The following is a 51,073-nucleotide window of genomic DNA, read 5'->3' on the forward strand; positions in this document are numbered from 1 at the left end:
TCCGCTTATGCGGTCAAATTCAGCCTGAGTTTGCACGCAACCTTTATCCTCTGAAAATTCATCTTTAGCAACTATTGCAGGGCGAATTTTGCGTAGGTTTTCAACGCTAGGTTCCCAATCCACCACAAGATCCGAAACAACACGGAAATTATTTAGTGGAGAGATCCTTATGGTGTCTGGATTATCATACTCTTTTAAAAGATCTTTCATCTTAGTATCGCACGCAAGATATGAGTGTCCGTTTACACGCACCGCACAAGCACCGCATATAGCAGAGCGGCAAGATGCCGTGAAATTTAACGATACATCTTTTGTTTGCTTTATAAGTAGTAAAACACTAAGAAGCGTTTTGCCCTCTATCTCTGCTGAAGTTAATTCATAAGTTGATTCGTATTTTTTCTTTCCGTCAAAACGTTCGATGATTATTTTCATTGTGGTTTCCTTCCATCAAGTGAGAACTCAGTAACAACAACATTTTTATAGCTAAGTTCAAGTTTGTTATCTTTCATGCTTACGATACTGTGCTTTAAGAAATTTGCGTCGTCGCGCTTAGGGAAATCCTCTCTAGTGTGAGCGCCACGACTCTCAAGTCTTTTTTGTGCAGCTAAACAAGCACAGCGTGAAAGAAGTATCAAGTTGCCAAGCTCTACATAGTCGGTAAATGCGGTATTCATCACAGCATTGCTATCTGCAACACGAATTTTCTCATAACGAGCCTGGATATCCTCAAGTGCACTTGATAAAGCATCAAGTTTATCTTGAGTTCTAAAAATTCCCATATTATCCCAGTTTTGTTTGCCAAGCTCTTCACGAAGCGTGTAAATATCAGACACTCCGCCTTGTCCGTTTGCTACCTCTTTAAATTTAGCTTGCCATGCTTTTGCAAGTTCAACTGTTTTAGCACCCTCGCCAAATGTAGCGTTTGTAGCGTATTTTGTAGCACCCTCGCCTGCTAGCTTACCTGTTACTACGGCATCGGTTAGACTGTTGCCGCCCAAGCGGTTTGCACCGTGGATCGAGATACAAGAAGCTTCTCCACCTACGTAAATTCCAGGAATTTTAGTGCTCATATCATCAATGCTTACAACCTCGATACCACCCATAGAGTAGTGAGCTGTCGGGCGAATAGGCACAGGCTGCTCAACAAGGTCGATATCTTGGAACAAGAACGCAGTATGGCGAATTTTAGGTAGTTTTTTAATAATAGTTTCTTTACCTAAATGGCGCACGTCACAAAGCACATATGAGCTAAGACCTTCACCGTATCCGCGACCTTCGCGAATTTCCATCTCAATAGCACGAGCAACAACATCACGAGGAGCTAGTTCCATTTTCTCGTGATAATTTTTCATAAAGCGCTCACCTTTATTATTTATAAGGTATCCACCCTCGCCACGTGCCGCTTCGGTGATAAGTGTTCCGCCGTTTTGAACGCCTGTTGGGTGAAACTGTATCATTTCAGGGTCTTCAAAGCCAAGTCCAGCTCTTAAAGCCGCAGCTACACCGTCTCCGGTAGCGATGTAAGGAGTAGATGTTCTGTTATAAAAAATTCTCGTATATCCACCAGTTGCAACAACTAGCGACTTACAAAGTATCGGATAAATTTCACCGGTTTGGATATCTCTAAGAACGGCACCTTCGCATTTACCGCCATCAACACCTATCTCAAGAAGCTCATGATCCATTAAAAATTTAACACCGTGACCGATAGCATCATCTAGGCAAGAGTGCATTAAGATATGACCTGTTTTATCGGCAGAAAAGTTACATCTTCTCTTTGAAGCGCCACCCATCATACGTTGAGCAACACCACCCTTTTCTGTTCTTGAAAAAAGCGTTCCCGCAAAATCCATCTCAGCGATAGCTTTACCAGCTAACTCACAAAATTTAATAGCCGCATCTTGATCAACCAAGTAAGCTCCACCCTTTACAGTATCGTAAGCATGCAGCTTGTATGAGTCACCGTTTGAAAAATCAGTAACGCCGTTTATACCGCCCTCAGCCATACATGTTGCGTTTCTGGAAGGCATCATTTTTGTTGCGACAACAACTGTTAAATTTGGATTATTTTTTCTAGCTGCAACGGCTGCTCTAAGTCCTGCACCGCCTGAGCCGATGATTAATATATCGCAAGAAGGAAGCCCTTTTGAATTTCCTGATTTCTTGGTGTCTTCTGCCCCAAATGCACTAACGCCACTGCCGCTAACGGCAAGAGCACTAACGCTAATACAGGCAGACTGAAGAAAATCTCTTCTGGTAAATTTTTGTTCACTCATTGATAATTCCTTGTGATTTTTAAGCATGAACGCCTAGTCGTAAGCATCTGGATATGAAAACATATCACTATGCACACTGTCTCTTATTTACTCAAATTTCATAAAATTTTTACTATGTATTTACGAAATTTAAATCGGGGCGTATTTTACAAAAAGAATTCTTTATTTTTCTTTATATTCTTAGTTTAGTTTTAAATAAACTATGTAAATTGTAACTTTATGTTAAAAATACAATTTTTATATCATGCCGATAAGGGTGTAATAGTTAAAAGGCGAATATATCGCCTTTTATTAGAAGATATTTATAATTTAATATTTAAGTTTAAATAGTAAATTTTATAAATTAATTTAAATTTTAGTAATCCTCGGCTTCCTAAACGCCGTAACCTCAGGCAAATCACCCCTAAATTTCTCAACCTCAACCATACTTGTATGAGCCGTGTTGCTTTGAGATAATTTACTTGAGGCGACATCTTTGGTCAAGACATTTAAATTTCCATGCTTGCAAAGACTTTTTTCGCCAAATTCCACAGGATCATACCACGCCCCCTCACTTACGATAACCACATCATCTTGCACATCAGAAGTCACTAACGCACCGCATAAAATTTCACCTCTGTCGTTAAACACACGAACAACGTCGCCATCTTCTATGCCTCTTTGTTTTGCTGTTTTAGGGCTTATTAGCATAGGCTCACGCTCGCTTATCTCGTTGTATTGTCTTAGCATAGAGTTGTTTAACTGAGAGTGAAGTCTAAATTTAGAGTGCGCACCGCTAATTGCGATAGGAAATTTCTTATCTTTTGCACCAAGCCACTCAAACGGCTCAAACCAAGTTGCGTGTCCGGGGCAGTCATCATAACCAAAGTCGGATATCGTTTGAGAAAAAATTTCTATCTTTCCAGACGGCGTTTTAAGCGCATTTGCGACTGGATCTGCACGAAATTCAGAGTAATTTGTAAAATATCTTTTCTTCTCGTCAAGCTTGTCAAATCTAAAATATCCCTTTTGCCAAAACTCATCAAAACTAGGCATATCATAACCCATCGCACTTGCCCTACTTACGACATCTGCATAAATTTCTTTAACCCAGTCAAGCTCGCTCTTGCCCTCACTAAACGCCTCTTCTTGCTCCTTGCCCCATTTTTCACATATAAGACGTGCTATCTCAAAGTCGCTTTTGCTCTCTCCAGCAGGCTTTACAAGAGGTTTTATCGCGAAAATATACTCATTTGTGGAGTTTGACATCTCTATATCGGTTCTTTCACATTCTAAACAAACAGGCAAAACTATATCGCTAAATTTTGCATTTGAAGTCCAAAATGGCTCGGTTGTGATGATGGCACTTACTTTTTTTATCGCTGCTACTGCGCGGTTAGTGTCTGGATGACGAGTGAAGGTAGACCCGTTGGCATTAAACATAACACGGATATGAGGAAGCTTATACATCTTGCCGTTACGTGGAATTTCTTTACCAGGCTGCATCAAAGCATCTATAAGCCTTGAATTTGGCATTTCGTGAGCTTTGCTTTTTGCTAGTTTGCCGTTTGGAGTGATGTATCTGTCGGCAACTTTTGCATCAAAGGCGCGAAGTCTAGGCGCGATGTAACTCTCATCAGCATTTTTATGCATTTGGTCATTCATAACAAAACCACCGCCAATCTTACCGATGTGGCCTAGCATGGCACTAAGCGTAATTAAGGCTTGATACGCTTGCTCGCCATATGCTTGACGCTGTATCGCATATCCGCTAACTATCACGGCATTATCTTTAACCAAGGTATCGCAAAGTTCTTTTAACTTTGCCTCTTTTACACCGCAAATTTTACTAGCCCAGGCTAAATTTTTAACGATCCCGTCAACTTTACCAAGGAAATAATCCCTAAATTTATCAAATCCTACCGTATATTTTTCGATAAATTCCTTACTATAAAGTCCGCTTTCATATAGATAGTGGCACATTCCTATCATCATCGCCGTATCGGTACAAGGCACAACACATATGTAGTCGCTGTCAAAGTAGTTAGCGCTTTCGTTTTTATAAACATCTACACTATAAATTTTTATCTCACCGGACGCATTTTTTTGGCGCATTTTATCGTAATAAGCGTATGAGTTATGCATAGGAACACCTATGGCTATTTTGTTTGATACAACAGGGTTTGTTCCCCAAAATACAATTGTCTTAGCCTCTTTTAGTATCGCTTCCCATCTTGTAGGATTATGCGTTGGATCAACGCTTCCTGTTATGTGAGGCAGCAAAGCCGTTGCGCCGCCGTATGAGTAGCCACCCAACTCGGTCACATATCCACCAAGGATATTTAACATCTTTCTGGCTGTAAATCTAGCATGCCCTACTCTGCCTAAACTTCCCCACTGATAAAGCTGTCCCCATATCGCTTCAGAGCCGTATTTGTCAAAATTTTCTTTTAAAACATTAGCTGTTAGTTCTATGGCTTTATCCCAGCTAACGCGCACAAATTCCTCTTTTCCGCGAAGATGCGGTTTTGAATTATTTGGATCTTTTAAGAAACTTTTACGAACATACGGATATCTCACTCTAGTCTCGTTTTGTATATGATCGATTAACGCGTTATTTAGCACCGTAGGCATAGCATCACCCTCAAACGGCTCTGTATCGACAACTCTTTTGCCTATGCTTTTTACCCAAAAAGCGCCAAATTTATTTGCGCTTAGTCCTGAATTTGCGTCATAAACAGCCTGTGCATCACCACTTAAAACCCTTGCGCTAAGCGAAGATAAAGGCACACTTGCGGCCGTAGCCGCGCCTAATTTTAGAAATTTACGTCTTTGCATTTTGATAACTTTGTGTTAAGATAACGCGAACTCGCGTCTAAAGCCGTATTGTAGCACAATTTTAAGAGACGTTTTTAAGATTTTATGTTAGATTAGCAAATTTTAAATACAAAGGTTTTAACGATGAAGATATCTGCTCTTGATCATTTTGTTTTAACGGTTAAAGATGTTAATTGTTCTATCAAATTTTACACGCAAATACTTGGTATGAAAGAGATAAGCTTTGAAGATGGCAGAAAAGCTGTAAAGTTTGGCTCTATGAAGATAAATTTTCATCAACTAGGCAAAGAAGTAAAACCAAATGCGCTAAACGCAACCGTCGGCTCAGCCGATATCTGCTTACTAACTACGACTTTACTTGAAGATGTGCTTAAAGAATGCAAAGCCAAAAATGTCGATGTCATAAGCGATATCGTAAAACGAACAGGTGCAAAAGGAGCGATAAACTCGATCTACCTTAGAGATCCTGACGGAAATTTAATAGAAATTAGTCAATACGTCTAAACGGAATAAAATTTGCTTAAAAATTTTGAAAACAGATAACGGATAAAATATGGACCTTTACACAAATAAACAAATGATACTAAAAATGCTTAACGCAACACTTGATGAGATGTTTTTAGCCATCGCAAGAGGTGGTGCGACAAATGAGTCTTGCAGAGACGACAGAGACTATTTATTGGATATTCGTGAAAAATTTGACGCAGCCGACAAAGAGGGATTTGACTTCATAGAGGCTTCAAACGATCTGATATTTTTGTTTGAAAAATACCGCGCAAAAAGCATAAATACATTTTTACCCATCTAAAAATTTAACAAAACTTTCTACTCGAAATTTCCGTAAAATAAATTTAAAATCATTTTGCGGAAATTTAAACCTTAATATCACAAAATATCTTGACATTTAAATTTTTTATCTATATACTTTCATATGAATATATGCTCATATATCAAATAAAGGCAAAAAATGATAAACGAAAATGACAAAAATTTAGAAATTTGCGAGGTAGAGTGTATACACAAAGAGATTATCGATAGCGTTAAAAAAGATATGCCAGATGACGCAAGTCTTATAAATTTAGCCGACTTTTTTAAAAATTTCGGAGATACAACGCGTATCAAAATTCTCTGGGCTTTGAGTATATCAGAGATGTGCGTATGCGATATTTCGGTGCTTTTAAACATGTCGCAATCCTCCATCTCGCACCAACTAAGAGTCTTAAAACAAAGCAAGATCGTAAAAAACAGACGCGACGGTAAGATAGTTTACTACTCGCTAACAGACGAACATGTAGCACAGGTATTTAAGCAAGGCTTTAACCATATAAACGAATAAGGATAAAAAAATGATACAAAAATATGAAATTTCAGGACTTTGTTGCCCAAACTGCGCAGCGAAAATAGAAGCAAACATCGCCAAACTTGACGGAGTAAACGAAGCTAGCATAAATTACATCGGCATGAAGATATTGCTTGATTTTGACGAAAGCAAGAAAGATGAAATTTTAAAAGCTACTCAAAACATAATGAACAAAATAGAACCGGGCATGAGTATAAAATTTTAAGGAATTTAGATGAGTTTAAAAACGGATAAAATTTGCATAGCGCTTAGCTTTTTATTTGTGATCTTTAGCTACTTTACACAAGAGATAGGTGTAAAAACAGCGCTTTTAGGCGTAGCCTTAATCATCGCGGGATACGAGATAATCTTTAAAGCGTTTAAAAGTCTAAAAAACGGCTTTAGCTTGGATGAAAATTTCCTCATGTCCATTGCATCTTTAGCCGCATTTAGCATAGGAGAGATGGTCGAAGCGGTAGCGATCTTGCTCTTTTATCGTATCGGCGAGGCGTTTGAGGACTACTCTCTTAACAGATCAAGACGTTCGGTGTCAAGTTTGGTTGATTTGGCTCCAAAACAGGCAAATTTAAAACAAAACGGCGAGATAACAACCGTAGATGTTCAAAGCGTCAAAGTCGGCGAAACCATAGTAGTTAGAGCTGGAGAGAAAGTGCCTATAGATGGCATTATAACTAGCGGAATAAGTCTTTTTAACACCGCCTCTATAAACGGCGAACCACTGCCTCTTGAGCTTGGCAAAGGAGACAAGATCACAAGCGGTTTTATAAATTTAAATGCGACAGTTGAGATAAAGACAACAAGCGAATTTGAAAATTCAGTCGTTAGTAAAATTTTAGATATGGTTGAAAACGCGGCGTTTAAAAAGTCAAAAAGCGAGAAATTTATAACAAAATTTGCAAGAATTTACACACCTATCGTGGTTGGTTTTGCCTTTGTCTTAGCGTTTATACCGCCTGTTTTATTTGACGGAGACTTTAGCGAATGGCTAAAAAGAGGCATTATATTTATAGTCGTCTCTTGCCCTTGTGCACTCGTTGTTTCAGTGCCTTTAAGCTTCTTTGGTGGCATAGGCGGAGCCAGTAAAAACGGTATCTTGATAAAAGGAAGTAGCTTTATAGAGACGCTATCTAAAATCAAGCTCGTTGCATTTGATAAAACAGGCACGCTTAGCAAGGGCGAGTTTGTCCCTTATAAATTTAGCCCAATAAACGGATTTAGCAAAGATGAGCTTTTTAAATTTATCGCATTAGCCGAGAAAAACAGCATACACCCCATCGCTGTTTCTATCGTCAAAGCTTACAAGGAACCTCTTGATGAAAATTTGATAAAACACGTAAAAGAGTCTGCCGGTTTTGGCATTAGTGCGGTTATAGACGGCAAAGATGTTCTTGTAGGAAGCGCTAAATTTATTAAAGACTTTAACCCGCATGATACCGACGAAACAGCCGTTCATTTGGTGGTAAATAATTCATATGCCGGTTATATAAGTCTAAAAGACGAGCTTAGAAAAGAGAGTTGCGAAACCATAAAATGGCTTCATAAAAACTCTATAAAAACCGCAATGATAACGGGCGATAAAAAGGCTCCGGCTCTTGCGGTTGCGAATGAGCTTGGGATTTCAAGCGTAAATTACGAGCTTTTACCTGATCAAAAAGTTAGTGTTTTTGAGAACTTTTTGGATAAAAAAGACAAAAACACAAGTATAGCCTACGTAGGAGACGGCATAAACGACGCTCCTGTTATAGCAAGAGCGGATGTTGGAGTGGCGATGCTTGGAACTGACGCTGCGATAGAAACTGCCGATGTTGTGCTTATGCATAACAACTTAGCCAAGCTAAAAACCGCGATACAAATTTCTAAAAAAACTATCGGCATAGCTAAATTTAATATCATTTTTAGCATCAGTTTTAAAGTTGGAGTTTTGATTTTGGCGATTTTTGGTCTTGCAAATATTCCTCTTGCGATATTTGCCGATGTTGGCGTAACTATAATCGCCGTTTTAAATGCCCTTCGAGCGTTTAAAATTTAATGAGATAAAACTTACTTTTAATCATTTTTTGGTAAAATACCCCCCTAAAAAGGGGTAAAGATGAATATTTTAATTACCGGTGGAGCCGGCTATATCGGTTCTCATGTTTTAAAGGCGCTTTTAACCCAAGGCGGACATAAAATCACAGTCCTTGACAACCTCTCTAAAGGCTCTGCCGAAGCCTTGAAAACACTTAAGAAATTAGGCGAATTTGAGTTTGTAAACGCAAATTTAGAAGATGATTTAAGCGAAGTTTTCTCACGCGGTAAATTTGATGCGATAATACATTTCGCGGCATTTATAGAAGTTGCCGAAAGTGTGGCAAAACCGCTAAAATACTACCTAAACAACACTGCAAACGTGGCTAAAATTTTAACTTATTGCGATAGATTTGGTGTTAATAAATTTATATTTAGTTCAACTGCTGCTGTTTATGGAGAGCCCGAAGTTGGCGAAGTAACCGAAGAAAACCAAACCGCTCCGATAAATCCATATGGTATGAGCAAACTCATGAGCGAGCAAATCATAAAAGACTTTGCCGCTACGAACAAATGCTTTAAATACGCCATTTTGCGCTACTTTAACGTAGCAGGAGCCGACGAAGAGGGACTTATCGGACAAAGGTATCCAAACGCAACCCATCTTATAAAAGTAGCCGTGCAAACCGCACTCGGTAAACGCGAAAGCATGTCGATATTTGGCGATGACTATCCTAGTAACGACGGCACTTGCGTGAGGGATTATATACATGTTAGCGACCTTGCGGATGCACATTTATCGGCACTTGAGTATCTTGCGCAAAACGGTAGCGAAGTATTTAACGTGGGTTATGGACACGGTTTTAGTGTAAAAGAAGTTATACAAACTGCAAAAAAAGTAAGCGGGATAAATTTCTTGGTCAATAAAGCTCCTAGAAGAGAGGGCGACCCTGCGATACTTATCTCAAACGCAACAAAGATCAGAACTAAGACAAACTGGAAACCAAAGAGAGAAAATTTAGAACTCATTATAAAAACCGCGCTAGAATGGGAAAAAAAGATTTAATAAATTTCAAAAGTGTTTTTGAAATTTTAAGAAATAGATATTTTAAAATTTGCGCTCTAAGCCAATTGCCAGTCTCTTTAAGAGTTAAGTAAAAGCTATTAAAACATAGCTACAATGGGCAAAGTGGCATTAAAATATCTCAAAAATAGTTAGAATTTTAAAACTTAAATACGTGCAAAACGTTTTGATGTAAATTTTAAATTATAAATTTAATCGGCAAAAAGCCAAAAAGGAAAAATTATGAAAATAGCCGTTATCGGTCTTGGTTATGTGGGACTTCCACTTGCAGCTGCATTTAGCAAAAGATACAAAGTCAAAGGCTTTGACGTAAATGCCGCAAGGATAGACGAGCTTAGAAAAGCTCACGACCGCACGCTAGAACTTAGCCGCGAACAAATGGAAGAAGCGATACAAAACGGTATGGAATTTAGTCTAAATTTAGACGATATTAAAGACTGCAACTTCTACATCGTTACAGTGCCAACACCTATCGACAAAAATAACCGTCCCGATCTAACGCCTGTCGTAAAAGCAAGTCAAAGCGTGGCACAAGTCCTTAAAAAAGGCGACATCGTAGTATATGAAAGCACTGTTTATCCAGGTGTAACAGAAGAAATTTGTGTGCCGATACTAGAGAAAATTTCGGGGCTAAAATTTAACGAGGACTTCTTTTGCGGATACTCGCCAGAGCGAATAAATCCTGGTGACAAAGAGCATACCGTAACTAAGATCAAAAAAATCACAAGTGGCTCAACACCTCAAATCGCAGACAAAGTCGATGAAATTTACTCATCTATCATCACCGCTGGAACATACAAAGCAAGTAGTATCAAAGTCGCCGAAGCCGCAAAAGTTATAGAAAATACACAACGTGATATAAATATCGCATTTATCAACGAGCTTGCAATGATATTTGAACGCCTTAATATCGATACAAGCGAGGTTTTAAAAGCTGCCGGAACAAAATGGAATTTCTTAAATTTCCGTCCAGGACTTGTTGGAGGACACTGTATAGGTGTTGATCCATACTACTTAACACATAAAGCCCAAGAAGTCGGCTATCATCCAGAAATCATCCTTGCGGGTCGCCGTATAAATGATAACATGGGAAGGTATGTCGCGCAACGCGTGATTAAGATGATGATAAAAGACGGGATCTTAATCAACAAAGCACGTATCTTGGTTCTTGGTATCACATTTAAAGAAAATTGCCCGGACATCCGCAACTCTCGCGTTATAGATGTCATAGAGGAGCTTAAAGACTTTGGTTGCACCGTAGATGTGAGTGACCCTTGGGCGGACGCAAACGAAGTAAAACACGAATACAACCTAGAGCTTATCAAAGACTATGATACAAACAAATACGACTGTGTGGTATTTGCAGTCGCACATAACGAATTTAAAGAGTTAAAATTTAAAGATACTCTCGTTTTTGATATAAAAAATATCTACGAAAACGCAAACGAAAGACTTTAGGCTAAATTTTGGCGATAAATTTAATTAGCTCAATAATCGTCTTCATGGTCTCCATGGGGATAAATTTCTTCCTAACGCCATACATCCTAAAAAGCCTTGGAAACGAGGCTTTTGGCTTTGTAGGGCTTAGTAACACCATAGTAAGCTATGCAGCCGTAATTACCGTGGCAATAAACTCTGTTAGCGGTAGATTTGTCGCTTACGAATGGCACAAAGGCAACTTAGAAAGAGCAAATTCTTACTACTCGTCTGTTTTGGCAGTAAATTTCATCTTCGCGCTATTTGTTGTCGTTGCAAGTGGAATTTTTATACTAAATTTAGACGTGATCTTAAATGTCCCAAGCCACCTTAAAACAGACGTAACCCTGACTTTTGTATTTTATTTTATAAATTTTTGTGTCGGACTTTTTAACGGTGTCATCACAGTTTGTGCATTTGTGCGAAACAAGCTTTATCTACTTTCTATTAGAAATGCCATTTCAAGTGCGATACTAGCGACTTTGATAGTTTTACTGTTTTACCTGTTTTCAGCGATGATAACCTACATTGCTATCTCTGCACTTATCTCATCTATCTTTGTGCTTTTAAGCACGATTTATATGTCAAAACGCATAACACCCGAGCTTAAATTTGATCTTAAAATTTTTGATTTTAACAAGATAAAAGAGCTTTTAAACTCCGGAGTATGGAACAGTTTTAATGCATTAAACCGCATACTTTTAACCGGCATGGATCTTTTTATATGTAACATCTTTATAAACGCCTGGATGACGGGTATTTTAGCAACTGCCAAAGCCGCCCCGATAATCCTAGAAAGCTTCGTTGCCCAGCTTAGCTCGATCTTTTCTCCCAAATTTGTAGAATTTTACTCAAAAGGCAACATCTTAGCACTGATAAATGAAGCTAAATTTTCAATGCGAACGGTCGCGTTTATCATGAGCGCTCCGGCTGCATTTTTTGTTGTATTTGGACGTGACTTTTACTCGCTTTGGTTGCCGTTTAAAAGTGCCGACGAGATAACCCTAATATACAACTTAAGTATGATAACACTTGTGCCTATAGTCTTTATCAGTTATCTTTTTTCACTTTTTGGTATCGATAGCGCGACAAATAAACTTCGTCGTCCCGCCATAGCAAATACGATCTTAGGCGTTAGCACGATACTAGCGCAAATTTGTATTGTGAAATTTAGTGACTATGGAATTTACGGCATAGCTATCGTTGGAGCCGGTTTTTATTGCATTCGCATACTATTTTTCGACCTCATCAACGCGGCTTTAAATTTAGATGTTAAGCTTACGACATTTTATGGGGTTTATCTTAGAAATTTAGCTCTTTTTGTCTTTGTTTGTATGATTTATTATGCTATTTCTAGGCTTGTAAGTATTCAAAGCTGGATCGACCTAGCATTTGCGCTTGTAGCACTTCTTGCATTTGGATACATTATAAATTTATTCTTGATATTTAATAAATTCGAACAACGTATCCTCATGAATAAAATTTTGGCAAAATTTAAAAGGAATTTATGATGAAATTTCCTATCTTTTTAATCTCTCTTCAAAAAGATAGCGCAAGAAGAGAAGTGCTTAAAAGCTTGTTTAAAAGCTACGATGAGTTTGTTTTAACTAGCGCCGTTGATGGACGCGAGATGAGTGCGAAAGAGTATTTTGCCTATGCCGATACCTCACTTAAAGCCTACGGCAAACTTCTAAGCCCCGCAGAGATCGGCTGTGCACTTTCTCACGCAAAAGCATATGAGGCATTTTTAGCCACAGATGCCAAACTAGCACTTATCTTTGAAGACGATGTTATAGGCGATGATAGCAAGATACAAAAAGCTTTTGAGTATGCAAAACTTTTACCACCAAACGGCATACTTATATGTGGCGGCACGGACGGTCTTGAGGGTAGATTTTCGGCATTTGGCAAGTGTATAAAAAGAGGTGAAATTTCAGACGCTAAAGACGATACGCTATTTGAAGTCTCGTCAAATTCATACGGCGTGATATACCGAGCAACGGCATACATCCTAACTCGCAAAGCAGCCAAGACTTTGCTTGAAACACACAAAAAGGCTGTTTGCGTGGCGGATTTATGGGGTTATTTGCTAAAAAGTAATAAATTAAAAATGTATTATGCCGATATTTTTGCACATCCACTTGACCTAACCAACTCTAACCTAGAAACAGAGCGACAAAAACGCGGATACAAACCAAGTTTTAAAACCTATCTAAATAGCTTAAAATTTATCATCTTGTCACGTTTTGAGAGATTTATTTTGGGACATGAGAGGATATTTAAAAGATGAACGAAGTAAAAATAAGCGTTATCATCCCGACGTTTAACCGTCCCGAACTTTTAAAAAAGGCGCTAAGCTCGGCACTTAATCAAACTTATAAAAATTTAGAGATCATTGTTAGCGATGATGCAAATGATGAAACAGCAAAACAAATTTGCGAGAAATTTGGCGATAAAAGAGTAAGATACGTTAAAAATAAAACTCACGCCAAAAGCCCAAACGGCAACAAAAACAACGGCTTTGACAACGCAAGCGGCGAGTTTGTATGCATACTTGACGATGACGATGAGCTTTGTTTAGAGGCGATAAGTGAGTGCTTCAGCTACATCAAAGAGGGCTATAAATGTGTATTTGCAGACGGAGTGTGTGAGATAGACGGCAAGATCACAGATAAGATCGCGGGACGAAATCCATACCAAAACAGCTGCGAGATGAGCAAGATCGACTATCATTGCGGACGCATTACAGGGGAGTATTTTAAGCTATTTTCACGCGAATTTATAGAGGGATTTAGGTTTGACGAGAAGAGTTTTGGCGGCGAAAACGAGCTTTATATACGCTTTTTTGAAAACAGAGTTTTTTATCACAAAAAGCCTCTTTATATATACCGTATAAACCGAGCCGATAGCGCTACCACAAATGCCGACAAACACGCAAAAGGCGTGGCTTATGCCTACTTAAAAACTGCCAAAATTTGTCACGATATAGCCATAAAGCACAATCCCAAATTTCTTTGTTTGCAATATAAAAATGCCGCTTACTACGCAAAGATCGCGGGGGATTATAAGCTTATGCTAAGCTGTATCGCGCGTAGCTTCAAGATAAGCATTTGTAAAGAAAATTTAGCCTTTCTAGCAGTCTGTTTCTTGCCAAATTCAGCCATAAAATCACTCTCAAATTTTAGAGTATGGATTAAAAAAAGGTTTGGCGTATGAAAGTTTTATTTGTTATCTCAACTTTAAGAGCAGGAGGCGCGGAACGAGTTTGCGCGCTTTTGGCATCTAAATTTAGCCTAGAGCACGAAAGCGTTTTGGTAAAATTTGACAAAGATGAGCCGTTTTATGAACTTCACGAAAATGTAAAGCTCATAAATTTAAACCAAGGCGTAGACGAGCTTGGAATTCTTGGTAACATAAAAAAACGTCTGGGTAAAATTTTTAGCCTACGACGCATAGTAAAAGAGGGAAAATTTGACGTCGTCATCTCCTTTTTAGATACTACGAATTTGCTGGTTTTATCAAGCACGTTAGGACTAAAAACTCCTGTAATAATCAGCGAACATACAAGCTTTGACAAGCTTTCTTCTAAGACGATAAAAACACTAAAACGCATACTCTATCCTCGTGCAAGTGCTTTAAGTGTCTTAACAAAAGCTGACGCAAAACTCTACGCCAAATACTGCAAAATCGTAAATGTGATACACAACCCGCTATTTATAAAACCAAATTTATCAAACACCAAAAAAGAAAATTTAGTCATATTTGTAGGGCGTTTGGTAGGTCTTAAAAACTGTGAAATGTTTATCGAAGTAGCAAAAAATTTAAACTCGAGTGGCTATAAATTTATAGTCGCAGGAGACGGCAATGAGAGAAAAAGGCTTGAGGACTTGTCAAATAAACTCGGAGCAGATGTCAAATTTTTAGGCAATGTTACAAACATCGGCGAACTTTATGCAAAAGCTAAATTTATACTCTCAACCTCTAAAGTAGAAGGACTTGGCAACACTCTAATCGAAGCTGTGGCATTTGACTGTGTAAGGATAGCAACCAAAACAAGCGGAGCATGCGAGCTCATAACAAACGGCTATAACGGAATTTTATGTGAAATTTCAAATTCTAAGGCTATGAGCGAGAGCCTAAAAAGTCTCATGAACGACGAGCAAGAGCAACGCAGACTAGCCACAAATGCAAGACTTGGACTTAATGAATTTAGTCTTGAAAATATCTATGAACGCTGGCTTTACCTTTTAAAAATGGCCGGCGTAAAAATACAAGGCGCATAAATGAAAATTTTATTTGTCATAGCAGCTCTTAGAAACGGTGGAGCAGAGCGCGTTTTGAGCATAGTCTCAAGCGAACTTGCCAAAGATAACGAAGTTTATATAGCAGTCTTGGAAGAAAATTTAGGACTTTACGAATTTAACTCAAATATCAAATTTATCTATCCTAAAATTTATGGCTCAAGCAGACTTCTTTCTAAGATAAAAAAAATTTTTGCACTACGTAAATGCTTTAAAGAGATAAATCCCGATGTCATTATAAGCTTTATCGACTGGACAAATGTAGCTTGTGTAGCGGCAAATTTGGGACTTGGATATAAACATATCGCAACAGAACATCACGCAAACGAGTATCTTACGTCGGCTAAATTTAGACTTATACGCGACCTTGCCTATAAGCGCGTTGACATGCTTAGTGTGCTTAGTAAAAGCGACTTTGAGTATTACGACTTCGTAAAAAACCGCACTATCTTGCACAATCCTTGTTTTTTAGCAAGTCCCATCTACTGCAAAAAAGAAAACATCATCTTAAGCGTTGGTCGTCTTGAAAAAGTAAAAGGATACGATGTGTATTTAGACGCCTTAAAAAATGTACCAAAAGAGCTTTTAAACGGGTGGCGCATAGTTATAGCAGGAGACGGAAGTCTTAGAGGCAAGCTAGAACAAAAGGCAAAAGAATATGGCTTAGAGGTTGAATTTTTAGGTCATGTAAACGATGTTGCGCCGCTTTATGAAAAGGCTAAAATTTTTGTCATATCATCAAGAAGCGAAGGCCTTTCAAATGTCTTGATCGAAGCGGCAAATTTTAACTGTGCTCGCATCTCAAGCGATACCGTCGGCGCAAAAGAGCTTATAAGAAACGGCATAGACGGACTTATCTTTGAAAATCAAAACAAAGACGACTTAGCATTCATGCTTGAAGAAATTTTAAATGATGATAATTTACGCAAAAAAATCGCACAAAACGCCAAGGATAAAGCCGACGAATTTAGTGTAGCAAATATCATGAAAAAGTGGCGTAAAGTGATAGAAGAAACGGTAAAACAATGAAAAAATTATGTCTGTTTTTATACTCAATGGGTCCAGGAGGCGCAGAACGCGTGGTGTCAAATTTACTTCCTTATTTAAAGGAAAACTTTGAAGTCCATCTAGTGCTTATGAGCAATATCATAGCCTACCCTATCCCAAGCGAAGTCAAACTGCATTTTATAGAAAATTCAAATCCCTACGAAAACAAGATAAAAAAGCTTTTTAGGCTATTTTTTGCCTTGCCGATGCTGGCTTTTAAATTTAAAAAACTCTGCCTACAACTTAACATCGATACTTATTTTGTCCTGATGAATCGCCCATGTTATATCGCCTTGCTGGCTAGGATTTTAGGGCTTAAAGGACGCATGGTGATAAGTGAAAGAAGCTGTCCGTCCGTGATATACAAAAACGGCGTAAGCGGCTTTTTCAACCGAGTATTTATGAAAATTTTATATCCAAAAGCGGATTTGATACTAGCTAACGCAAAAGGAAATGCCGACGATCTGATACAAAATTTCGGCTGTGATAAGGCAAAGACAAAAGTTCTTTACAACGCTTTAAATTTAGATGAGATAAAAAAAGCTCAAAACGAGCCGCTAGAAAGTGAATTTAGGCCCTTTTTTATAAATATCGGACGTCTTGATAGCGGTAAAAATCAAGCCATGTTGATACGCGCTATAGCAAGCATAAACGACGAAAGAGCAACACTTGGCATACTGGGAAAAGGCGGGCTAAAAAACGAGCTTGCAAATTTAATAAAAGAGCTTAATGTAAGCAAAAGAGTAAGGCTTCTTGGCACAGATAAAAACCCATTTAAACATATCAAAAATGCATCGTGCCTGCTTTGCGCATCGCGTTTTGAAGGCTTTTCAAATGTGCTTATAGAAGCTTTAGCATGTGAAAAAACGATAATCACAACAGAACACAAAAGCGGTGCAAAAGAGCTTATCGGCGACGATGAGTATGGGATTTTAGTGCCGGTTGATGACGAAGACGCTATGCAAAAAGCAATGATAAAAGTGCTAAACGAACCTGAAATTAGAGCAAAATTTGAGGCAAAAGCCTATCAAAAAGCAAAAGAATTTGATAGCAGGAACATCGCAAACGAGCTTATGAGTTATTTGTAGATTATGCTTTAAATTTAACGATAAACTGCGTTTTGTCTTTATCGCTTGTGCAGTTTATCTTAAACCCAAGCTCGTCACAAAATTTTTTTACTAAATTTAGTCCTACGCCAAAGCCGCCGTTTCGCTTGTCAAACCTAGTATAAAGCTCAAAAATATGAGGCAAATTTTGCTTTGCTATGCCCTCGCCCGTATTTGAGATATTAAGACTATTTTGGCTTAAATTTAACTCTATTTTCCCGCCTTCGTTGCAGTATTTTACAGCGTTTGAGAGCAAGTTGTCGATGATTTTGCGAATTTTAAATTTTGAGGTTGTTAGCGTAAACTCATCAGTATTTAGGCTTAAGCTTATGCCTTTTGCATTTAAAGAAGCACCGAAATATTCAGCTCTTTCTTTAAGCATATCGGCTAAATTTACCTCTTGCACGCTCTCATCGGTTTTATTAAATTTAATCATCGCCAAGTCTTCATATAAATTTGAAAGTGTCATAGCTGCTGTTTTTATATTTGCAAGGTATTTTTCTGGGTTATTTTTAAAAAGCTCGATACTCATCAAGATTACGCTTAAAGGCGTATTTATCTCGTGCGTAGTATCTCGTAAAAATCCATCTAAAAACTCTATCTTCTCATAAAGTGGGCGCAAAGAAAGCCTTATGATAAGATAAGCGATAAGTAAGATCGCCGCTAGAATTCCAAGTGAAACAAACAAAATTTGCATCTTTAACGCAAGTAGTTTTTCGCCAAGACCCGTAGTTTTGATCGCTACAAAATACTCGTTTTTTCGCATCCTATCATGCAAAACAAACTGAGAAATCGCTTCATTTGCCTCGATATATCGTCTTGGTGTGCCTGGCTTTACGCGAAAATCATCTTTTACAATCTCTTGCGTTTTTAAATTTACGACAAAGGCTAAAATTTCACTAAAATCCTCCCTAGTAAGCTCTCCACTAAATTGCAACTTCATATGCAAGTCACGCCTTAGTTCTCTCATATCAAAGGAGTCTTTGTCTATTATAAAATGCTTCTCTCTTTCGTAAAACACATAGCCAAAAAACGCCAAAAAAGCCGTACTGGTTAAAAAATAAAGTAAAAAAATAGGCAAAATATGGCGATTTTTAGACATACTTATATCCTAGTTTTGACTGGCTTTTTATGCACTCTTTGCCTAGAATTTTACGGAGTTCGGCGATATAAACTCGCAAACTCATCTCGCTTGGATTTTCATCGTATTCCCAAATTTCTGAGAAAATTTCCTCGTGAGTTACAAATTTATCACGATTTTTAAGAAGTAAATTTAAAAGTCTTGATTGTTTTTTTGCTAAAGCCACCGGGTTATCGCCCTCATATAAGACACCTTGTGTCATATCAAAGCTAAATTTATCGCTAAGTTTAATGAAATTTTGCGTGTTGTGGACAAAACTTCGTTTTAAGATATTTTGCACTCTTAAAAGTAGCTCTTTTAGTTCGAAAGGCTTTTTTATGTAATCATCACATCCACTTAAAAAGCCCGATTGAACATCGTTTATGGTGTTAAGCGAAGTAGTAAATATACAAGGTGTAGTTTGGCCTGATGTGCGTAGTTCTTTTAAAAGCTCAAAGCCGTTTCCGCCGATAATCTTCACATCAAATATCCAAAGGTCAAAGTTGCTTTCATAAGCAAGGCTAAGCGCTTCATCGTAGCTTTTTACGCCTTTTACTTCAAAATTTTCACCACTTAGATACTCACACATCATATCAAGCAGCATCGTTTCGTCTTCTACGATCAAAATCCTAGCCAAACTTTTTCCTTAAAATTTATATTGCAGATATTATCTATTTTCATTTTAACAAGAGTTAAATTCGGCCTCTTTACGAAGCCGAATTTATAAGTTTTGCCTATTTTGGCTCAAGAATTTCACCCCTTAATCTACCCATGCCTCTAGCAAAACCATCACAACATCCACTCATTCTCATACCGCCGTCTTTCCATCTGCCGCCCATTCTCATGTCGCAATTACCTCGGCCCATTCCCATACCGTAAAGCCCCATGCCTCTTGCTTCTTTGACGCTTAAGGCGTCAATTTTATTGCCAAAAGAGTCTCTAAAGTCCCTCATAAATTTATCTCTATCTTCGGGTTTCATTTTTGACATCTTTTCATACATCTTGTCATGAAAACCGCCTCTTATGTCCATTGCCTCACGATGAAGTTTGCCCACTCTTTTGTGAATTTCAAAAGATATCTCGCCAAGCGTTTTTGCATCGCTTGTGGCTATCATCGCATATAACTCGTCGTTTGTGTTTTTCTCAAACGGTACTGCAAATACACTACCTGCGACCAACATTGCCGCTAAAACTAACTTTTTCATTTTATCTCCTTTGAAAAATTATAAGTGTATTATAAATTTAAAACGTGAAGCATTTGTTAAGTAAATTTCACTCATAAAGCTAAATTTGTATAAATTTTCATTATAATAAAGTCTTTATTTCAAAAGAGAGAATATGAATAAAATTTTAGACTTTATTAAAAATTTCCATCTTTCCAAGCAGCTATTTTTATTAATTTTTCTTGCTTTTTGCTTTAGCGTTATAGCAAGACTTTACTGGGTATTTTGGGCAAGTAGTTTTGTTGGATTTTTCCACAACAACGAACTGATGATAAGCACAAACGATGGCTATGCGTTTGCCGAGGGCACCAGAGATATGCTTGCGGGTTTTCATCAACCAAATGACCTAAGCTACTTTGGCTCGTCGCTTTCGACACTTACATTTTGGATTGTCAAACTTTTTGACCTTAACATAGAAAGCGTCATGATCTATCTAAGCCTTATCTTAAGCTCGCTAGTTGTCATCCCTATCATATTAATCGCACGCGAATACAACGCGCTAAAAGCTGGCTTTATCGCGGCACTTTTAGGCTCTGTGGCAAACAGCTACTATAACCGCACGATGGCTGGGTATTATGATACCGATATGCTTATTATCGTGTTTGGAGTGTTTTTGATATGGGGTGTTATAAGGGTGCTTGAGAGTAAAGACGCAAAAAGCCTCATCATCGCCCCCATTACCATCCTAGCCTATATGTGGTGGTATTTAAGCGCCTTTTCACTCATAGCAGCGACTACTATTTTACTAGCTTTTTACACGCTTGTATTTGATAGAAAAAACGCTCTAAACTACATACTTATCGCATTCATGCTACTGGCGATATCAAATTTTGACCCATACGCAAAATTTGCTTTGATTTTGGCGATCTATCTTGTGATTTTATTTAAAAAAAGCCTTTTAACTCTTAAAATTTCGATCGCCATTTTAGTTGGAGCATTTGCCTTTTTTACGATAAACGGAGGTCTTAATCCAATAATCTTTCAGCTAAAGTTTTATGTGTTTAGAAACGTTAGCGAACTTTCGAATTTAAGCTTTCATTATTTTAACGTAAACCAAACCATACAAGAGTCAGGCATCGTCGATCTAGTGCTATTTTGCGAGCGCATAAGCGGTCATGTTTTGACATTTGCGGTTTCACTTTTTGGCACACTTTTACTTTGTATAAAAAAGCGTTCATTTATAGTTGCTTTAGGTATGCTTTTGCTGGGATTTTTAGCGCTTAAAGGCGGACTTAGGTTTACGATTTATGCAGTACCTGTCATGGCTATAGGTTTTGGATATATCATAGTTTTTGTTCTTGAAAAGCTTAAATTTTCAGGAATTTTATTTAAAACCGTCTATATTTTTATAGCCGTTTTATCGCTTTATCCTGTAGCAACTCACATTTATAACTATAAAATTTCGCCCGTTTTTGATGCAAAAGAGGTTCGAGTGCTTGATGAGTTAAAACGTATCGCAGGGCGTGAGGATTATGTTTTGACTTGGTGGGATTATGGTTATCCTATAAGGTATTACAGTGATGTTAAGACCTTGATAGATGGCGGAAAACACCTTGGAAGAGATAACTTTGCAGTTAGTTTTGCACTTGGCGAAAACCAGACAAGCTCAGTCAATATGGCTCGTCTTGAAGTTGAATATACAGAGCGAAATTTCAACGAAAAATTTGGCGCAAATTTAAACCAAATTTTAAAAGAATATGAAAGCCAAGATGTGAATTTATTTTTAAATTCACTTAACGATAAAAGCTTTAAACTACCAAAAAAAACGCGTGAAATTTACTACTATCTACCGGAGCGCATGCTAAATATCTTCCCAACGATCTTGCAGTTTTCAAGACTTGATCTAAAAACAGGACAAAAATGGAACGATCCTGTATTTTTTACGACAAAATACTTTAGGCAAGACAGCGATAAAATAGCACTTGCAAACGGTATAACAATCACAAGCGACATGAGAAATATAGTAGCCGGCAACAACAAGATCCAAGTAAATAGCTTTTTAGAAACAAAATATAACGAAAACGGCAAGCTTGAAGTAACTGAATACAACTTTGATACGAATGCAAAAATTTATATCATTTTCATGCGTGACTACGGACGTTTTTTGGTAATTGACGAGAGTATGTTTAACTCTGTTTTTATCCAGCTTTTTGCACTTGAAAGATATGACGAAGAGCTTTTTGAGCCGGTTATATTAGATAGCGCAACTAAAATTTATAGGTTGAAGAAATGATTTTTAATAAGGTTTTATCTCGTGGCTAGGATAGGTTTTCTTTCGCATGCCGATATGAGCATTTACTATTTTAGAAGCCCAATAATGCGTGCTTTGCAAGATTTGGGACACGAGGTCTTTGCTATCTGTCCAAAGGGCGAATATGTAAAAAGGTTTGAAGCGGAGTTTAAGTGCGTTACTTATGAGCTTGACCGAGCTAGTATAAATCCGCTCACCGTCGTTTCAAACTCAAACAAACTAAGTGAAATTTTACAAGATCTAAATTTAGACCTGCTTCAAACTTCGGCTCATAAATCAAACGTTTTTGGCACGTTTGCCGCTAAAAAAGCGAGCATAAAACGCGTGATAAATTTAGTTGAGGGGCTTGGAAGCTTTTATATAGATAACGACTTTAAAACGCGAATAGTGCGTAAAACGATCGAGACTTTATACAAGCGCGCCTTAAATTTAAGCGATGCGTGTATATTTGTAAATGAGGCCGATCCCAAATATTTTTTAGATCAAGGCATAATTAGTGCGGAAAAAATCATCAAAATCAAAAGCGTGGGCGTGGATACGCGTAAATTTGATCCAAATTTGACCCAAAATGCAGATTTGGGCGATAAAAAAGTCGTTTTGATGATAGGACGTGCGATGTGGCATAAGGGTGTGAGAGAATTTTACGAAGCGGCGGAGCTTTTGAAGGAGCGCAAAGACTGCAAATTCGTCTATGTCGGAGAGGGCTTTGATGGTAACAAAAGCACGGCTGATACGGCATTTTTAAGAGACGGAAACGTAAAATATCTAGGCGCAAGAGATGACGTGGCGCAGCTTTTAAAAGCTTCATATATGCTTGTGCTTCCAAGCTACCGCGAGGGCTTTCCGCGCACGATTTTAGAGGCTATGAGTATGGGGCGCAGCGTTGTGGCAAGTGATGTGGCTGGATGTAATGAAGCTGTGATAGATGGCTTTAACGGGCTACTTTGTGAGGTGAAAAACTCTGCTGATTTAGCTAAAAAGATAGAAATTTTGCTAGATGACGAGAGTATGGCAAAGCGTTTTGGCGAAAACGGACGAAAGCTTGCGGTGGCTGAGTTTGACGAGCGAGAGATCGCTAAAAAATATATTGAAGTTTATAGGAAATTTATCGATGTATAGGGCGTTTTTTAAGCGGTTTTTAGATGTTTTGGGGGCTTTGGTGCTTATAGCTTTGACACTTCCTATTGTGGTCGTGGTATGGATTTTGATAAAAATTAAGCTCAAAACCGATCCGATTTTTACGCAAGATAGGCCGGGACTTAACGGCAAAATTTTTAAAATTTATAAATTTAAGTCAATGAGCGATGAGAGGGATGAAAACGGCGAACTCTTGCCCGATGAGTTTCGCCTAACTAGCTTTGGCAAGCGCATAAGAGGGCTAAGCCTAGATGAGCTTCCACAGCTTTTTAACGTACTAAAAGGCGACATGAGCTTCATCGGACCTCGCCCACTTTTGGTTGAATACTTGCCGCTTTATAGCGCCGAGCAAGCCAAACGCCACGATGTGAGGCCAGGTATCACGGGACTTGCGCAGGTAAATGGCAGAAATGCGATAAGCTGGGAAGAGAAGTTTAAATTTGACACCTTTTACGCCCAGAATTTAAGCCTTAAAATGGACGTGCAGATCGCACTTTTAACCATAAAAAAAGTGATAAAAAAAGAGGGCGTAAGTAAAGAGGGTATGGCTACAACGGAGAAATTTAATGGCAAGAACTAGCCAAATTTACATCTATGGCGCTTCGGGACACGGGCTAGTCATCGCAGATATCGCACAAGCTGTTGGATATGAGAAAGTCGTCTTTTTAGACGATAAAAACGAGATCAAATTTCACCCAAATTTGCCAAAAGCCGACATCGTCATCGCAATAGGCAGCAACCAAACAAGAAAGACCGTAACCGCACGCGTAAAAAAAGCTGGATTTAACGTAGTAAGTTTGGTTCATCCAAGTGCGGTTATAAGCCCAAGTGCGGTGATAAAAAGTGGCGTGGTAGTCATGCCAAATGCCGTGATAAACGCGGGTGCCGTTATCGGTGAAGGAGCTATCATAAACAGTGGCGCAGTAGTGGAGCATGAGTGCATGATAGGCAAGTTTGCACACATTAGCCCAAATGCAGCTCTGGCTGGAAATGTAAGTGTGGGCGAGCTAACTCACGTTGGTATCGGCACTAGCGTGATACAAGGTATTATTATCGGCAAAGAGTGCGTTATAGGAGCCGGAAGCGTAGTAGTAAGAGATATATCAAACAAAGTAAAAGCTTACGGTGTGCCGGCAAAAATAATAACCAAAATTTAAACATATCAAAATCACATGCAACAATCGTCATTAAGGTATCCATCAAATAAAAGCATAAAAATTAAAAATACATATCAAATTTCATCAAAATAACTTAAAATTAAAAAATAAGTGCTAAAATCAAAGCTATTTTATCTATAAGGTCAGAAATGGACAGGGTTTTTTTATCTCCGCCAAATATGAGCGGACGTGAACAAGAGTATATAAACGAAGTTTTTAAAAGTAATTACATCGCTCCGCTTGGAGAATTTGTAAATAAATTTGAAAATAGTATAAAATCCTACACGTCTACAAAAGACGCGTTAGCGCTTAGCTCAGGCACTGCAGCACTTCACCTAGCTCTTAGAACGCTTGGCGTAACGCAAGGTGACATTGTTCTTGCATCAAGCTTTACCTTTATGGCGTCGGTATCTCCGATACTTTACGAAAAGGCCACTCCTGTTTTTATAGACTGTGACGAGAGCTGGAATTTAAGCCCAGAACTTCTTAAAAAAGCCATAGCAAATTTACCTAAAAAGCCAAAAGCGCTTGTGCTAACTCACCTTTACGGTCAAGCTTCAAAGATGAATGAAATTTGTGAAATCTGCCAAAACGAAGGTATCGCGCTCGTAGAAGATGCAGCCGAAGCGCTTGGAGGTTTTTACAACGGTAAAGCACTTGGAACATTTGGTATACTTGGAGCATATAGTTTTAACGGCAACAAGATCATAACGACTTCGGGTGGCGGTATGCTTGTAGGAGATGAAAATTTAGTTGAAAAGGCTAGATTTTACAGCACGCAAGCACGAGAGCCTTTGCTTCACTACGAGCATAAAGACTACGGATATAATTATCGTCTAAGTAATATCCTAGGCGCAGTAGGCGTGGCACAGATGGAAGTTTTAGAAGAGCGCGTAAAAGCCAAACGAGCCGTTTTTGAAATTTACAAAAACGAGCTTGTCAATGAGCTTGAATTTATGCCAGAGCTTGAAAATTCTCGTGGCAACAGATGGCTTACGACAGGCGTGTTTAAAGAAAAAGGCGCACATATACGCGTGATAGAAGCCCTAGCTAAACAAAATATAGAGAGCCGTCCACTTTGGAAGCCTATGCACATGCAACCTGTATTTAAAGGCGCTTTAAGCTTTACAGACGGAACTAGCCAGGAGTTATTTGAGAGGGGAATTTGTCTTCCAAGCGGTTCATGTCTAAAACCACAAATTCAAGAACGCGTCATCAAGATTATAAAGGAAAATTTATAGATGTTTCAAGCAACAAAGCTAAAACGACTTATATTTTTCCTGCTTGCCGACACGATCATCTTTATAGCCTCTATCTACATCGCTTATCTTTTAAGATTTAGCGGAAATATCCCTGAAATTTACTATCAGGGGTTATTTATCACGATGATCTTTTTAGTTGGTCTTAAACTTTCTTTTATGTGGATGTTTAAAATTTATAAGGTTCCTTGGAGATTTTTCGGACTAAATGAAGCGCGTAAAATTTTTCTAGCGCACATATGTGCTACCGTGATTTTTAGTGTTATTTATTTCATCATTCAAGACTATCTCAAGCCTTATCCACAAAGCGTCGTTTCTATCGATCTTTTGATATCATGCCTTATGGTCGGTGCTTTAAGAATTTCAAAACGTATGTTTCTTGACTTTTCAAACAAACCGCACAAAGGAGAACCTTGTATCGTCTTTGGCGCAACAACAAAAGCCATACATGTTCTAAACGGTCTTAAGCAGGGCTATCTTGACTTTTATGCAGTTGGCGTAGTCGATGGAAGAAGCGATCTTATAGGAACTTATTGCGATGGATTTTTAGTGCAGGACAAAGATGAAATCCCGACTATCATCAAAGAATACAACGTAAAAACGGCGATCATCGCTCTAGCACTGAATCAAGATGATTTACAAGTTGTGTTTGACGAGCTTACAAGATACGGTATACGCGATGTCAAACTCTTTTCTTTAGTTGAAAAAGACCCGATAAAAGACATCTCTATTGAGGACTTACTAGCAAGAAAACCAAAAGACCTAAACCCGGAAATAATAGCAAATTTTTTAAAAGATAAAGTCGCTCTTGTAACCGGAGCTGGCGGAAGTATCGGTAGTGAGATATGTAAACAATGCCTAAAATACGGCGTAAAACAGCTTATCATGGTAGAACACAGCGAATTTAATCTATATAAAATCGCCGAAGACACACACGATAGCAGAACCGTAAGCAGACTTGTCAATATCACAAACGAGCAGGATTTTGAAAGTATTTTTGAGGAATTCAAACCTCAAATCGTAATCCATGCAGCAGCCTATAAGCATGTTCCTCTTTGCGAGTTAAACCCGCGTTCAGCCGTAGAAAACAATATCGTTGGCACAAAAAATGTTATAGACTTTTCTAAAAAACACGGCGTTAAAAAGGTTGTTATGATCTCATCTGATAAGGCGGTGCGTCCAACAAATATCATGGGAACAACAAAACGAGTCTGCGAACTTTACGCTTTAAATTCTAACGAACAAGGGGTTTGCGAGATAGTTTGCGTTCGTTTTGGTAACGTGCTTGGCTCATCAGGCTCGGTTATACCTAAATTTAAAGCTCAAATCGCCGCAAACAAACCTCTAAGCGTCACACATCCGGACATAACACGCTATTTTATGCTAACATCAGAAGCTTGCCAGCTTGTACTTCAAGCCGCTTCTATCGCCAAAGGAGGCGAGCTATTTGTGCTTGACATGGGTGAGCCTGTTAAGATAGTCGATCTTGCCAAAAAGATGCTTCTTTTATCAAACAAAGAACATTTAGGGATCGAATTTGTCGGACTTAGGACGGGTGAGAAATTATATGAAGAGTTACTTATCAACAAGGATGACGTGCAGACTAAATTTGAAAGCATTTTTGTTACACACTCAGAGCCTTATGATTTAGAGCTTTTAAATAAACAAATTTCAGAGCTTCTTACGCTTGAAGGAGACAAGGTAGCAGCCGCACTTAAAAATATCGTTCCAGAATTCAACCACGCTTTAAATTTAAAAGGATAAAAATTGGTCATAAAAGACATACAACGTTTTAGCGATATCAGATACAAAGCTCGCGCTTATGTCTGTTATTTGTTTAATAGAAATTTGCCAAATCACCTACCAGGCGTCTCTCTTGAAAGCCTAAAAAACGGACTTGAAGAGATAGCGCATGAGATTTCAAATTTTGATGCTTACTACATACTTGACGAAAACGGCACTCAGATCGAAGATAGCGTCAGTATAAATTCAGACATTACTGCAAGCGGAGCTAGTAAAAGTCGTATCAATAACGCCTACTATTACCGCGCCGTTAGAGAGAAGAGATTTACACTAAGTGACCCATATCCTTCAAATTTAAATGGAGAGCTTTGCGTGACGGCTAGTGCGCCGATTTATAACGATAAAGACGAGTTGAAATTTATTGCCTGCGTTGATATTTCATTAGAAAATCTTCTAAAAATAACCGATACAGGCACTTTGGAAAATTATTTTGGTAGATTTTTAAAGTGTATTTATACGCTTTTTTGTGCAGCGCTTTTTATGATATGCGCGTTTTTATTTGGCTATGCGGTTAAAAGTTTTGTATCAAAAAGCATCGAACACATCGATGTTAGCGAGATATTTGAGTCAACCATCATCCTAACTCTTGCCCTTGCTATATTTGACCTTGTTAAGACGATATTTGAAGAAGAAGTCATTGGTAAAAGCCACTCGGAAGATACGCTTTTGTATAAAACGATGGTTAGATTTATCGGCTCAATTATAATTGCACTCGCGATCGAAGCATTGATGCTTGTGTTTAAATTTGCTATCACATCACCAGAAAGTATCATCAACGCCATATACCTAATAGGCGGTGTTGCGCTATTAATGATCGCTTTAAGCATATATCTACTAAGCGTAAAAAGGCAAAGATCACAATGATTGGTATTATTGACTACAAAGCAGGAAACATACAAAGCGTTATAAATGCATTTGCCAAGGTCGGAGCAAGCTGCAAGCTAGTAAGCCAAGCAAACGAGCTTAAAAACTACGATAAGGTTGTTTTGCCAGGAGTTGGGGCATTTGCCGAGGCTATGGATAGGCTAAAAGATGCAAATATGCATACGGCAATACATGAATTTATACTTACCGGCAAACCTTTTTTAGGAATTTGTCTAGGCATGCAACTTTTATTTGAACAAAGCGACGAATTTGGTGTTACTAACGGACTTGGGCTTATAAAAGGCAAGGTTGTCAAATTTGATAAAGCTAAATTTTCAAGCCCTTTAAAAATACCTCATGTTGGCTGGAATACCATAAATTTCACCAAAAAAACACCGATAAATCAAGGGCTAAAAGAGCTTGAGTATCTTTATTTTATCCATAGTTTTCATGCTATTTGCCAAGATGATGCGGTGCTAGGAGAGAGTGAATACGGATACAAATTTGTCTCTGCCGTAGCCAAAGATAACATATACGGCTTTCAACCACATCCAGAAAAAAGTCACAATGTAGGGCTTAAAATTTTAGAAAATTTCAAGGAGCTTTAATGCAAATTTTTCCTGCGATAGACCTAAAAGAGGGTAAGGCGGTTAGACTTAGCAAAGGACTTATGCAAAGTGCAAAAATTTACTCCGATAACCCGCAAGATCTTGCAAAACAGTTTCAAGACATGGGGGCAAAATGGCTTCATGTGGTTGATCTTGATGGCGCATTTGCCGGCGAAACGATAAATTTTAAAACGATAGAAAGCATAGTACAAGCTACAAATTTAAATGTCCAAGTAGGCGGTGGCATACGCGACGAAGAACGTATAAAAAAATACCTAGATCTTGGAGTAAGTAGAGTTATCTTAGGCTCCATAGCGCTTAAAGATCCTGACTTTGTGCGTAAAATGGCAAAATTTTACCCGGTTGTTGTAGGCATAGATGCCAAGGACGGCTATGTGGCGATTGAAGGATGGGCGGATGTATCAAGCGTAAAAGCAACCGACCTTGCAAAAGAATTCGCAAACGCCGGAGTAAAAGCGATAATTTGCACCGATATCAACAAAGACGGCATGCTTAGTGGCGTAAATGTTGATTTCACACTTAAAATCGCACATGCAAGCGGCATAGAAACGATAGCCAGCGGAGGCGTAAGCTCAATGGATGATATTCTAGAGCTTAAAAAAACTTCGCTTATCGGTGGAGTTATCGTAGGCAAGGCATTTTACGAAGGCAAAATCGACCTAAAAGAGGCATTTTTAAAAGTTTTATAAAATTTAAAGCTTTAATCAATATAAAATTTGTTACAATAAAGCATTTTCTATAAAAGGACATTGTGTGAAAATATTAGTTGTAGACGACAGCTCGACTATGAGAAGAATTATAAAAAACACCCTTCAAAGACTAGGACATAACGATATTTTGGAGGCTGAACACGGCGCTGAAGCATGGAGTATTATGGGACAGTACAGCGACATAAATGTGTTAATTACCGACTGGAACATGCCTGAAATGAACGGTCTTGAGCTTGTAAAAAAAGTTCGTGCAGAGGCAAAATACGTAGATATGCCTATCATAATGGTAACAACCGAAGGTGGTAAAGCAGAGGTTATTACTGCACTAAAAGCTGGTGTAAACAACTACATCGTTAAGCCTTTTACTCCACAAGTTTTAAAAGAAAAACTCGAAGACGTTCTTGAATAATGAAAGATAAATTCTATGAATTAAGCATAAAAAGCTCTAATTTTTATGATGAAATTTTAGAGCTAGTGTTTTCTTTTGGGATTACCTGTGTTGAAGAGCGTGAAAATGAGATTATTATCCGCGACGAAGACGATCTAAGTCAGATACAATGGGGCATAGAACAATATGTCTCAAAACTTTGCGATACACTAAATATCAAAAACGACCTACAAATTTCACTAAATTTAAAAGAAAATAAAGACTGGATAAACGAATACAAAAGTGGGGTAAAACCCGTTTTATTGGGTGAATTTTATATACGTCCGAGTTGGGAAGAAGCAAAAGAAAACGCAAAAAATATCATAATAGACCCTGCCCTAGCCTTTGGTTCAGGACACCATGAAAGCACCAGCTCTTGCATAATGTTTTTACAAAAATACGCAAAAGACGAAATGAAAGCGATGGACGTAGGATGTGGGAGCGGGATTTTAAGTATCGCACTAACTAAAATGGGCTGTGTTGTCGATGCTTGCGACACAGATGAACTTGCAGTGCAAAGCACTCTACAAAATGCCAAACTAAACAACGCCGACATAAATAAAATTTGGACCGGATCTATATCAAATTTAAATACAAAATACAACATCGTTGTGGCAAACATTATTGCAGATGTTATTTTTATGCTAAAAAATGATTTAAAAAATATTTTAGAAAATAATGCATACTTAATACTTTCAGGTATCTTACAAAAATACGAAGATAGGATACTACAGAATTTTGCCGACCTTAAGCTTATTGAGAAAAAACAACTCAATGACTGGGTTAGCTTCATCTTTCAAAAGTAAAATTTAAGGGAAATAATGAGTCAAAACAACCAAAATAAAAATCAAAATAATAACAACGGCGGATTTTTTAATAAAAATCCAATATTTATATTTGCTATTTTTGCCATCGTCATCGTCCTTGCTTTTAGAGGATTAACCGGCGATAGCATGGGAACACTTGGCGAAAGCTCCATGAATGCAACAAAAAATATTTCGTATTCAGAGCTTAAAGAGCTAGTTTCAAGTAAACAAATTTCAAGAGTTGAAATTTCAGAAACCTCGATACGTGCACTTGGATTAAACCAAAACATTTATGTGACTAAACGTATCCATTCAGATCCAACCTTCATACCACTTCTTGATGCGACAGGAGTTGAATATAAGGCATATAGTGAAACAAATTGGTTTGGTGAATTGCTGTTTTCATGGGTTTTACCTATCTTTATATTTTTTAGCATCTGGATGTTTCTTGCAAGCCGTATGCAAAAAAATATGGGTGGTGGAATTTTAGGCATAGGAAGCGCAAAAAAACTTATAAATTCAGAAAAACCTAATGTAAAATTTGACGATGTAGCAGGCGTTGAAGAGGCAAAAGACGAGGTTGTTGAGATTGTTGATTATCTTAAAAATCCTGACAAATACCTACGTCTAGGAGCAAAAATTCCAAAAGGAATTTTACTTGTAGGACCTCCTGGTACAGGCAAGACTTTACTTGCTCGTGCAGTTGCAGGAGAGGCTGACGTGCCATTCTTCTCAATATCAGCGTCAAGCTTTATAGAGATGTTTGTCGGCGTTGGCGCAAGTAGAGTTAGGGACCTTTTTGAAAGCGCTAAAAAAGAAAGTCCTGCGATAGTTTTTATAGATGAGATAGACGCTATTGGTAAAAGTAGAAATTCAGGACCTATGGGCGGAAACGACGAGCGTGAGCAGACTTTAAACCAACTACTTTCAGAAATGGACGGCTTTGATGCAGACAAGCTTCCTGTTATCGTTATAGCCGCAACAAACAGACCTGAAGTACTTGACGCAGCACTTTTGCGCCCAGGTCGTTTCGATAGACAAGTTCTTGTTGATAAGCCGGACTTTAAAGGCAGGATTGACATCTTAAAAGTTCATATGAAAGATGTTAAGATAGCAAAAAATGTCAATCTTGAAGAGATAGGTCGCCTAACCACGGGCTTAGCCGGTGCAGATTTACAAAATATAATTAATGAAGCCGCTCTTTTGGCTGGTAGAAACTCAAAAACCGAAGTCGAGCAATCAGACCTAATAGAAGCTGTTGAGCGCTCCATAGCGGGACTTGAGAAAAAATCACGCAGGGTAAATGCAAAAGAAAAACGTATCGTAACTTATCATGAATGCGGACATGCGCTTATCGCCGAGGTTACAAAAGGCGCAAAAAGAGTTACAAAAGTTTCAGTAGTGCCTCGCGGACTAGCGGCACTTGGCTATACACTAAATAGACCGGAAGAAAATAAATTCCTCATGCAAAAACATGAGCTTATAGCAGAGGTTGATGTGCTTTTAGGTGGAAGGGCGGCCGAAGAGATCTTTATAAAAGAAATTTCAACAGGTGCTAGCAATGATCTCGAGCGTGCGACCGATATATTCAAGTCAATGATAAGCATGTATGGCATGAGCGAAGTAGCAGGTCTTATGGTGCTTGAAAAACAACGCAATAACTTCCTAGGCGGACAAACTATAAAAGATTATAGCGATAAAACCGCACAGCTAGTAGATGATACTGTTAAAAACATGCTAAATGAGCGATACAATGCCGTTTTAGATACGCTTCGCACATATAGCGGTGCGATCGAAAACATGGTAAGTGCACTTTACGAAAGTGAAACCATCGAGGGCGAAAAAGTTAGAGAGATAATTAAAAATTTCGAAGAAGAAAACGGACTTGAGACTAGACTTGTTGAAGATGAAATCAAAGAAGAAATTCATATAAATGACGAGTCGCAAGATAAAAACTAGGATACAAAAGAGGTCTAAGAAATGCAATATATATCAAAATACGGATACAAATACATAATAATCTTTGCGTTTTTAATGTTTGTGTTTTTAGCGATTGATATGTTTGAGTGTTTTTTTGTGACGGTTTTTATAGCTTGTGTAGCATTTTTTAGACAAAGAGAAAGTGTTAAATGCACTGATAAGTCCCAAATTTTAGTGCCGATAGATGGCAAAATTTCACATATAGGTGTAGCTGAATTTGAAGGACAAAGTTGCACTAAGGTGGAGATAGATAAGTCTATCTTTGGTGTGGGCGTCTTATATGCAGTTTGCTTGGCAAAAACAGTTGTATTAAAAAAACGTCATGGTCTTTTTTTATGTACAAAAATGAAACAATCAAATGCATTAAACCAAAGAGCTCTTTATATTTTTGAAGATAAAGGTTTTAAAATTTATATGCGAGTTATCGCCGGAGCTCTTTCAAGATCACTTGAACTTGAAGATAAACCAGAAGTATCTCCTGGCGATATTTTAGGTTTTTTAGGTAGCGGTAGGGTTGTTTTATTTTTACCAAAAGATATAAAAATTTGCGTAAGTATAGGTGAGAGGGTGCGTAGCCAAAGCACACTTGGTTACCTTGAAACAAGGAGCATGAATGCATAGTCAAAAACCTCAATTAATGTATATTTTACCAAATTTATTTACCGCTTCTAGCGCATTTTTAGGTATAGTAAGTGTTATCGCGAGTATAAAAGGTGATTATGAAAAGGCGATTTTATGGATTATTTTATCTTTAATACTTGATGGACTTGATGGCAGAGTGGCTCGCCTTACCAAAACAACTAGTAAATTTGGTGTAGAATTTGATAGTCTTGCCGACTTAGTAGCCTTTGGTGTAGCTCCGGCGATACTTTTTTATCTATCTATCGGTCAGCATTTTGGACGCTTTGGAACTCTTGTAAGTGCCATGTTTGTTGTCTTTGGAGCCATCCGTCTTGCTAGGTTTAATGTAACAACCGGCACATATGAACCAAATGTATTTATAGGTCTTCCAATACCTACTGCAGCTATAGTAAGCGCGCTATATGTTGGCGTATATATCAATTATAACCTTATCGGCTTTGAGTGGATATATCTTATAATGCAGTGTGTTTTAGCTGTATTGATGGTAAGCAACATAAGATATCCTAGTTTCAAAAAGGTAAATTTTAGACAAGCACATGTTATGAGAATTTTAGTCGTTCTTGTCATAGCTTTTTCCATGTTATATCTTTATCCTCTTGAGAGCGCAACCATTGTAATGAGCATTTACATTTTTTATGGTATAATCAGGACAACTTTTATGTTCTTAAAAAATTTAAAAAAGGAGAGTGAATGAGCGTAGGCGTAATAAAGTCATTAAAATTCTTGCCAAAAATCGAAATCAAAAACTCTCTACTGCTGCTACTTAGGTAGCAAAACTTCTTTTTCACTAACTTAACCGTACCAGCAATAAAATAAAATACCAAAAAGGATAAAAAATGAATAATAATAAAATAATAATATTTGATACAACATTGAGAGATGGTGAACAAAGCCCCGGCGCTTCGATGAATACTGCTGAAAAATTGCAAATCGCGCTTCAATTAGAGCGCCTAGGAGTTGATGTTATGGAAGCTGGGTTTGCTGCGGCTAGTCCAGGTGACTTCGATGCGGTAAATCAAATAGCAAAGCAAGCGTCAAACATAAGAGTATGCTCACTTTCACGTGCAGTTGAGCGAGATATAAAAGCAGCCGGAGAAGCCTTAGCACCTGCAAAATACAAAAGAATACATACATTTATAGCAACAAGTCCTATCCACATGGAATACAAGCTAAAAATGCAACCACAAGAAGTCATAAAGCATGCCGTCGAAGCTGTCAAATATGCTAAAACTTTTTGTGACGATGTAGAGTTTAGCTGTGAAGATGCAGGTAGAACAGATATAAATTTCATGAAAGAAATTTGCGATGCAGTCATTGAAGCAGGTGCAGGAACTATAAATTTACCAGATACTGTCGGCTATCGTTTGCCAACCGAGCTATCTAAGATGGTTTCTGAGATGGTAGAATTTATAAATAATCGTGCGATTGTTTCGGTCCATAACCACAACGACTTAGGCCTAGCTACTGCAAACTCTCTTGCTTGTATATTAGCCGGTGCCAGACAAGTTGAATGCACCATAAACGGCATAGGAGAGCGAGCGGGAAATGCGGCATTAGAAGAGATTGTTATGGCAATTAAAACACGTCAAGATATATTTGCCCCGCTTTATACAGACATAATCGCAAAAGAAATTTACCCATCATCTCGCCTAATAGCAAGTATAACAGGCATAGAGCCTCAGCCAAATAAAGCCATAGTCGGCAAAAATGCCTTTGCCCACGAAAGCGGCATACATCAAGACGGAGTGCTAAAACACAAAGAAACTTACGAGATCATATCTGCCCAAAGTATAGGACTTGAGCAAAATTCTCTTGTTCTTGGTAAGCACAGCGGTCGCCACGCGTTTAAGGATAAGCTAGTTTCTCTTGGTTTTGATCTTGATGTGGATGCATTAAATACCGCATTTGATAAATTTAAGCAACTTGCCGACAAGAAAAAGGAAATTTTTGATGATGATATACGCGCTCTTGTGGCTGAAGAGATAACTAAAATTCCACAAGTATATGAGATAGTTGAACTTCTTCAAAGTAGCGGTGGATCACTTGCGAGCGCCTCTATAAGTATAAAGCATGACGATCAAATAACAAGTGACTCCGCTCTTGGTAACGGCACTGCCGATGCGATATTTAAAGTTATTGATAGGATTAGCAACATTAACGGGGTGCTTAAAGACTATAAGGTTACTGCGGTTTCACAAGGCAAAGACGCTTTAGCCAAAGTTGATGTTAAAGTAGAATTTGAAGGACACAATGCTGTTATGGGACACGGACTTGATATAGATACAATGAAAGCAAGTGCAAAAGCTTATATCGGTGCTTTAAACAGCTATCTTAGGATAAAAGATCTTTAAAACACACAAGGCATGGAAAAGCTCCATGCCTTTAAATTCAGGTTCTAAATTTGATAAGAAGTTGATTTAATTTCTCGCCGACACTTTGTAGATGTTCGGCTGCCGCTGCGATCTCTTCTGTATTTCTCATGTTTATCGCGCTTATCTCATTTATCTTTTCGATCCTACTTAAAACCTCATCGATATTATCACCTTTTTGAGCAAATTCTTTTGCATTTTTTTCAGACTGTTGCTCACCTTTTCTCATCTCTTCATTTGCGATCTCAACAGTATTTTGGGTTTTATGTGCTATTTGGATTAAATTTTGTGTCTTTTTGACGTTCTCTTCCATTCTTAAGCTAGCCTGAGCAACAGACTCAACTATAGAACCAACCGTTATATTTATCTCCGATAAACTACTTTGAGTTCTTTCGGCAAGCTTTCTAACTTCGTCTGCAACAACAGCAAATCCTCTTCCCTGCTCACCAGCACGAGCCGCCTCGATAGCAGCGTTTAAGGCAAGTAAATTTGTCTGATCCGCGATATCTGAGATAACATTTAACACGTCTTTTATCTGAGTGGCATTTGAGGTTAGAACTTTCATGTGATTAGATAGTTCAAGCTCATTTTCTGAAGTTTGCTGTATATCTTTAGAGATATCTTGGATGTCATTTCTAGCATCAGCTAATTTTAATGCCGCACCTTTTAAAATTTCAGCCGTTTCAAACACGTCTTGCGAAGATGTTCTTATATCTTCTCTTATCTTACCAGACATCTCAAATGTGTTTTGTATGGTTTGTGTTGTCTCTTCTACGCTTCTACCAACTGTTCTTGCTGTTGATGAAAGCTCACTTGAGATAGAAGCATTTTCATTACCAACGTCTTTTGCCGCCTCAACCGTTAGTCTTACTTTTTCTATGAAGTTGTTAAATTCTTTCGCGGTTTGTCCTAGCTCATCATTGCTTTGAACGGGGATTCTCTTAGTAAGATCGCCATCTCCAACGGCTAATTCCTTAGCGTGATCTTGTAGGTTATTTATAGGCGTAAGAATTATTGATTTTAAGACCATTGTTAGTAAAATAAGCACCAAAACCACAGCAACAACCGTGACCATGATCTGATCTACCATGCTATCTTTAGCCACCATTATGGCAGAGTACATATTTTCTTGAGTATCAGCAGCAAATATATATCCGATACTTGAGCCGTCAAATCCCTCAAGTGGTATGCTTACAACAAAATAGCCTGAAGTTTGGAACCTATCTTTCAAGTCGCTTTTGCTAACATCGCTTAGTTCTTTTATAAAATTTGCATCTGCACCATCCATCTTTTGCGCTACAGTATAATTACCTTGCACGACTTTTGGAGCGTCTTTTAAGCCTCCCGCGGAACCAAGCAAGGCGTTATCCATAACTATGGCAGCGCTTAATCCTAGCTCCTTTTTTAGATCTTTTACGATTGATTCGAAAGATTGCATGATCTCAACCGAGCCTATGTATTCGCCCTCGTAAAATATCGGAGCTATACCTCTAAGCTCAAGCCCGGCTACTCCTGCCTCTATGGCAACCAATGGTTTTTTGGTGTTTTTAACCTGCAAGATACTTTTTCTAAATGAGCTTAGATCATCCCCCGATTTATCGCTCCAGTGTCTTAAAAAACTCTTAACATCTGCAGTATGAACGTGAATTTTCATATTTTGATATATAGAGTTGTCTTTATAGCTTTCAACAAGTTTTTTTAGCTCATTTTTCAGCATAGCCTTGTCATTGCTTAAAAGCGCATCTATCACAAATTTATTTTGAGCTAAATTTATAGCGCCAAGCGATGCGACCTGAATTTTTGAATTTAATTTCTCAGCAGTAAAAAGCCTAAAATTCTTCTCCTTGTCCGATATTACATTACCCTCGATCTCCTTGCTACCGTTTAAGAAAAACATAAACATGATAGCTATCGCGATCACGAATAAAGATACTATAGGAACATATATTTTCTTACGTATAGAAAAGTTTCCCACAAATTCCTCCTTTAAAAAATAAAATTAAAATTTTAAAATTATATCTAATTAACGTTGTATTATCGTAAAGATAAAGTTATTATTTCTCATTATCGATCATAAAATCATAAAATTCATTCTTATGATCAGTATTTCCTATCTTGTCATATTGTATCAGGGCAGCGTTTATATTATCGATTTGATGATACAAGTATCCAAGTGCGACACGATTTTCTATAGCATTAGGATCGGTTAGCTTTGTTAGCTCCAAAAGCGCTATGGCATTTTGTGGTTGGTTTGCTCCGGTTGCCGCAACGGATGCTAAAAATAAAGTGGAAGCATCTTGGATATTATACTCATCGATAATTTTGTTATAAAGTCTAAATGACTCTTCAAAGTCGTTACTAAAAAGCTCAATATACGCCAAAGTCTGCATGATATTTACATTTTCAGGGGCACTTCTTAATTGCTCTTTTATCTTTTCGCGCTCGTGGCTTAAAAGACCGGAAATTTGAAGTAGTTTTATGTATTGCTTTCTGATTATATTTGCGCCGTGATAAAATGCCTCTACGTCAAGTTTTTTCGTTTTGAAATAAATTTGTATCTTTTGTGCATACTCTTTTATGTTTTCTTGCTTGTTATAAGCTATGAAATTTAAGATATTAGTCATTATGTCGTTTGGAAGCAAAGAAACTAGGATGTCAGTTTTTTGCTGCATAACATCATCTCTTCCTACTATTTTTGATATTATCGCATCAAAGGCAACATTAAACATAGTCTGTTCTTTTGGCTCCTCAAGCCATCTCATCATCGCGCTTTGATTTGAGTTTATCAAATTTAAGAGTGAAGTGTATAGGTTGTTTTGTTTTAAATTTTTATCACTCTCTAAATTTTCAGTTATCTCTCCTATAAATTTAGAGTCTAAAGACTGGGTCATATCGTAGCTAAAAGCGGCAAAAATTCCAGCTAGATGGTTATTAGGATCTAAATGATAGCTTGACGCAAAATGCTTTGCTGCAAGTGAAAAATTTCCAAGCTGAGCATAGCTTAAGGCTAGATTATACTGGAGTATAGAGTGCTGAGGATAAAGCTTGGCAAGCTCGATAAAGTCGCGGTTTGCCTCTTTTAGTCTGTAGTTTAAAGCCTTGGCGATAACACCTGAAAGCTCGATATTTACCTTTGAAACGGTCGCGCTCTTACTTAAAAAGTCATTCGCAGTAGAAGTATCGTCTAAAAATACACTAACACCGCCTTTTCTTATATACTCTATGCTTTGCTTTACATCAAAAACCTTATATGGAGCAAAATAAAACAGCGTTTCATAACGTCTTGCCTTGTTAAAAAATATCTCATCGCTAAAGCTCATTTGAGCTAAATTTACATCAAATATTTCGGGATTTAAAGTCGCTTTTATCTTAAAAATTTGACTTGGCTTTAATGGATCTGCGGTATAAACATCACGTATGAATCTCGCCCCATCTTTATAAAATCCGGTCTTTAAATCAATTATCGCCGCTATCATTTTTATAAGATCGGGGTTTGTTGTGTTTCTTGCGGCCTTATTTAGATAGTCTCTTGCCTTATCGTAATTAGCCTCATTTGCATAAAGTTGGGCCAAGGTGATATTGGCATTAAAATCTTTTTGTGACTCAAGCTTGTCAATGGCCACTTGATCATCCTTTAAGATAGACGAAATTTTAGCGCTTAAATAAACATACTTGTCTTTATAATGTTCGCTACTTGGGTGCTTAAGCGATTGCAAAGCCTCGTAATAATTACCTTTATAATAATTTATAAGCGCATGATAGTAACTGTAAAGCGGCGAATTTACTTCGTTTTGCAAAAAGGAATTTGCAAGTCCGATGTAGTAGTTGAAATTTTGCGTGCTGTTGGTTTCAAGCGAACAAACCGCCGCATTTATCGCACTTACGGTTGTGTTTTCTCTATCTTGTATGGCTTTATTAAACGATATGACGGCTTGCTCGCAATTTCCCTGCTTCATCTGCGAAACGCCAAGATTATAGTTGGATAAAGACTGGTTGTAAGTTGCTATATTTTCATAAATTTTTAATGCTTCAAATTTATTGCCTTTTTCATATAGTTGGTTTGCTTTTGCGATCATATCGTCAATTCTTGATGCGGCAAAATCTTGTGTTTTATAGTTTGACTCTATCTTTTGAGCAAGTCCTGTGGCGTCTATCTCATTGCCCTTGTCTTTTTTTAACAAAAAAATCAAAACAATAAGCAAAATAATAATAACCAAGACAACTACGGCAATGATGATATATAGTTTTTTAGGTGATTTCTTAACCTCTATAGGTTCTGGTATCTCATCGCCAATTAGCAAATTTGGATCTTGAATACTCTCAAGAGAGACTATCTGCTCTTCCGACTCAGATTCTGTCGTCTCCTCGCCAGGAGGCTTTAGTATCAAGACCTCTTCATCTTGGTTTTGAGGCACTACATATACCTTTTAAGAACTTCTGGAATTTCAATTCTACCATCTTTGGTTTGATAGTTTTCCATTATAGCTATAAGTGTCCTGCCGACTGCCAGACTTGAGCCGTTTAGCGTGTGCACGAGGGCATTTTTCTTTCCGTCTTTATAGCGAATTTTAGCCCTTCTTGCTTGAAAATCACGAGTGTTTGAAACCGAACTTATCTCACGGTATTTGTTTTGACTAGGTAACCAGACTTCAAGGTCGATAGTCTTTGCCGCACCAAATCCCAGATCTCCGCTGCAAAGTAGCATATGACGATGTGCAAGTCCTAGTGAAGTAAGTAGATCAGAAGCGCACTCAACCATTTCTTGCAAAACTTTTTGACTATCTTCAGGTTTAGTGATACTTACAAGCTCTACTTTTTCAAACTGATGTTGACGTATCATGCCACGAGTATCTCGTCCTGCACTACCAGCCTCTTGCCTAAAACACGCAGAGTAGCAGGTCATCTTTATCGGAAGCTCTTCGCTTTGTAAAATTTCATCATTATAAATGTTTGTAACAGGCACTTCACTTGTTGGTATCAGGTATAAATTTTCATTATTTATCTTATAAAGATCATCGGCAAATTTTGGTAGCTGACCTGTGCCGTATAAGGTGTTTGCATTTACTAAAAACGGAACATTAACAAGCTCAAAACCGCGAGCCGTGTTAAAGTCTATCATATAGTTAACAAGTGCACGACTAAGTCTAGCTGCCTCGCCTCTAAGTATCGTAAAACGTGATCCTGAAATTTTAACTCCACGCTCGAAATCAAGCCATCCAAGCTCTTCGCCAAGCTCGTAGTGAGCCTTTGGTTCAAAGTCAAATTTACGTGGCTCAAGCACTGTTTTTACACAAACGTTGTCGTTTTCATCTTCACCAAACGGCACATCGTCATCTATGATATTTGGCACGCTTGAAGCTATCTCTTCAAGCTTTTCTTCAAGCTCTCTTACTATCTCAGAAGCATCGCCCATCGCTGCTTTGTTGGCGTTTAACTCTTCTCGCAAGGCGTCTGTATTTTCGCCGTTTCTACTTTTTATACCAAGCTCTTTGCTTTTTGCATTTTGTATCGCTTGAAAATTTTCAAGCATAACGCGTTTTGCCTTTAGATCATTATATGTATCAAGTAAATTTTTAAGTAAATTTGTATCGACTTTTTTTGCTATAAGTTTTTTATTAAATTCGTCAAAATTTGTTTCGATCAGTCTTAAATTTATCATTTTGCTCCGCCTTTATCTAAAATAAGGGCTATTTTATCAAATTTAGCTTTAAACAGTTATAATCATCTATCCAAAAATTCTTTAAATACCAAAATTTAATAAGTTGAAAATTTATTTTGCGACCAAAGCGGTCTGAAAGAAAAATGATAAAAATGTGACAAGTAAGAATTTGGGCTAATTTTAGCCCAAATATCAATAAACTCCGGTAGCTTCTCTTACTTTTTCCATGACATTAGATGCCACTTCTTTGGCTTTTTTAGCTCCTGCTTCTAAAATTTCAGCAACCTCATCCATATGACTTTGGTAATAACCAAATTTCTCTCTTGCTTCAGAAAAATACTCCCAAACAAGCTCATTTAGATACATCTTAAAGTGTCCGTGACCTTCACCGCCACGCTCATAACGTTTTTGTAACTCCTCTTGTCCTATTTGATCCAAGAAAAGTTTTGCAATATTATAGACATTACAGTTTTGCCACTCTTTAGGTGCTTCTAGTGGCACAGCTTGGGTTACAATACTTGAAATTTGTTTTTTTAACGTTTTTGCGTCCGCAAAGATATCGATAGTATTTCCGTAGCTTTTGCTCATCTTTGCACCATCGGTTCCTGGCACGGTCGCAACATTTTCATCAACTTTGTGTGTAGGAAGTTTAAAAATTTCACCGTGCTCGTTATTAAATTTTATAGCGATATCACGCGCTATCTCAACATGTTGGATTTGGTCTTTTCCAACAGGAATCACATCTGAACCAAAAAGTAAAATATCAGCCGCCATTAAGACCGGATAGCTAAAAAGTCCATGGTTAGCCGAAATTCCTTTGGCAATTTTATCTTTATAACTATGAGCTCTTTCAAGTAACCCCATAGGTGTGTATTGGCTTAGTATCCAGTAAAGCTCAAGCACGTCTTTTACATCGCTTTGTATCCAAAATGTAGATTTTTGCGGGTCTATGCCAAGGGCTAGAAACGCGGATGCCGCCTCAAGCGTATTTGCACGAAGCCTTTTAGCGTCGCTTACAGATGTCATCGCATGATAATTTGCGATAAACATAAACATATCTTCGCTCTTTTGTGCTTCCACCATTTGTTTTATACTTGCGAAATAATTACCAAGGTGAAGTTTTCCGCTTGGCTGAAGTCCAGTTAAAACTCTCAATTTTTATCCTTTAAGCTCAAAGCTTTCTTTATCTCTTTTACGATCTGCTTTGGTGTTTTGTTTTCTACATTTATTGTTATGTCCGCCTTTTTTTCATACATTTCAACCCTTGAGTTAAAAAGCTCTCTTGCTTTATTTGGGTCTTTTAAAAGCGGTCTTTTAGCAAATTTTTTTTCACTATTTTCACTATTTTGCATACGAGTTATTATCGCGTCAAAGCTTGATTTTAGATAGATTGTCGTGCCTATTTTCTTGATATCTTTTGCGTGTATAAATCCGCCTCCGGTTGAGATAATGGCGTTTCTTACACTAGAAGCTAGAAATTTAGCCAAAGTTTTTTCTAAATTTCTAAAATACGTCTCTCCGTATGTCGAGAAAATATCTTTGATTTTCATATTTGCCGAGCTTTCTATCAAATCATCGCAGTCTAAATTCATGGTCTTTAAACTCTTACTTAAAGCCCTAGCGACAGTTCCTTTGCCAACCCCCATAAATCCTATAAGAACTATATTATTATTCTTTATCTTCATCGCTCTCCCCACGGTTTTTCGGTATCAAAACTACCGGAGTGCCGCTTAGGCTAAAACTCTCTCTAAGTTTATTTGTAAGGTAGCGTTTGTAACTAAAGTGAAGCGCTCTTGGCTTGTTCATAACAAGCGCAATACGAGGAGGCGCGAAACCAAACTGCACTGCGTAGTAAATTTTAACGCTTTTGCCTTTTTCGCGCGGTATAGGATGTAGTTTTGTAGCTTCTCCTACGACCTCATTTAGCTTTGAGGTTTGTATCTTTTGAGTGAAATTTTGATAAACCTCTTGTATAAGTCCGTATAGCTTATGAACGCGTTTGCCTCCAAGCGCCGAAACGCTGATAATAGGCGCATAAGCAAGAAATTTAAAGCGGTCTTTTATCTCCTTGCAAAATTCGTCAAATTCCCACTCGCTCTTATCCCATTTGTTTAGCACGATTATCACGCCAAGGTTAAATTTACTAGCAAGACCGGCTATACGCTCATCAAGCTCGGTTAAAGGCTCGCTAGAGTCAAGCACCAGTAGTGCAATGTCGGTTTGTTCTAAAATTTTCTCGGTTCTGTTTAGCGCATATCTTTCTATTCCTTCTATCTTACCGCGCTTTCTAATACCTGCCGTATCGACAAACTCATAAATTCTACCCTCGTGTTCGTAAATTTCATTAACAGGGTCTATCGTGGTTCCTGCTACATCGCTAACTACGGCACGAGAATCTTTTACAAGTGCATTTAAGAGACTTGACTTACCAACATTTACGCGCCCTATGATACCTACTTTAATATTTTTTTCGGCGAAATTTTCATCTGCCCTAAACTCGCCCTCATCATCAAATTCTTCCAAAAAGTCATCAAAATCATCACTCACATCAGCCTTTAACACATCGTCTTTTAGGTGTTTTGCTATCCACTCCGTAAGTTCATCAAGTCCTGTGTTATGGCTTACTGAAATTTGAAAAAGATCTTTTACGCCAAAATTTATAAATTCCCACGCCCTAGTTTCGTCCTTTTTGCTGTCTACTTTGTTTATCACAAGAGCGATCGGGATATTAAGCTTACTAAGCTCATAAAACATCATGCGGTCTTCGTCATCCGGCATAAATTTACCATCCACCATATAGATGATGGCGTCTGAATTTTTAGCCTCGTTTAGGGTTTTGATCTTGACGTTACGAAACAGTTCCGAACTATCGTCAAGTCCGCCGCTATCGATAAGCAAACACTCTTTACCCTCGATATCGACAACGGCTTTGTTTGTATCACGTGTCGTGCCGCTGACATCGCTAGTGATAGCTATCCTCTGCCTTGCCAAACGATTAAAAAGCGAACTTTTTCCAACATTTGGTTTTCCAACTAATATAACTTTTTGCACGTTTTTCCTTTGTAATTAGTCGTTATTATACTAAAAATTTCTTTATCTACTTGATATGATACATCGTGAGAAATTCGTCTCCGATATGTTTTTCATTGTAAATTTCATCATAAATATTTTTGGGGATTATACAGAATTTAAGCTTTTTATTCATTAATTTAAGCCGTTTTGCACTACAATACGCCTTAAATTTAAAAGAAAGTTTTGTTTTGCATAGATTTATTTTGCACCATTTGGGTGCTTACTATATGATAATAGCTTGTATGTATTTTGCAGCGGTCGGTGCTTTTGCAAAAGTATTAAGCGCTGAGATGTCAAGCGTAGAAGTTGTCTTTTTTAGAAACCTCGTAGGTCTTATCCTTGTGCTTTATGCGATATACAAAAAACCACCGACAAATCAAAAAGGCGGACAGTTTTTCGTGCTTATGTTTCGTGGCTTTATCGGCACGGTCGCACTTTTTGCCTTATTTTACAATATCGCTCATATAAATTTAGGTGCTGCGTATACATTTCAAAAAACAAGCCCTATTTTTACAGCAGTTTTAGCAGCGATATTTTTAAAAGAGGCGCTTAGCTACAAGGGCTGGGGAGCGATATTTTTAGGTTTTATAGGAATTTTGTTTATAGTTCAACCAAATTTAGGCATAAGTAAATCCGACTGGCTTGGACTTTGGAGCGGTGTTGGAGCCGCACTTGCTATGCTTAGCGTGCGTTCTTTGCGCAAAAGCTATGATACAAGCGTTATAGTACTTAGCTTTATGGGTTGGGGAACACTACTTCCGATGATATTAATGGGAACAGCCGAAGTTGTGCAGTTTGAGCCACTTGACTTTTTGCTATCTCCGTTTGTTATGCCAAGCCTAAAAGGAGTTATTTTTATAGTATTTATGGGACTTGCGGGCTATTTTTTCCAACTTTATATGACAAAGGCTTATGCAGCCACTAAAAAGGCGGGAATAGTTGCCGCAGTTAGCTATATGGATGTTGTCTTTTCACTCATGGTGGGCTATCTTATGGGAGACGGTTTGCCAAATAGCATGGCATTTTTTGGTATAATGCTAGTCATTTTAAGCGGCATACTAGTTGCAAGGGAGAAATAATAATGATACTAATAGCAGGACCATGTGCGATCGAGAGCGAAGAGCTTGTAATGTCGGTTGCACAGCGTCTACAGAAATTTAACGAAGATAGTAGGATTGATTTTTATTTTAAATCAAGTTTTGATAAGGCAAATCGCACAAGCTTAAGCTCGTTTCGCGGACCGGGACTTGAAAAAGGTTGTGAAATTTTAGCAAAGGTAAAAGAAAAATTTGGCTATAAAATCGTGACTGACATACACGAAAGCTATCAAGCCGAGCCTGTCGCAAAAGTTGCCGATGTGTTGCAGATCCCGGCATTTTTATGTCGTCAAACAGACTTGTTAGTAGCCGCAGCAAAAACAAATGCGGTAGTAAACATCAAAAAAGGGCAGTTCCTGGCAGCTTCAGCGATGAAACACTCGGTTAAAAAAGTGCTTGAAACTCGCGGAGTAAGCGGCGAAGGATATGAGGTAGCTAAGCAAAACGGGGTTTGGCTTTGCGAGCGCGGAAGCACATTTGGGTATGGAAATTTGATAGTGGATATGAGAAATTTAGTGTTAATGCGCGAATTTGCGCCGGTAGTATTTGACGCAACACATAGCGTGCAAATGCCTAGCGCACTTGGCGAAAAAAGCGGCGGAGACGCTAGATTTGTGCCGTATCTTGCTAGGGCAGCCGCAAGTGTAGGCGTGGATGGATTTTTCTATGAAACACATATAAACCCATGTGAGGCACTTTGTGACGGACCAAATATGCTAAATTTAGATGAACTTGAAAAAGTTGTCGAACAAACCTTAAAAATACAAGAAATTTTAAAATAAAGGGAATAAAAATGAAAATAATCGAAGGAAAATTAGCCCTAAACGGCAAAGAAAAAATAGCGATCATCAACGCTAGATTTAACCATATCATTACAGATCGCCTAGTTGAAGGTGCAAAAGATGCATTTTTGCGCCACGGTGGAAATGAAGAAAATTTAAGCCTGATCCTAGTGCCTGGTGCATTTGAAATTCCTATGGCACTTGAAAAAGTACTTGCAAGCGGTAAATTTGACGCGGTTTGTTGCGTAGGCGCGGTAATACGTGGTTCAACACCACACTTTGACTATGTTTCAGCCGAAACTACAAAAGGTATCGCAAATGTAACACTAAAATACGGCAAACCAGTAACATTTGGAGTACTAACTGTTGATAGCATAGGACAAGCGATAGAAAGAGCAGGCAGCAAAGCCGGAAACAAGGGCTTTGAAGCAATGACCGGCGTTATTGAAATGCTTAGTCTTTATGAAAATTTAGGAGCCTAAAATGGCGACTAGACACCAAGCTAGACAGGCGGTAGTTTCACTGCTTTATGCTTACGAGATGGGAAACACTGACGATGCGTTTATAGATGAGTTTTTAGAAGAAAAAAAGATCAGAAACGAGCGCAAAGAGAGTGTTATAAAAAGTTTTCGTGAAATTTTAGCAACCAAAGATAAACTTGATGAACAAATTTTACAATACCTAAAAGACGGAGATCTTGATAAGGTGGGTATCGTTGAGCGAAATATACTAAGGCTTGGATTTTACGAGATAAACGAAGCACAAACCGATATCGCAGTAGTAATAAACGAAGCAGTTGAGCTTGCAAAAGAGCTTACAAGCGATACTTCACCACGTTTTATAAACGGTGTTTTGGGCGCATTAAAGGAAAAAAAGTGAAACTATGCGTTGCGCTTGACATGCAAAGTCGCGAGCAAAATTTAAACTTAGCAAAAGATTTAGCAGGGCTTGACATCTGGCTAAAAGTCGGACTAAGAAGCTACCTTAGAGACGGTGAAAAATTTATAAATGAACTAAAAGAGCTTAGCGGAGCTAAAATCTTTCTTGACTTAAAACTTCACGATATACCAAACACTATGGCTGACGCAGCCGAAGTTATCGCAAATTTAAATGTCGATATGATAAACGTCCATGCAAGCGCTGGAAAACGGGCCATGTGCGAGGTTATAACTCGTCTAAATGCACTTCCTGTGCGCCCTCTAGTCCTTGCCGTATCGGCACTTACTAGCTTTAATGAGGAAGAATTTAAGGCTGTTTATAGCAAAAACATAAATGAAAGCGTGAAAAATTTTAGCATAAGTGCTTATGAAGCGGGTCTTGACGGTATGGTTTGTTCTGTTTTTGAAAGCAAGATGATAAAAGAAGCCACAAGTGATAAATTTCTAACGCTAACGCCAGGAATTCGCCCTTTCAAAGAAGACGCAAACGATCAAAAACGCGTCGCCGATATCCATATGGCGAAGCTTGAAAAAAGTGACTTTATCGTGGTTGGACGACCTATTTACAATGCGCAAAATCCGCGTGAAATTTGCGAAAAGATCTTAGAGCAAATTTAAAGCCAGTATCAATAAAAAGATATAAATATCAATAATTTACCGGGATTTGCACGGCATATTATGCTTTATCTGCATTTCAAATCCCGGTAAATTAAACCAAAAATAGCGTTAAGCAGTAAAATTAATGCCGAATAATTTAAGCGATATATCAGGAGCGTTTGGCTAAAATACCATTTCTTTTTTACCTAATGGACAGATGGGTGAGCGGCTGAAACCACACCCCTGCTAAGGGTGCAGCTCTTAATCGGGGCTCGAGGGTTCAAATCCCTCTCTGTCCGCCACTACTTATTTATGTCTCTGTAAGCTACGCCTTAGACACTTCAACCTTAATGCATAATAAAATAACATACTTACATAAATAAAAGTAATTTAAATTTATTGTTTGATTAAAAATTTTAGATATTTAAAATCAGACGAGAAGATCTCTCGCCTGATTGATAAATTAGAAGTCTGTTTTGATGTCAGTGTCTATCTGAATGTAGATAGTCTCGCCTGCATGATCACCCGAAGTAACCTTACTTTCATAAAGCTCATATCCCTCTTCGGCTTTATAGTCGGTTGATTTTTCCCATTTGCCAGTTACCGTATCATTACTATCGCCGTCTATTTTTAATATAGTATCGATACTATCGGTCATATCTAGCACATCATCGGCGGATAGGTTAAGCAAGCCTACACTATTATCCCCTTTTTCAAGATCTAGTCTGTTGATATGCTCCATCCTTGCATCTAGGCTGCTAGCATCAGACATCTCGGTTCTTCCAAACCAGTAATTATTAACAGTATAGTTTTGAGTTAAATTATCGAAATTTATAGTTTCGCCAACTTTAACAGTATCATATGTATCTTCACTACCTATATGTTTATCATAATCATAATGCGCAAAGCCATATCTGCTAGAACCAGCTTGTCCATCCTTGCTTATACTATAGCCTTTAAACGTGTCTATGGTATTATCAAAAGTTTCTGTTATACCTATAGTGCTTGGTCCTGTCGGCACACTTGGAGTTACTGGGGTTTCCGGTATAGCAGGATTTACAAACGTAGAAGAAGATGTTTGAGTTACACTATCACCATCCGCATCAGTTATAGTAAATTTAATATCAATAGTCTCGCCTTCTTTACTATTAGCCACATTCTCATCAGCAGTGTAGTCATAAGTGCCCTTTGCAAGATCCACAACTAGCTTACTACCTGTATCTCTTACTACCTCAACTTTGGCTATCACATCTCCGTCACTGTTTATCTCGCACGCTTCGCCGTTTATAGTCTTGGCAGCGATATCATATATGTAAGTTTTACCATCTATTTCGACACTAATAGTACCATTTTCATCAGCACCGAGGTCAAAACCGACTTCTCCATTGGCTTTTGTAACAAAGTTAACGTTTTCAGCTGTTTTAGCCTCAAATTTTAACTTGCTAAATTCCTGTGCATCTGTATTTTCACCGGTTATGCCGTTATAAGAGATAGAATTTAAGCTTGAGAGATTTACGTCTTCGCCTAGTTTATAAGACTCGGCTATTATGCCGTTTTTCGTTAAAAACTCCCTCCAAATGCTCTCTTCCACCTTGCTAATACCGTGGTCGGTAGTAACCTCGGAAGTTATCTCGATGTTGCCATTTCTATAAAATCTTGTTCCGGTGCTATTTGTAGTGATATATCCTGAGCTACCGCTGTTGGTAAATCTATTACCTGTTCCAAAATTCCAAATTTTACCATCGTATAAAATAGACGCAGTGTTGCTTAAAGATGTGCTACTTGCGTCAGATACGGTAGCATCGCCATCAGATACAAAGTGGATCCTATTTTCTACGCCTTTTTCCGTAAATTTACCATTTTTATCAAACGTCTCCATGGTTTTAGCAAGTGCGGCATCATAATTTGTGCCAGATAGCAAAGAGCTTTCTAAAGAGTAAGTAAATGCCTCTTTTCCGTTTACAGTTCTATGTGCATAGTATCTTGCTATCATGGCTTTCGCGTCGTTTATGCTCATCCAAGTATCGCCATGAGAATTTGTTAGCGTGGCTGCCTTACCTGAAAATGCCACAAGGCTTACTTTAACGTTCTCTTCACCTTTTGTGCCGTAGTCATTAAGTAACGCCATAAGACCCTTATATGCCGCATCAACTCTCATGGTCTTATCTGTAGCACTAACTTGATCAAACATACTTATAGAAAAGTCAAGCACCAATGTAACGTTTGATTTTGGATTTGCGATGGTTATGTCCATGGTGTTATTTGTTGGATTGTATGACGTTGGCGTACTATCGTTAATCGTTACGTTTATGTCTATACTTGCGTTACTACCAACCATATTTACAGCCTCTACCGTCACACCTTTTGTTGTTGTTGAGTCTAATAAGTTACCCTCACCATCTTTGTGAAATACCGGTTTTAGTAAGCTTGTTGAAATTTGACCGTTATTGTCGACACTTAGCTCTATTACGGTTGCACCGCCTTGGCTTGCTTCTTTACCTACCAACTTGCCATCTTCATTAAACCACAATACCTTGGTGTCGGCATTTGTTAGTAATCCGCTATCTGTGCCGTCTTGTGTAGTAAATGTAAATGACGTTACGGCCGATGAGCTTTCTGTCTTTATGGCATCAGCACTACTTGCTCCGCCCTTTATATCATATTCAGAAACTGTTAAGGTGATATCACTATCTATAAATTTAATACTGTTGTCTACGGTTATACTAGAAGAAACTTCGCTAGATTGATTTCCTGCGATATCTTTTATAAAGGCACTTATGCTGGTATTTTTGCTCTCCATTACTTCAACAGGTATTTTTATAGAACCGTCTTTAACCTCTATGGTGCGCCCGTCGTCAAGCTGGGCAGTAGAGCCGTTTTGAGATAGTATGCTTACAGTTTTTGTTTCGCCGCTTGGATTTGTGATAGTAACAACAACCGTATTTGTCGCACTCACATCACTTGGTAACGTAATGGTTGCGGTCGTTTCGTTTGCCTTGCCATCTTTGGCGTTTTCTTCGTTGTTTAAAACACCGTCTTTCTTGGTATCTTCATCCCATGAAATGATCGGATCATTT

General features: G+C 38.1%; 45 protein-coding genes, 1 tRNA gene and 2 pseudogenes. 34 read left to right on the plus strand and 14 right to left on the minus strand.

The window, feature by feature from the left end; genetic code table 11:
- From CCAL9328_RS08900 to CCAL9328_RS08910, 3 genes are all read right to left on the minus strand, one after another.
- Positions 1 to 432: 2Fe-2S iron-sulfur cluster-binding protein (locus tag CCAL9328_RS08900; RefSeq protein WP_169972574.1), on the minus strand; the 432-nt coding region annotated here is incomplete at its 3' end.
- Positions 429 to 2,276 (minus strand): 8-methylmenaquinol:fumarate reductase flavoprotein subunit, encoded by a 1,848-nt coding sequence (sdhA, locus tag CCAL9328_RS08905; RefSeq protein WP_170000470.1) that lies wholly within the window; start codon positions 2,274 to 2,276, stop codon positions 429 to 431. The genes sdhA and CCAL9328_RS08900, both read right to left, overlap by 4 nt.
- Before the next feature lie 348 nt (positions 2,277 to 2,624).
- Positions 2,625 to 5,093, minus strand: a complete 2,469-nt coding sequence (locus CCAL9328_RS08910) for a molybdopterin-dependent oxidoreductase (RefSeq protein ID WP_169938450.1) — start codon at positions 5,091 to 5,093, stop codon at positions 2,625 to 2,627.
- 123 nt (positions 5,094 to 5,216) lie between these two features.
- Here CCAL9328_RS08910 and CCAL9328_RS08915 point away from each other — a divergent pair, with 123 nt between their 5' ends.
- From CCAL9328_RS08915 to pglJ, 13 genes are all read left to right on the plus strand, one after another.
- Positions 5,217 to 5,597 (plus strand): VOC family protein, encoded by a 381-nt coding sequence (locus CCAL9328_RS08915; protein ID WP_169938448.1) that lies wholly within the window; start codon positions 5,217 to 5,219, stop codon positions 5,595 to 5,597.
- A 49-nt stretch (positions 5,598 to 5,646) separates the two neighbouring features.
- On the plus strand, positions 5,647 to 5,901 hold the full coding sequence (locus CCAL9328_RS08920) for a nicotinate phosphoribosyltransferase (protein ID WP_169938446.1): 255 nt from the start codon (positions 5,647 to 5,649) through the stop codon (positions 5,899 to 5,901).
- A gap of 159 nt (positions 5,902 to 6,060) precedes the next feature.
- Positions 6,061 to 6,429: an ArsR/SmtB family transcription factor gene (locus CCAL9328_RS08925; protein WP_169938444.1), complete on the plus strand. Its 369-nt coding sequence runs from the start codon at positions 6,061 to 6,063 to the stop codon at positions 6,427 to 6,429.
- A 10-nt stretch (positions 6,430 to 6,439) separates the two neighbouring features.
- Positions 6,440 to 6,658 carry a cation transporter gene (locus CCAL9328_RS08930; protein WP_169938442.1) on the plus strand — a complete coding sequence of 73 codons (219 nt, stop codon included), beginning with the start codon at positions 6,440 to 6,442 and terminating at the stop codon, positions 6,656 to 6,658.
- Between the two features lie 9 nt (positions 6,659 to 6,667).
- Positions 6,668 to 8,482, plus strand: coding sequence for a heavy metal translocating P-type ATPase (locus CCAL9328_RS08935; RefSeq protein ID WP_170000471.1), 1,815 nt, complete (start codon positions 6,668 to 6,670; stop codon positions 8,480 to 8,482).
- Between the two features lie 60 nt (positions 8,483 to 8,542).
- Complete coding sequence (galE, locus tag CCAL9328_RS08940) at positions 8,543 to 9,526, plus strand: UDP-glucose 4-epimerase GalE (RefSeq protein ID WP_170000472.1); 984 nt, start codon at positions 8,543 to 8,545, stop codon at positions 9,524 to 9,526.
- A 240-nt stretch (positions 9,527 to 9,766) separates the two neighbouring features.
- A complete protein-coding gene (gene tviB / locus CCAL9328_RS08945) occupies positions 9,767 to 11,002 on the plus strand; it encodes a Vi polysaccharide biosynthesis UDP-N-acetylglucosamine C-6 dehydrogenase TviB (protein WP_169938436.1) in 1,236 nt (411 codons plus the stop codon).
- Positions 11,003 to 11,010: 8 nt separating this feature from the next.
- Positions 11,011 to 12,531, plus strand: coding sequence for an MATE family efflux transporter (locus CCAL9328_RS08950; RefSeq protein ID WP_170000473.1), 1,521 nt, complete (start codon positions 11,011 to 11,013; stop codon positions 12,529 to 12,531).
- Positions 12,531 to 13,310 (plus strand): glycosyltransferase family 25 protein, encoded by a 780-nt coding sequence (locus CCAL9328_RS08955; RefSeq protein ID WP_169972431.1) that lies wholly within the window; start codon positions 12,531 to 12,533, stop codon positions 13,308 to 13,310. The genes CCAL9328_RS08950 and CCAL9328_RS08955 overlap by 1 nt, the downstream gene beginning before the upstream one ends.
- A complete protein-coding gene (locus CCAL9328_RS08960; RefSeq protein ID WP_169938430.1) occupies positions 13,307 to 14,236 on the plus strand; it encodes a glycosyltransferase family 2 protein in 930 nt (309 codons plus the stop codon). Before CCAL9328_RS08955 ends, CCAL9328_RS08960 begins: the two co-directional genes overlap by 4 nt.
- Positions 14,233 to 15,303 (plus strand): glycosyltransferase, encoded by a 1,071-nt coding sequence (locus CCAL9328_RS08965; protein ID WP_169938428.1) that lies wholly within the window; start codon positions 14,233 to 14,235, stop codon positions 15,301 to 15,303. The genes CCAL9328_RS08960 and CCAL9328_RS08965 overlap by 4 nt, the downstream gene beginning before the upstream one ends.
- Positions 15,304 to 16,350, plus strand: a complete 1,047-nt coding sequence (locus CCAL9328_RS08970; protein ID WP_170000474.1) for a glycosyltransferase — start codon at positions 15,304 to 15,306, stop codon at positions 16,348 to 16,350.
- Positions 16,347 to 17,456: an N-acetylgalactosamine-N,N'-diacetylbacillosaminyl-diphospho-undecaprenol 4-alpha-N-acetylgalactosaminyltransferase gene (gene pglJ, locus CCAL9328_RS08975; protein WP_170000475.1), complete on the plus strand. Its 1,110-nt coding sequence runs from the start codon at positions 16,347 to 16,349 to the stop codon at positions 17,454 to 17,456. Before CCAL9328_RS08970 ends, pglJ begins: the two co-directional genes overlap by 4 nt.
- 1 nt (position 17,457) lies before the next feature.
- Here pglJ and CCAL9328_RS08980 read toward each other — a convergent pair whose 3' ends face one another.
- The 3 genes from CCAL9328_RS08980 to CCAL9328_RS08990 form a co-directional block, all read right to left on the minus strand.
- Positions 17,458 to 18,576 carry a sensor histidine kinase gene (locus CCAL9328_RS08980; protein WP_170000476.1) on the minus strand — a complete coding sequence of 373 codons (1,119 nt, stop codon included), beginning with the start codon at positions 18,574 to 18,576 and terminating at the stop codon, positions 17,458 to 17,460.
- Positions 18,569 to 19,231, minus strand: coding sequence for a response regulator transcription factor (locus CCAL9328_RS08985; RefSeq protein ID WP_170000477.1), 663 nt, complete (start codon positions 19,229 to 19,231; stop codon positions 18,569 to 18,571). The genes CCAL9328_RS08980 and CCAL9328_RS08985 overlap by 8 nt, the downstream gene beginning before the upstream one ends.
- A 97-nt stretch (positions 19,232 to 19,328) precedes the next feature.
- Positions 19,329 to 19,799 (minus strand): DUF1104 domain-containing protein, encoded by a 471-nt coding sequence (locus CCAL9328_RS08990; protein ID WP_170000478.1) that lies wholly within the window; start codon positions 19,797 to 19,799, stop codon positions 19,329 to 19,331.
- Between the two features lie 133 nt (positions 19,800 to 19,932).
- On the opposite strand from CCAL9328_RS08990, the gene CCAL9328_RS08995 reads away from it, so the two are divergent.
- The 15 genes from CCAL9328_RS08995 (at position 19,933) to CCAL9328_RS09065 (ending at position 35,833) form a co-directional block, all read left to right on the plus strand.
- Positions 19,933 to 22,050 (plus strand): STT3 domain-containing protein, encoded by a 2,118-nt coding sequence (locus tag CCAL9328_RS08995; RefSeq protein WP_170000479.1) that lies wholly within the window; start codon positions 19,933 to 19,935, stop codon positions 22,048 to 22,050.
- A gap of 21 nt (positions 22,051 to 22,071) precedes the next feature.
- Entirely contained in the window at positions 22,072 to 23,187 is a 1,116-nt protein-coding gene (locus CCAL9328_RS09000; protein ID WP_170000480.1) for a glycosyltransferase, read from the plus strand.
- The gene (locus tag CCAL9328_RS09005) at positions 23,180 to 23,785 is read left to right on the plus strand and encodes a sugar transferase (RefSeq protein ID WP_169972424.1); all 606 of its coding nucleotides are present in this window, start codon (positions 23,180 to 23,182) and stop codon (positions 23,783 to 23,785) included. Before CCAL9328_RS09000 ends, CCAL9328_RS09005 begins: the two co-directional genes overlap by 8 nt.
- Complete coding sequence (locus CCAL9328_RS09010) at positions 23,772 to 24,362, plus strand: acetyltransferase (RefSeq protein ID WP_169972423.1); 591 nt, start codon at positions 23,772 to 23,774, stop codon at positions 24,360 to 24,362. Before CCAL9328_RS09005 ends, CCAL9328_RS09010 begins: the two co-directional genes overlap by 14 nt.
- A 149-nt stretch (positions 24,363 to 24,511) precedes the next feature.
- Complete coding sequence (pglE, locus tag CCAL9328_RS09015; protein WP_170000481.1) at positions 24,512 to 25,603, plus strand: UDP-N-acetylbacillosamine transaminase; 1,092 nt, start codon at positions 24,512 to 24,514, stop codon at positions 25,601 to 25,603.
- Positions 25,604 to 27,385: a UDP-N-acetylglucosamine 4,6-dehydratase (configuration-retaining) gene (pglF, locus tag CCAL9328_RS09020; protein WP_170000482.1), complete on the plus strand. Its 1,782-nt coding sequence runs from the start codon at positions 25,604 to 25,606 to the stop codon at positions 27,383 to 27,385.
- Between the two features lie 3 nt (positions 27,386 to 27,388).
- Positions 27,389 to 28,288: a PDC sensor domain-containing protein gene (locus tag CCAL9328_RS09025; protein ID WP_169938406.1), complete on the plus strand. Its 900-nt coding sequence runs from the start codon at positions 27,389 to 27,391 to the stop codon at positions 28,286 to 28,288.
- Positions 28,285 to 28,896 carry an imidazole glycerol phosphate synthase subunit HisH gene (gene hisH, locus CCAL9328_RS09030; protein ID WP_170000483.1) on the plus strand — a complete coding sequence of 204 codons (612 nt, stop codon included), beginning with the start codon at positions 28,285 to 28,287 and terminating at the stop codon, positions 28,894 to 28,896. Before CCAL9328_RS09025 ends, hisH begins: the two co-directional genes overlap by 4 nt.
- A complete protein-coding gene (gene hisA, locus CCAL9328_RS09035; RefSeq protein WP_169938402.1) occupies positions 28,896 to 29,606 on the plus strand; it encodes a 1-(5-phosphoribosyl)-5-[(5-phosphoribosylamino)methylideneamino]imidazole-4-carboxamide isomerase in 711 nt (236 codons plus the stop codon). The genes hisH and hisA overlap by 1 nt, the downstream gene beginning before the upstream one ends.
- Positions 29,607 to 29,670: 64 nt before the next feature.
- Positions 29,671 to 30,036, plus strand: a complete 366-nt coding sequence (locus CCAL9328_RS09040) for a response regulator (RefSeq protein WP_170000484.1) — start codon at positions 29,671 to 29,673, stop codon at positions 30,034 to 30,036.
- The gene (locus CCAL9328_RS09045) at positions 30,036 to 30,860 is read left to right on the plus strand and encodes a 50S ribosomal protein L11 methyltransferase (protein WP_169938398.1); all 825 of its coding nucleotides are present in this window, start codon (positions 30,036 to 30,038) and stop codon (positions 30,858 to 30,860) included. Before CCAL9328_RS09040 ends, CCAL9328_RS09045 begins: the two co-directional genes overlap by 1 nt.
- Positions 30,861 to 30,875: 15 nt before the next feature.
- The gene (gene ftsH, locus CCAL9328_RS09050) at positions 30,876 to 32,819 is read left to right on the plus strand and encodes an ATP-dependent zinc metalloprotease FtsH (RefSeq protein WP_170000485.1); all 1,944 of its coding nucleotides are present in this window, start codon (positions 30,876 to 30,878) and stop codon (positions 32,817 to 32,819) included.
- A gap of 21 nt (positions 32,820 to 32,840) precedes the next feature.
- A complete protein-coding gene (locus CCAL9328_RS09055) occupies positions 32,841 to 33,461 on the plus strand; it encodes a phosphatidylserine decarboxylase (RefSeq protein WP_169972418.1) in 621 nt (206 codons plus the stop codon).
- Entirely contained in the window at positions 33,454 to 34,176 is a 723-nt protein-coding gene (gene pssA / locus CCAL9328_RS09060; RefSeq protein WP_169938392.1) for a CDP-diacylglycerol--serine O-phosphatidyltransferase, read from the plus strand. The genes CCAL9328_RS09055 and pssA overlap by 8 nt, the downstream gene beginning before the upstream one ends.
- A 142-nt stretch (positions 34,177 to 34,318) precedes the next feature.
- On the plus strand, positions 34,319 to 35,833 hold the full coding sequence (locus tag CCAL9328_RS09065; RefSeq protein ID WP_169938389.1) for a 2-isopropylmalate synthase: 1,515 nt from the start codon (positions 34,319 to 34,321) through the stop codon (positions 35,831 to 35,833).
- A 37-nt stretch (positions 35,834 to 35,870) separates the two neighbouring features.
- Here the strand turns inward: CCAL9328_RS09065 and CCAL9328_RS11340 are convergent.
- The 7 genes and pseudogenes from CCAL9328_RS11340 to der form a co-directional block, all read right to left on the minus strand.
- Positions 35,871 to 36,377, minus strand: a pseudogene (locus CCAL9328_RS11340) (methyl-accepting chemotaxis protein); the annotation flags it as partial.
- A 351-nt stretch (positions 36,378 to 36,728) separates the two neighbouring features.
- Positions 36,729 to 37,754: pseudogene (locus CCAL9328_RS11345) on the minus strand (cache domain-containing protein); the annotation flags it as partial.
- Positions 37,755 to 37,905: 151 nt separating this feature from the next.
- On the minus strand, positions 37,906 to 40,266 hold the full coding sequence (locus CCAL9328_RS09075) for a tetratricopeptide repeat protein (protein WP_170000487.1): 2,361 nt from the start codon (positions 40,264 to 40,266) through the stop codon (positions 37,906 to 37,908).
- The gene (gene serS, locus CCAL9328_RS09080) at positions 40,266 to 41,510 is read right to left on the minus strand and encodes a serine--tRNA ligase (RefSeq protein WP_169938385.1); all 1,245 of its coding nucleotides are present in this window, start codon (positions 41,508 to 41,510) and stop codon (positions 40,266 to 40,268) included. Before serS ends, CCAL9328_RS09075 begins: the two co-directional genes overlap by 1 nt.
- Before the next feature lie 192 nt (positions 41,511 to 41,702).
- The gene (gene trpS / locus CCAL9328_RS09085; RefSeq protein WP_170000488.1) at positions 41,703 to 42,665 is read right to left on the minus strand and encodes a tryptophan--tRNA ligase; all 963 of its coding nucleotides are present in this window, start codon (positions 42,663 to 42,665) and stop codon (positions 41,703 to 41,705) included.
- Positions 42,662 to 43,195 (minus strand): shikimate kinase, encoded by a 534-nt coding sequence (locus CCAL9328_RS09090; protein ID WP_170000489.1) that lies wholly within the window; start codon positions 43,193 to 43,195, stop codon positions 42,662 to 42,664. The genes trpS and CCAL9328_RS09090 overlap by 4 nt, the downstream gene beginning before the upstream one ends.
- The gene (der, locus tag CCAL9328_RS09095; RefSeq protein WP_169972413.1) at positions 43,179 to 44,561 is read right to left on the minus strand and encodes a ribosome biogenesis GTPase Der; all 1,383 of its coding nucleotides are present in this window, start codon (positions 44,559 to 44,561) and stop codon (positions 43,179 to 43,181) included. Before der ends, CCAL9328_RS09090 begins: the two co-directional genes overlap by 17 nt.
- Before the next feature lie 248 nt (positions 44,562 to 44,809).
- On the opposite strand from der, the gene CCAL9328_RS09100 reads away from it, so the two are divergent.
- From CCAL9328_RS09100 to CCAL9328_RS09125, 6 genes are all read left to right on the plus strand, one after another.
- Complete coding sequence (locus CCAL9328_RS09100) at positions 44,810 to 45,661, plus strand: DMT family transporter (RefSeq protein ID WP_169938454.1); 852 nt, start codon at positions 44,810 to 44,812, stop codon at positions 45,659 to 45,661.
- Between the two features lie 2 nt (positions 45,662 to 45,663).
- Complete coding sequence (gene kdsA / locus CCAL9328_RS09105) at positions 45,664 to 46,461, plus strand: 3-deoxy-8-phosphooctulonate synthase (protein WP_194239133.1); 798 nt, start codon at positions 45,664 to 45,666, stop codon at positions 46,459 to 46,461.
- Between the two features lie 11 nt (positions 46,462 to 46,472).
- Positions 46,473 to 46,943 carry a 6,7-dimethyl-8-ribityllumazine synthase gene (gene ribH / locus CCAL9328_RS09110; RefSeq protein ID WP_170000490.1) on the plus strand — a complete coding sequence of 157 codons (471 nt, stop codon included), beginning with the start codon at positions 46,473 to 46,475 and terminating at the stop codon, positions 46,941 to 46,943.
- 1 nt (position 46,944) lies between these two features.
- The gene (nusB, locus tag CCAL9328_RS09115; protein ID WP_170000491.1) at positions 46,945 to 47,340 is read left to right on the plus strand and encodes a transcription antitermination factor NusB; all 396 of its coding nucleotides are present in this window, start codon (positions 46,945 to 46,947) and stop codon (positions 47,338 to 47,340) included.
- The gene (gene pyrF, locus CCAL9328_RS09120; RefSeq protein WP_169938372.1) at positions 47,337 to 48,017 is read left to right on the plus strand and encodes an orotidine-5'-phosphate decarboxylase; all 681 of its coding nucleotides are present in this window, start codon (positions 47,337 to 47,339) and stop codon (positions 48,015 to 48,017) included. Before nusB ends, pyrF begins: the two co-directional genes overlap by 4 nt.
- Before the next feature lie 190 nt (positions 48,018 to 48,207).
- A tRNA-Ser gene (locus tag CCAL9328_RS09125) sits at positions 48,208 to 48,298 on the plus strand.
- Positions 48,299 to 48,459: 161 nt separating this feature from the next.
- On the opposite strand, the gene CCAL9328_RS09130 is transcribed toward CCAL9328_RS09125, so the two are convergent.
- A partial coding sequence (locus CCAL9328_RS09130) for a vWA domain-containing protein (RefSeq protein ID WP_170000492.1) occupies positions 48,460 to 51,073 on the minus strand: 2,614 nt, incomplete at its 5' end.

This window comes from Campylobacter sp. RM9328 (assembly GCF_012978615.1).

Coding starts and splice junctions, on each gene's coding strand:
- sdhA (WP_170000470.1), bottom strand. CDS start 2,276: ATGAGTGAACAAAAATTTACCAGAAGAGATTTTCTTCAGTCTGCCTGT.
- CCAL9328_RS08910 (WP_169938450.1), bottom strand. CDS start 5,093: ATGCAAAGACGTAAATTTCTAAAATTAGGCGCGGCTACGGCCGCAAGT.
- CCAL9328_RS08915 (WP_169938448.1), top strand. CDS start 5,217: ATGAAGATATCTGCTCTTGATCATTTTGTTTTAACGGTTAAAGATGTT.
- CCAL9328_RS08920 (WP_169938446.1), top strand. CDS start 5,647: ATGGACCTTTACACAAATAAACAAATGATACTAAAAATGCTTAACGCA.
- CCAL9328_RS08925 (WP_169938444.1), top strand. CDS start 6,061: ATGATAAACGAAAATGACAAAAATTTAGAAATTTGCGAGGTAGAGTGT.
- CCAL9328_RS08930 (WP_169938442.1), top strand. CDS start 6,440: ATGATACAAAAATATGAAATTTCAGGACTTTGTTGCCCAAACTGCGCA.
- CCAL9328_RS08935 (WP_170000471.1), top strand. CDS start 6,668: ATGAGTTTAAAAACGGATAAAATTTGCATAGCGCTTAGCTTTTTATTT.
- galE (WP_170000472.1), top strand. CDS start 8,543: ATGAATATTTTAATTACCGGTGGAGCCGGCTATATCGGTTCTCATGTT.
- tviB (WP_169938436.1), top strand. CDS start 9,767: ATGAAAATAGCCGTTATCGGTCTTGGTTATGTGGGACTTCCACTTGCA.
- CCAL9328_RS08955 (WP_169972431.1), top strand. CDS start 12,531: ATGAAATTTCCTATCTTTTTAATCTCTCTTCAAAAAGATAGCGCAAGA.
- CCAL9328_RS08960 (WP_169938430.1), top strand. CDS start 13,307: ATGAACGAAGTAAAAATAAGCGTTATCATCCCGACGTTTAACCGTCCC.
- CCAL9328_RS08965 (WP_169938428.1), top strand. CDS start 14,233: ATGAAAGTTTTATTTGTTATCTCAACTTTAAGAGCAGGAGGCGCGGAA.
- CCAL9328_RS08970 (WP_170000474.1), top strand. CDS start 15,304: ATGAAAATTTTATTTGTCATAGCAGCTCTTAGAAACGGTGGAGCAGAG.
- pglJ (WP_170000475.1), top strand. CDS start 16,347: ATGAAAAAATTATGTCTGTTTTTATACTCAATGGGTCCAGGAGGCGCA.
- CCAL9328_RS08980 (WP_170000476.1), bottom strand. CDS start 18,576: ATGTCTAAAAATCGCCATATTTTGCCTATTTTTTTACTTTATTTTTTA.
- CCAL9328_RS08990 (WP_170000478.1), bottom strand. CDS start 19,799: ATGAAAAAGTTAGTTTTAGCGGCAATGTTGGTCGCAGGTAGTGTATTT.
- CCAL9328_RS08995 (WP_170000479.1), top strand. CDS start 19,933: ATGAATAAAATTTTAGACTTTATTAAAAATTTCCATCTTTCCAAGCAG.
- CCAL9328_RS09005 (WP_169972424.1), top strand. CDS start 23,180: ATGTATAGGGCGTTTTTTAAGCGGTTTTTAGATGTTTTGGGGGCTTTG.
- CCAL9328_RS09010 (WP_169972423.1), top strand. CDS start 23,772: ATGGCAAGAACTAGCCAAATTTACATCTATGGCGCTTCGGGACACGGG.
- pglE (WP_170000481.1), top strand. CDS start 24,512: ATGGACAGGGTTTTTTTATCTCCGCCAAATATGAGCGGACGTGAACAA.
- pglF (WP_170000482.1), top strand. CDS start 25,604: ATGTTTCAAGCAACAAAGCTAAAACGACTTATATTTTTCCTGCTTGCC.
- hisH (WP_170000483.1), top strand. CDS start 28,285: ATGATTGGTATTATTGACTACAAAGCAGGAAACATACAAAGCGTTATA.
- hisA (WP_169938402.1), top strand. CDS start 28,896: ATGCAAATTTTTCCTGCGATAGACCTAAAAGAGGGTAAGGCGGTTAGA.
- CCAL9328_RS09045 (WP_169938398.1), top strand. CDS start 30,036: ATGAAAGATAAATTCTATGAATTAAGCATAAAAAGCTCTAATTTTTAT.
- ftsH (WP_170000485.1), top strand. CDS start 30,876: ATGAGTCAAAACAACCAAAATAAAAATCAAAATAATAACAACGGCGGA.
- CCAL9328_RS09055 (WP_169972418.1), top strand. CDS start 32,841: ATGCAATATATATCAAAATACGGATACAAATACATAATAATCTTTGCG.
- pssA (WP_169938392.1), top strand. CDS start 33,454: ATGCATAGTCAAAAACCTCAATTAATGTATATTTTACCAAATTTATTT.
- CCAL9328_RS09065 (WP_169938389.1), top strand. CDS start 34,319: ATGAATAATAATAAAATAATAATATTTGATACAACATTGAGAGATGGT.
- serS (WP_169938385.1), bottom strand. CDS start 41,510: ATGATAAATTTAAGACTGATCGAAACAAATTTTGACGAATTTAATAAA.
- CCAL9328_RS09090 (WP_170000489.1), bottom strand. CDS start 43,195: ATGAAGATAAAGAATAATAATATAGTTCTTATAGGATTTATGGGGGTT.
- CCAL9328_RS09100 (WP_169938454.1), top strand. CDS start 44,810: ATGATAATAGCTTGTATGTATTTTGCAGCGGTCGGTGCTTTTGCAAAA.
- kdsA (WP_194239133.1), top strand. CDS start 45,664: ATGATACTAATAGCAGGACCATGTGCGATCGAGAGCGAAGAGCTTGTA.
- ribH (WP_170000490.1), top strand. CDS start 46,473: ATGAAAATAATCGAAGGAAAATTAGCCCTAAACGGCAAAGAAAAAATA.
- nusB (WP_170000491.1), top strand. CDS start 46,945: ATGGCGACTAGACACCAAGCTAGACAGGCGGTAGTTTCACTGCTTTAT.